Consider the following 53,364-nt stretch of genomic DNA (forward strand, 5'->3'; position numbering starts at 1 on the left):
CAGGGCGCGCAACCAGTCCGCGCCGCCGCCCGGCAACCGCCAGACCGGCCCGCGCGAAATCAGGTCAACCTGCCCCAGCACCGGCAGGCGGCGCGCCTGCACCTGCCACACACCGCTCAGCTGCCCGTCGCAGGCCTGCTCATGGCGCTGCAAGGCCAGGCCAAGCGCCGCACAGGTGCGGGCAAATTCCGCAGATTGCGGCAGGGGCAGGGGCAGCGCGTCCATGCCGCCATTAACCCTATGACAAGTTTCTTCGCGGTTAATGCCGCCATGTCACACAGCACCCACAGAGGGCCGGTCGTGCCCCGGCCCCGCTACACCCTTGGCGCTGCACTTTTGCTGGCTCTGGTTCTGGCACTGCCGTTCGGGATTCTGGCGCTGGTGCAGCTGGTGGTCTGATCCCGACCGCCGTATGTTTGGTGGGGTCGGAATTTTGCGTATTTGAGAAAGAGAAGAAGCCGGGGGACCGCGCGGCCCCCCGGCCTGTATTTACACCGCGAGCTTGACCAGCGCGTGGCGTTTCTTGCCCGCGCTCAGCTTGACCGGCTGGCGCAGGGCGTCCGCATCCAGCATCAGCCCGGCATCGCTCAGCGCCTCGTCATTCATGCGCGCGCCGTTCTCGCCGATCAGGCGTTTGGCATCCTTGCCGGATTTGGCAAGGCCCGCGCGCACCAGCACCTGCACGATGGAAATGCCGTCCGACACCTCTTCGGCGCTCAGCTCCAGCGTCGGCAGATCGTCCCCCGTGCCGCCATGTTCGAACACCTCGCGCGCCGTCGCTTCGGCCGTGGCGGCCGCATCGGCGCCGTGACACAGGGTCGTGACTGCATTGGCAAGGATGATCTTGGCCTCGTTGATCTCGGCCCCCTCCAGCGCGCCCAGACGGGTGCATTCGTCCACCGGCATTTCGGTATAGAGCTTCAGGAACCGGCCCACATCCGCATCGGTGCTGTTGCGCCAGAACTGCCAGAACTCATAAGGGCTTAGCATATCGGCATTCAGCCACATGGCGCCGCCCGCGCTCTTGCCCATCTTGCGCCCGTCGCTGGTGGTCAGCAGTGGCGAGGTCAGCCCGTAGATTTCATGGTCCAGCACCCGGCGGGTCAGGTCGATGCCGTTGATGATGTTGCCCCACTGGTCCGATCCACCCATCTGCAGCGTGCAGCCATAGCGGCGGTTCAGCTCAAGGAAATCATAGGCCTGAAGGATCATGTAGTTGAATTCAAGAAAGGACAGCGACTGTTCGCGGTCCAGCCGGGATTTCACCGATTCAAAGGCCAGCATGCGGTTCACGCTGAAATGCCGCCCGATGTCGCGCAGGAAATCAAGGTAGTTGAGCTGGTCCAGCCATTCGGCATTGTTCAGCATCTTGGCATCGGTCGGCCCGTCGCCGTAGGTCAGGTATTTCGCAAAAACCTGCTGCATGCCTTCGATGTTGTCGTTGATCTGGTCGGGCGTCAGCAGCGGGCGTTCATCGGCGCGAAAGCTCGGATCGCCCACCTTGGTGGTGCCGCCGCCCATCAGGGTGATCGGCTGATGCCCGGTTTTCTGCAACCAGCGCAGCATCATAATGTTGAGCAGATGGCCCACATGCAGCGACTTGGCCGTCGCATCATAGCCGATATAGGTTGTGACCACCCCGGTGCTCAGTGCGTCATCAAGGCCCTGATAATCGGTGCAGTCGGCCAGAAAGCCGCGTTCCATCATGACACGCATGAAGTCCGATTTGGGATGGTAGGTCATGGTTTTTCCCCTTTAAGAATGGGGCATCTATAAAGCGCGTTCCGAAGAGTGGGAACCGGTTTTCGGGACAAAACGCGCGATAAGACAGGCAAGCGCGTTGCGAAAAGGAAGACGTGGTTTTTGCGACAAAAAGCGCGACAAGAAACGTATAAGCTATGAGGCTGAGGAGACGAGCATGTTGAACACGGATGCGATCTGGGCGCTTGGCGCCATGTCGGGCACCTCTCTGGACGGGGTGGATGCGGCGCTGCTGCAGACCGATGGCGAGAGGATCCTGGCCTTTGGTGCCTCTGGCTACCGCGCCTATAGCGAGGGCGAGCGCGAGGTGTTGCGTGCCGCCCTCGGCCGCTGGCCCGGCGCGGGACTGGAAGAGGCGCTTGCCGTGGTACAGGGCGCCCATGCTGATGCCTTGGGTCAGTTTCCCGGCGCGGGGATTGTCGGCTTCCACGGTCAGACGCTGGCCCATGATCCGGGCGGGTGCGGCACCCATCAGCTGGGCGATGGTGCGGCGCTGGCGACCGCGCTTGGCCTGCCGGTGGTCTGGGATTTCCGCAGCGACGATGTGGTGGCGGGCGGGCAGGGCGCGCCATTGGCGCCGTTCTATCACTTTGCCTGTGCCAAATGGATCGGGGCGACGGCGCCCGTGGCCTTTCTAAATCTGGGCGGTGTCGGCAATATCACCTGGGTTGATCCCGGCAAGGATGGCCCAGAGGCGGACGGCGCCCTGCTGGCCTTTGACACCGGCCCCGCCAATGCGCCGATCAATGATCTGATGGACCGCCGACGCGGGCAGGACTGTGATCAGGACGGCGCGCTGGCGGCCAGCGGCACGGTGGATCAGGGCGCCGTGGCGCAGTTCCTAGAAGGGGAGTACTTCGCCCGGATGCCGCCCAAATCCCTCGACCGTGACGATTTTCCGGGGATGGCCGATCTGGTGCGCGACCTGTCGGATGCCGATGCTGCCGCGACCCTGACGGCGATGGCGGCGGCTGCGGTGATCCGGGGCATGGCCCATTGCCCGACCCCACCCGCGCAGCTGCTGGTCACCGGCGGCGGGCGGCACAACCCGGTGCTGATGGCGCTGCTGGCCGAGGGGCTGGACTGCGACGTCGCCCCGGTCGAATCCGTGGGGCTGGATGGCGACATGCTTGAGGCGCAGGCCTTTGCCTATCTCGCCGTGCGGGTGGCGCGGGGGCTCGTGACCTCTTGCGCCAGCACGACGGGGGTGGCGGCACCTGTGTGCGGCGGGCAGATCAGCCAGCCGTGAGGCGCATCATTCGCGTAGCATTGTCAGCTCAACGGTGCAGTACGCGGTGTCAGGTAAAAGATCTGACCGCAAAGGGGGGATCAGCTGAGACTAAGGCTGAAGTTGCATCGTCTTAGCCCAGAAGCCGGCCCACCGTGGGCAGCAGTTCGTCGAAATGGCCGATCAGCGCGTCGGGGTCCAGCGCCTGCATCTCTGCCGCGCCTGCCGGGCCAAAGGTGACCAGCACGCAGGGCACACCGGCAGCGATGGCAGTCTTGCGGTCGGTGACGGTATCGCCGATCAGACAGCTTTGCGCCACGCTGCCGCCCGCGCGGGTGACGGCGGCGTGATAGGGTGCGGGGTCAGGTTTGCGCACCGCCAGCGTATCCGCGCCGATCATCGAGCCAAAGAGATGCCGCACGCCCAGCTTTTGCAACAGGGTTTCGGCGAGACCTTCGGGTTTGTTGGTGCAGATGCCGGTGCGGTAGCCGCCATTCAGCAGCGCCTCGACCGCCGCGACGGCACCGGGATAAAGCACGGTGTGCACGTCAATCGCCGCGCCATATGCCCGCAAGAGTTCCGGGTACCAGCGGTCGACCACCGCATCGTCCATCTGCCCCAGCCGCGTCAGCCCCAGCGTCAGCATGGCGCGCCCACCGCGCACGGCCGTTGCGGCATCCTCGACCGGATCCAGCAGCGCCCCGGCCCCCATGGCCGAAAAACAATGGTTGGCGGCGGCGATCAGATCGCCGCTTGTGTCGGCCAGGGTGCCGTCGAGGTCAAAGATCACTGTGCGCATGAATGCTCCTGTCTGCGTGTCGCCCTGTCATAACCCGCAATCCAACGTGAAGGACACCCACCTTGCCCTGAGCCACAGGACCGATAAAACGGGGGCGCATCAATAATAAAGAGAATTGGCATGAGCATTGCACTGATCATCCTTGCCGCAGGCAAAGGCACACGGATGGAATCGGACCTGCCCAAGGTCCTGCACAAGATCGCAGGCGCGCCCATGCTGGTGCACGCCATGCAGTCGGGCATCGCCCTGACACCGGAGCGAATCATCGTCGTGGCGGGACACGGGGCCGATCAGGTCCGCGCCGCCGCCGAGGAATACGACGCCGAGGCCGAAATCGTGATCCAATCCGAACAGCTGGGCACCGCCCATGCGGTGGCGCAGGCCAAGGACGCGCTGGCGGATTTCAACGGCGACGCGCTGGTGCTGTACGGCGACACGCCGTTCATCAGCCATGAAACGCTGGAATCCATGGCGGTGGCCCGCGCCCATCACGACGTCGTTGTTCTGGGGTTCGAGGCGGTGGATCCTGCACGTTATGGCCGTCTGGTCATGCAGGGCGAATCGCTTGAGCGGATTGTCGAGTTCAAGGATGCCTCGGACGAAGAGCGCATGATCACCTTGTGCAATTCCGGGGTGATTTCCGCTGATGCCAAGGTGCTGTTCAATCTGATCGAGGCCGTGGGCAATGACAATGCGGGCGAGGAATATTACCTTACCGACATCATCGGCATTGCCCGCAAACGCGGCTTGTCCGCCACGGCTGTCACCTGCCCCGAGGCTGAGACGCTGGGCATCGATTCGCGTGCCAGCCTGGCGCGGGCCGAAGGCGTGTTCCAGACCCGTGCCCGCGCCGCGCTGATGGAGGATGGCGTGACGATGCAGGCGCCGGACACCGTGTTCCTGTCTTATGACACGGTGATCGGGCGCGACGCAGAGATCGAGCCCAACGTGGTGTTTGGCCCCGGTGTGACAATCGAATCCGGCGCGCGCATCCGCGCCTTTTCGCATCTTGAGGGCTGCCATGTGTCGCGTGGCTCTGTCGTCGGGCCATTCGCGCGGCTGCGCCCTGGTGCGGAGCTGGCCGAGAATGTGCATGTGGGCAACTTTGTCGAGGTGAAGAACGCGCAGCTGGGCGAAGGGGTCAAGGCGAACCACCTGACCTATATCGGCGATGCGGACATTGGCGAGCGCACCAATATCGGCGCGGGCACCATCACCTGCAATTATGACGGCGTGTTCAAGCATCGCACCACCATCGGCGCGGATGCCTTTATCGGGTCCAACACCATGCTGGTGGCCCCGGTGACCGTGGGTGATGGCGCGCTGACCGGCAGCGGATCGGTGATCACCAAGGACGTGCCGGGTGGCGCGCTGGCGTTGGGACGCGCTGTTCAGGTCACGAAAGAGGGACAGGCACGTCGGCTGTTCGACATGCTTAAGGCCCGCAAGGCCAATCTGAAGGGAGCCAGCTGATGTGCGGTATCGTCGGCATTCTGGGAACCCATGAGGTTGCCCCCATTCTGGTCGAAGCGCTGCGGCGGCTGGAATATCGCGGCTATGACAGTGCCGGGATCGCCACCGTCAACGACGGTGTGCTGGACCGGCGCCGCGCCGTGGGCAAGCTGGTGAACCTGTCCGATCTGCTGGTACACGAGCCGCTGGCGGGCAAGTCCGGCATCGGGCACACCCGCTGGGCCACCCATGGCGCGCCCAGCACGGTCAACGCCCATCCGCATCAGTCCGGCCCCGTCGCCGTGGTGCACAATGGCATCATCGAAAATTTCCGCGAACTGCGCGCCGAACTGGCGGGATACGGCCTGACGCCGAGCAGCGAGACCGATACCGAGACCGTCGCCATGCTGGCGCAGCATTACCTGTCTGAAGGCTGCAGCCCCATCGAGGCCGCAAACCGCACGCTAGACCGGCTGCACGGTGCCTTTGCGCTGGTGTTCCTGTTTCAGGGTGAGGGCGATCTGATGGTCGCGGCGCGCAAGGGATCGCCGCTGGCGATAGGGCATGGCGACGGAGAGATGTATGTGGGATCGGATGCCATCGCGCTGGCGCCGCTGACCGACCGGATCACCTATCTGGACGAAGGCGACCGCGCCGTGATCACCCGCAGTTCGGTCGAGATTCGCGATGCAGAGGGTCGTCTGGCCAACCGCGCGATGAAGCAGATCCACATGGATGCCGCCCGCATCGACAAGGCCGGTTACAAGCATTTCATGGCCAAGGAGATCGCCGAACAGCCTACGGTACTGGCCGATGCGCTGCGCGGCTATCTGGAGGATGACAGGATCAGCCTGCCCGGCGAAGAGCTGGATTTCACCAAGGTCGAGCGGCTGACGCTGGTTGCCTGTGGCACGGCGTTCTACGCCTGCCTGACGGCGAAATACTGGTTCGAACAGCTGGCCCGGATGCCGGTCGAAGTCGATGTCGCGTCTGAATTCCGCTACCGTGAGCCGCCGATCACCCCGGGCACCGTGGCGCTGTTTGTCAGCCAGTCGGGCGAAACCGCCGACACGCTGGCCGCCCTGCGCTATTGCCGCGACAAGGCGGACAAGATCGTGTCGGTGGTCAATGTCGCCGAATCCTCGATCGCGCGGGAAAGCGATCTGGCGCTGCCGATTCATGCCGGGGTAGAGGTTGGGGTCGCTTCAACCAAAGCCTTCACCTGTCAGCTCAACGTATTGCTTTTGCTGGCTCTCAAGGCGGCGGTCGACCGGGGTCACATGACGCAGGAGGCGCTGTCGGAGACGCTGTCCGCGCTGCGCGCCCTGCCGGGCATCCTGAATGCCGCCATGGCGCGCAGCGATGACATCGAGCGCGTCGCCCGCCAGATCGCCGAGGCGCGCGATGTGCTGTTTCTGGGGCGCGGGCTGATGTATCCGCTGGCGCTGGAGGGCGCGCTGAAGCTGAAGGAAATCAGCTATATCCATGCCGAAGCTTATGCATCGGGCGAATTGAAGCACGGCCCAATCGCGCTGATCGACAAGACGGTGCCGGTGGTGGTCCTCGCGCCGCGCGACGCGCTGTTCGACAAGAGCGTGTCCAACATGCAGGAGGTCATGGCGCGCGGCGGCAAGGTGCTGCTGATCACCGATGCGGCAGGCGCGGCCGAGGCCGGGCAGGACGTCTGGCAGACCATCGTGCTCCCGGCGGTGCCCTCGGTTCTCAGCCCGCTGCTTTATGCCATCCCAGCGCAATTGCTGGCCTATCATACCGCCATTGCCAAGGGCACGGATGTGGATCAGCCGCGCAATCTGGCCAAATCCGTCACGGTCGAGTAGACCGCTGCAAAAGGACCCCGCCCCATGGCCAAGCAGTTTGACAGTATCGCCCCCGAGCATCGCGCCTTTATCGAGGCGCAGCACATCTATTTCACCGGCACTGCCGGTCCCGCAGGCCGTGTGAACGTGTCGCCCAAGGGGATGGAATCGCTGCGCGTCGCGGGGGAAAACCGCATTCTGTGGCTGAACTTTACCGGGTCGGGCAATGAGACGGCAGGGCATCTGGCGCAGGATCCGCGCATGACGCTGATGTGGTGTTCCTTCACCACCCGCCCGATGATCCTGCGCTGCTACGGCACGGCGCAGACGCTGCACCGCGATCACCCCGACTGGGACAACACCGTCGCGCTGTTCGGCAATCCCCCCGGCGCGCGTCAGATCTATGATCTGAGCGTCGATCTGGTGCAGACCTCCTGCGGCTATTCCATCCCGTTCTTCGAGCACGCAGGCGAGCGTGAGACGCTGAAGACATGGGCCGAAGACAAGGGTCCCGACGGGATCGAAACCTACTGGTCCGAGCGCAACCGCACAACCATCGACGGCGCGCCCACCGGCATAGAAGCGAACCTGAACGCATGACCCTGAACGAGGCGCTTGACGCCCTGAACGCCGCCGCGGACCCCGCGCGCGCCGCCGAAATGGCCGCCCATCACAAGATGGACCGTCCTTATCTTGGCGTGACCAACCCCGAGATCAACACCCTGACCACCGCCTGGCGGCAGGCGCTCGATATCGACGCCCGGGTCGCGCTGGCCGATGCCCTCTGGCAGACCAACATCTTTGAGGCGCGGCTTGCCGCCGCCAAGCTGCTGACACAGGCGCGCATGCGCCCGGACGAGGCTGCGTGGGAGCTGATCCAGAGCTGGGTGCCGGAATTCGACAGCTGGGCGATCGCCGATCACGCCTGCATGGCGGGGCAGCGGCGTCTGCTGGCGGACCCCGCGCGGCTGGATCAGGTGGAGCTCTGGACGCAGAGCGACAACATCTGGACACGCCGCGCCGCGCTGGTGATCACTTTGCCCTGGACCAAGCAGAACTTTCCGAGTGAGGCGGAAATTGCCGCGCGCGAACGGATTCTGGGCTGGGCGGCGGAGTATGTCGAGCGCAAGAACGGCATCATCCAGAAGGCCGTTGCATGGTGGCTGCGGGACCTGTCGAAACACGCCCCCGAGCGCACGCGCGCCTTCCTCGCCGAACATGGCGCGCAGATGAAGCCCTATGCGGTGACAGAGGCGCAGCGCAACCTGCCCCCGGTCGAAGAAGCTCCGCAAGAGTAACAACAAAGCTGAGCGCCCCCGGTCGCGGAGAAAGGGCCGGCCCCGAAACGGTCCAGCCCTTCTTCTCTTCAAAAATACGCAAAAACCGGCGCCGCAACCGGTGCGGCGTCAGCGGTTCTTATCCCCCGACGAACACCTTGACCGTCGGCAGGCCGGTCAGCGGCGCCTCGATGAGGCGCATGGCGGACAGCGACAGCCGGCTGCCTGCGGTGGACGGCCCGTCAATCGGGATCAGATCGACATTGGCCGTTTTGCCCGATCCGGCAAAGGTTACCCGCCCCTTGGATGGCGTGCTGACCAGCGGTGTTTCAAGCCAGAATCCCACACGTGACGGATCACCCAGCGAGGCCACGGTGCTGCCCAGTGACCTCTCTCCGCCCGGAGCCCTGGTCGCAGCGGCGCTGCGTTCCGCGGCACTGGTCACGTCGAATTGTGCAGCGGTGCGCGCGCCTGCCGGAGCGGTGCGGGTCACCGGGCGTGTCTGATCCGTGGCGGCGGCCGCCTCTGACGCAGGCGACACCGTGTTGTTTGCATTGGTAAAACCCTCGGCACAGGCGGCCAGAAGCGGCGTCAGTGCCATCAGGAGGATCCATTTCATTTTCATCGTCCACGACCTTTGTCTCTGCATTCATGTTCTGCGCGATACTTGCCCAATGCGGCAGGGACCACTAGGTTCCCCGTCATGACAGTTCCCCTGATAGACCCGTTCCAACGCCCCATCAGCTATCTGCGCGTGTCGGTCACCGACCGCTGCGATTTTCGCTGTGTCTACTGCATGTCCGAAAACATGACCTTTCTGCCCAAGAAAGAGCTTCTGACGCTCGAAGAGCTGGATCGCATGTGTTCGACCTTTGTGCGACTGGGGGTCGAGAAATTGCGCATCACCGGCGGTGAACCGCTGGTGCGCCGCGAGATCATGACCTTTTTCCGGTCCATGACCCGGCATCTTGAGTCGGGCGCGCTGAAAGAGCTGACGCTGACCACCAACGGCTCGCAGCTCGAACGCTTTGCCGATGATCTTTATGCGGCCGGGGTGCGGCGGGTGAACATCTCGCTCGATACGTTGGACGAGGAGAAATTTGCGGATATCACCCGCTGGGGCCGGTTGCCGCAGGTACTGCGCGGCATTGATGCGGCGCAAAAGGCGGGGCTGCGGGTCAAGATCAACACCGTGGCGCTGAAGGGGTTCAACGAGGATGAGCTGGTCACGCTGACCGAATGGTGTGCCTCGCGTGACATGGATCTGACCTGGATCGAGGTCATGCCGATGGGAGATATCGGCAACGAGGATCGTCTGGGCCAGTACTGGAAGCTGGACGATCTGCGCCAGAGCTATGCGCAGCAATATACCCTGAGCGATCTGCCGGAAAACACCGGTGGACCGGCGCGGTATGTGCGACTGGAAGAGACCGGCCAGAAGATCGGGTTCATCACGCCGCTCACCCATAATTTCTGTGAAAGCTGCAACCGGGTGCGTCTGACCTGCACCGGAGAGCTGTTCATGTGCCTCGGCCAAGAGGACAATGCCGATCTGCGCGGTGCACTGCGCAACCATCCCGGCAATGATGCCCCCTTGGAAGAGGCGATTCGCGGTGCGATCCGGCTGAAGCCGAAGGGCCATGACTTCGACTATTCCCGCCAGTCGGTGGATGGCCGCGTGTCCCGCCACATGAGCCACACCGGCGGCTGATTAACCTTCATTAAGGCTGCGTGCGCGCAACGGATCGGGCTTTTGGCCTTTCCGCTGGGTTTTGCGTGGGGTCAACTCATTGAGAATGTGCTGAAATACGGCATTTCGGGCGCTATGGACTGCGTCTGGAACCGGTATGGAAAGCGTATGGCTGGTGATCTGGATTTGATACGGTTCCAGCTGCTCGTCCAGTGTGAGCTGTGCAAGGTTGAGAAATCACCACCCCACCGAACGGCGGGCGCCTCAAATCGAGACGCCTTTGCGCGTCAGCCCCGCGTGTCAGGCAAAGAAATATTGGCCACCTGTTCGGCAATCGGATCGGTGGACAGCGGGTGTGTGTCCGCCTCGTATTCCTCGGGCGCGCGCATCGCCTGCCAGCGGCCGTGGCGGTAGACTTCAAGCCCGGAAAATCCGGCCTTGTAGCCCATCTTGGGCGATCCGGGCACCCAGTAGCCCAGATAGACATAAGGCAGACCAGCCTCGCGCGCGATCTCCACATGATCCAGAATCATCCAAGACCCAAGGCTTTGCTTGGGCAGGTCCGGTTCGTAAAACGAATAAACCATCGACAATCCGTCATCCAGCACATCGGTCAGGCAGACCGCCGTCAGCTCGCCCTTGGGGTCGGCATATTCCACGACGCGGCTGCGGATCGGCGTTTCCTCGATCATCGCGGCGAATTCGAACACATCCATATCCGCCATCCCGCCATCCGCATGGCGGCGGTCCAGATAGCGGCGGAACAGGCTGTACTGATCCTCGGTCGCCCAGGGGCTGGTCGCGGTGCGCGCCAGATGGGCATTTCGGTTGATCGTGCGGCGCTGGCTCTTGCTGGGCTGGAACAGTGACACGTCGATCCGCGCCGACAGGCAGGCGGCACAATCCGAACAGGACGGACGATAGAGCACGTTCTGTGACCGCCGGAATCCCTGCTTGGACAGGCTGTCGTTCAGTTTGACCGCCTGGTCGCCCTGCAGCGAGGTGAACAGCTTTCGCTCCATCCGACCCTCCAGATAAGGGCAGGACTGCGGAGCGGTCACATAGAACTGTGGCGCAAGAGGCAGCGAATGGCGCATGAATGTGGTATCCTGACGACGACTTTGTGAAAACTTAGCAACAGTTCCACGCCGCGCCAAGCCCCGCTGGAGTCTATGGTGTGCACCGTTCTAAAATCTGCCCCGGGCGACACCACGGCACCCGCATCCCCGGCCTGTTGCCGCCCTCAGCCGCGCCGGTTGATCATCACCGTTCCCAGCGCCATGTCGGTGATGCCCTGACCACGTTCTGTGGTGCACATGAAGACCACCGAAATCAACTGCACCAGCGCAAAGGTCAGCGACAGGCTATAGCCCAGAGTGTGCAAAAACGCCTGCGCCAGGGTCAGCCGCTGGCCATAGGAATCGCGCAGCTCGATCGCCATCAGGCGCATGCCCCAGGTGGCCGATCCGTTGGCGATGGTGATGGTGCGGTAGACAAAGCTTAGCACAAGATACAGCGGCACCAGAAAGAACAGGCCGATGAAGGCGGTGAACACCACCACCGGCACCAGCAGGGCTGCGACGATGATCACGTCAATAACCCAGGCCAGCGCCCGTTTTACCGGGACGTCGGCATAGAATTCGCGGTTCAGCACCGGATCAGGCAGGTAGGTGTCTTGATTGAACATGATGTCCCCTCGTGGATGTGGCACGGCCCCCTTGGGGGCCATGCGGTCGGGTGGTCTGGCTCAGGCCTCGACGGATGTGCCGGTGGCGCGGCCCTTTGTGGCGCGGTCGTCCATGAACTGGTCGAACTCGGCCTTGTCCTTGGCGTCACGCAGACGTTTGAGGAAGTCTTCAAAGTTATCCTGCTCTTCTTGCAGGCGACGCAGGGTGTCCGCCTTGTAGGCATCAAAGGCAGAGTTGCCCGACGATTTCATATGGCTGAACCCGGTGGCATTATAGGCTTTGCGGCAGGAGGATTTGAACATTTTCTTGCTCCAGATCATGTAAAAGAGAAGGGCGAGCCCGACGGGCCAGAGGAGGATGAAGCCAAGGATCATAGCGGCGATCCAGGCGAACTTGCCCTTTTGGTCAAGCCAGGCTTCGGCGCGTGCGAACCAACCGGCGTTGGCGGGAAGCGAGGCGGTGTAGGCGGCAGATGTCATGTTGGTCTCTCCGTTGTCTGCGTTGCGATGTGAATGTCTTTCACATTGAATAGATCGGAGTACCGGAGCGGTTCTTCAAGGGTACATGTGAATGTTTTTTACATTTACTTTTTTCAGGACAAAATCTCAGGGACTTGCGTGAAATCTGCCCGCTGTTTCAGTCGGTGAAATCCGCCGGTACAGCCCCCGTCAGCGTGATCAGCGTCTGTGGATCCAGCGCAAAGACATGCCTTGGCGTCCCCGCAGCGGCCCAGATCACTTCGAATTCGCCCAAGCGCGGGTCCAGCCAGGCGCGGATCGGGTTCAGATGCCCGACAGGGGCCACACCGCCGATGGCAAACCCGGTCTGGGCGCGAATCAACGCGGCATCCGCCTTTCCCAAGGCTTCGCCTGCGATGCCTGACGCCTTGGCCGCCGCCACCCGATTGCCGCCCGCTGTCAGGAACAGCAACGCCTCCCCCGAGGACTCGCCGCGAAAGATGATCGACTTTGCGATCTGATCCAGATGGCAGCCCACCGAATCCGCCGCTTCCTGTGCCGTGCGCGCTTGTCCGACCTCGCGGATATCCGGCGCGATCCCGGCGGCGATCAGGGTGTTGCGCACGCGGGTCAGGCTCTTGCTCATGGTGCGGTTCTTTCTTCATCTGACGCAATTGGCGGAAGGCTATGCGCGCCACGCAGGGCGTGCAAGGCAGCAGGCCATTGCGCTTGGGCCTGCGTCATGTCCAATTGTGCACATGACCTTTGCCAGCCGCATCACCCGCATGCCCCGCCCCTTTGCCGCCGAACCGGCTGATGACGCACGTGCCGCATTGCCCTGGGCCGATGGTCCGGTGGCGGAGCTGCTGGCAGGCACCGCTGGCTGCAGCCCCTATTTGCGGGGTCTGATGGGGCATGAGGGCGACTGGCTGCAGGGCGCGCTTGACGATCCCGAAGCCGCGATCGCGACGCTGTTCGCGGATCTGCGCGCCGCGCCGCTGGATCATGTGGCGCTGGACCTGCGGCAGGCCAAACGCCGCGTTGCGCTGCTGACCGCGCTGGCCGATCTGGGCGGCGTCTGGCCGCTTGAAACCGTGACCGGCACCCTCAGCGACTTTGCCGATCTGGCCTGCACCCGCGCCCTGCGCGCCGCCCTGATGGCAGAGGTCAAGCGTGGCAAGTTGCCGGGCCTGACAGAGGATCACCTTGACACGGCAGGCGGTATGGTCGTGCTCGCCATGGGCAAGATGGGGGCAGGGGAGCTGAACTATTCCTCGGACATCGACCTGATCTGCCTGTTCGACGAATCCCGCTTTGACCGCGATGATTTTCACGAGGCCCGCGCCGGGTTCATCCGTGCCACCCGCCGCATGGCCGCGACGCTGGGCGATCAGACGGGGGAAGGTTATGTCTTTCGCACCGATCTGCGCCTGCGCCCCGATCCTGCGGTCACCCCGGTCTGCATGGGGATGGAGGCGGCGGAGCGGTATTACGAAAGCCTCGGGCGTACATGGGAACGCGCCGCCTATATCAAGGCGCGCCCCTGTGCCGGCGATCTGGACGCGGGCCAGCGGTTTCTCAGCGATCTGCGCCCCTTTGTCTGGCGCCGTCACCTTGATTTCGCCGCCATTCAGGACGCCCACGACATGCGTCTGCGCATCCGCGCCCACAAGGGGCTGGGGGGGGCGATCAGCCTGGCGGGGCACAACATGAAACTGGGGCGCGGCGGTATCCGCGAGATCGAGTTTTTCACCCAGACCCGCCAGATCATCGCCGGCGGGCGCGACCCCGATCTGCGCGTGCGCGGCACGGTGCCGGGATTGACGGTTCTGGCGGAAAAAGGCTGGCTGCCCGACGCCGTGGCGCAGGAGCTGTCGCAACACTACCGCAGCCACCGAGAGGTGGAACACCGCCTGCAGATGATCCACGACCAGCAGACCCACGACCTGCCCGACAAGCCTGAGGATTTCGCCCGACTTGCCTGCCTGATGGATGTGGACGAGGCGAAGTGGCGTCATGATCTGATCGAGCGGCTGAACGCGGTGCACGAACTGACCGAAGGTTTTTTTGCCAGCGATTCCAGCCCCGCCCCCGAACCGACCCCGCTGGAAAACAGCGAGGTTATCGCCCGCTGGCCCCGCTATCCCGCCCTGCGCTCTGACCGCGCGGTCGAGATATTCAAACGCCTGCGCCCCGAAATCCTCTGCCGTCTGGAACGTGCTGCCAAACCCGAAGAGGCGCTGCTGGCCTTTGACGGCTTCCTTGCCGGTCTGCCCGCCGGCGTGCAGCTGTTTTCCCTGTTCGAGGCCAATCACCAGCTGATCGATCTGCTCGTGGACATCACCAGCGTCTCGCCCGATCTCGCACGGCATTTGTCGCAGAATTCGCGCGTGTTCGACGCAGTGATCGGCGGCGGTTTCTTCGCCGACTGGCCGGGGGCTGATGCCCTGAGCGAAGAGTTGAACGCCGTCCTGGCGCGGGAGCCGGATTACGAACGCAAGCTCGACACCGCCCGGCGCTGGAAGAACGAATGGCATTTCCGCGTTGGTGTGCATCTGCTGCGGGGCCTGATCGACGCGGCAGAGGCCAGCACGCAATATGCCGACCTCGCCGGGGTCACCCTTGGCGTACTCTGGCCGGTGGTGCAGGCGGACTTCGCTCTGAAACACGGGCAGGCCCCCGGGCGCGGGGCGATCGTGCTTGGCATGGGATCGCTTGGCGCGGGACGGCTGCACGCGCGATCCGATCTCGATGTGATCGTGATCTATGACCCCGACGGGGTTGAAACCTCTGATGGGGCAAGACCGTTGCAGGTGCGCGTCTATTACGCCCGCCTCACGCAGGCGCTGATCACCGCGCTGACCGCGCCCATGCCGCAGGGCAAGCTTTACGAGGTTGACATGCGCCTGCGTCCCTCGGGCAATCAGGGGCCTGTGGCGACCAGCCTTGCCGCCTTTCGCGCCTATCAGTCCGGCGATGCCTGGACCTGGGAACACCTTGCCCTGACCCGTGCCCGCGTGATGGCGGGGCCGGACGATCTGGCCGGGGATGTCCGCGCCTACCGCGCCGAACTTCTGGCTGCACCGCGCGATCAGGACAGCGTTCTGCGCGAGGTTGCCACCATGCGGGCGCGGATTGCCGGGGCCAAGGGGCCGGGCGCCTTCTGGGATCCCAAGCTGGGGCGCGGGCGCATGCAGGAAATCGAACTGGCCGCACAGGCCAGTGCCCTGCTGTCGCGCGCGGGGTCGATGGACCTTGCCGCTGGCCTTGCCGCAGCCGTGGCGCAGGGCTGGCTGGACGCAGAGTCGGCGGATCACCTCGCCCAGACCCATGCATTCTGCTGGAGCCTTCAGGTCGGTGCCCGCCTGATCAGCGACTCCCAGCTGGACCCGGACAAGCTCGGGGCGGGTGGTTGTGCCTTTCTGCAGCGGGTCACCGGGCAGACCGGCATGAAAGCGCTTGCTGACACACTGAACTCCCACACCGGGCGCGCGGCGGATATACTGGACAGCGCATTGCCCCCCAGAGGAGAGCCGGAATGATCAAGGGTGACACAACAGATCCAAAGGGTCTGATCAACGACGCCTATCAGATCGACGGCATCACCTATGAGGAATGCCGATCAGTCTTTCTGGACTGGGCGCTGGCCGTGCCGGTGAATGCCGATACGATGGCCCTGATCCACCTTCTGCTCGCGCGGCACGGGCAACAGGGGCATCCGATGACGCAGGTCCTGACCGAGGGGTTGACCGGCATGTCCGCCCCCCGTCGCAGGGGCATTTGGCGCAGCCGCGCGCGCTAGGGCGCGCACCCAGCCTTTCCCGATCTTACCCAGATCTTAACCAAACGGTTCTAAATGTGGTCTGCGATCCCCGCAGGACATCCATGGGAGTATCGGCATCTTTGCCTTGATCGGATGTTCTGCAGATCTGTCCCTGCCGTGAAATTGCCATTGACTACTATTTGGAACGTTCCTATTGTAATCAGGAACGTTCCAAGTGAATGGATGTCGAGGGAGTAGCGACATGATCTTCCGCAGATCGACCGGACCCGGCAGCATCGCGGCCAGTCGTATGGCCGCGGTCCCGCGTGCCTGTGGTATGGCCGCGGTCCCGCGTGCCTGTGGTATGGCCGCGGTCCAGCGCGCCTGTGCAGATCCGTATGACACCCCCTTGACCCAAGTGCCGGAGTATCAGAGATGACCGCGCGCCGCCCCACCATCCTCGACGTGGCCAAGGCCGCGGGTGTATCAAAATCCACCGTGTCGCTGGTGGTGCGCGGCAGCCCGACGGTCAAGGCGGAGACGGCCAAACAGGTGCGGGACGCGATGGCCAGCACCGGCTATGTCTACAACCGCGCCGCCGCCAACCTGCGCAAATCCTCTGTCGGGCTGATCGGGCTGGTGATCAATGACCTGCGCACGCCCTTCATCACCGAATTTGCGACCTCCGTGCAGATGACCCTGTCGGCGCAGGGCTATGCCACGGTGATCGCAAATTCGGATGAGGATGGTGCTTTGCAGGCCCAACGGGTCAGCGCCATGATCGAACATGGCGTGTCCGCACTCCTCATCACGCCCAGCTATGGACAAGAGGCGGACAGCTTTGATCAGATCGCCCGCGCCGGCATTCCCTGCCTGCAGGCCCTGCGTCAGGGGGATCCGCGTTGTGATCTGTTTCCCTTCGCCAGCTTCGACTATGCTCAGGGCGGGGTGCTGGCGACGCAGCATCTGATCGCGCAGGGCGCCCGCACCATCGCCTTTGTCGGCGGTCTTTCCCACCGCGCCGTCACCGCCGAACGGATGTCGGGATACCTTGCAACCCTCAGCGAAGCCCGACGAACCCCGGTGTCCTTCGTCGGCGGCGTCACCCGTGGTTTTGGCGCAGAGATCGCCGCGACGATCTGCGCGGACCATCCCGAAATCGACGCCGTGCTTTGTTTTAATGATCAGGTGGCGCAGGGCATGCTGAGCGGTTTCATGCGCCTCGGGCGCGCCGTGGGAACCGATGTCCGCATCGTGGGTTTTGACGGCATGGAAGACCGCGATCAGACTGTTCCAGGCCTCAGCGCCGCGTTTTGCGATGTTGCAAGGTTCGGTCGCGATTGTGCCGCCATCCTGCTCGACTGGCTCGAAACCGGCGAACATCCCTCACCCCTGCGCCGCGCGCCGGTTTCACTGCTTGCGCGTGGTTCCAGCCTCGGCCCCATCCCTGAAGAGACGTCAAAATGATCCGCCATGTTGTCCTGCTGAACCTGCCGCCCGAACATGACAAGGCCATCCTGCTGGAGGCTTTGGGCCGTTTGCACGGGCTGCAGGACAAGGTGGCGGGGCTCGTGTCCTTTGATCATGGCCCGAACGCTGATTACGAAGGCAAGACGCCAGATTTTGCCTATGGCTTTGTCGTCACCTTCACTGATCGCGCGGCGCATCAGGCTTATGAAGCCCACCCGGATCATGTGCACGCCGGCGGCTTGCTGGTGTCGATCTGCGCCGGGGGATACGACGGGATCCTCGTCGCCGATCTGGTTGTGCAAGACAGCTAAGCTGGGCCTTGGCAAGGCAAGGCAAGGCAAGGACCTTCACCTCTCGCCACCATTTATGCGCCACCGCTCAGTGCAGACTTTCCAGACTGTCTGCATGGCGGTTCAGCGTGTCCTTCAACCGGGACAGGCTGTCGAGCTCGCGCGCGGCCAGCATGGGCATCATGCGCTGCATCACTTCGGCGGCCAGCTTGGCCTGCGCCAGACCGCCCCGCGCCAGCCCCTGGGACGTGCCGACACCGGTGCGCGCGGCCATCCCCCGCAGGCTGTGGTCCGCACGATCCCCGAACAGCAGCGCCGAGAGCAGCACCAGATCAATCTGCGGGTTTTCCCATGACACGTTCGCCTGATGGCGCAGAAAGGCCATGCGCAGCGGGGCATTATGCGCGACGATGACCGCACCACTGGCAAAGTCATGCAACTGCGCACAGGCATCGCGGGGGCCCATCTGCCCGTCCTCGGGCCGCTCTGTATCGTCGCCCGATGCCGGGGCAATGCGCAGATCCAGCGTCTCGCGGCGCAGAATATTCGCGCCAACCATGCGCACGGCGCCGATTTGCAAAAGGTCGTCGCGATGCGGCAGCAGCCCGGTGGTTTCGGTCGACAGGATCACATAAGTCAGCGCACTCAGGGGTGTTTCCTCGACCAGGTGACCATTCTGCGACGACAACAGGGCAAAATCATAGACCAGCGGGCCGGGATGTTCCGGGGGCGTGCGGCCTTCGGTCTTGTCCAGAATGACCAGCGCGTTGCCATCCTCCAGGGGGCGCATCCGCGCGTTGAGCGGATCACCCTCACCACCGGCCTCGGTGGTGAACTGCACCTCCAGCCCGGTGCGCTGCATCTTGGCGCGTGCGCCCGCAAGGGTCCTGGCATTGAAATAGTCGCTCAGCTTGGCGCCAAGACGGGGCGCGCCGGACTTGGCCAGAAGATCCGCCGCGAGATTGTCGTAAAGCACGATCTGATCGCCCGCATTGACCACGAGCTTGGCCGATGGCATCTCGGCGATCAGCCGCGCCAGCTGCGATTTGTCAGAGTCAAGCAGGGCCATGGCGCGCGCCATCCGGCGCGTGTCCTGCTGCGCCATCTCTTCGGGGCCAAAGACCGGGGCAGGGTCGTGCGGACCCGCGGTGTCTGACTGCCGCTCAAGCGGTTTGGCGATGCGTTCGTCAAAATACAGCCAGACCGCGAAACACAGCAAGAGGATCGTTGCGGTCCCGAGCTGCGCCGCCAGGGTAAAACCGGCCTCGACGCCCTGATCGGCGATACGTGTGCCCACCATCCAGAGCACGCCCCGCAACGCCGCCACAAGCGCCAAGGCGAGCACGGCAAAGCCCTGAAACACCCGAACCCGCAGAGTGCTGCGCCGGGTCATCGCGCAATACCCGTCAGGCACGGTCGCGCAAGGGGGATCACGGCAGCGCCGTCATAACCCTCGCCTGTCCAGGCCAGCCGGTTCGGAAACATCTGGAACTCTCTTTCATTGCGTCGGCCACTCAGGAACCCGCGTGGCGTGCGTCGCGCTATTTTGGGCAAGTTACGTCGCCGCGTCCATGCCTGATGCGCAAACCGGGTTCAATCTCTGATGGTAATTCTTCCAGTGCGCACAAAGCGCTACACCCTCGCCTGCGCGGGGTGACGATCTTTAGATCAGAGGAAACCAGCGCCCCCAAGGGAGGTTGCGCAAACGCGCCCCCATGGGGGCGCGTTCATCTGGGTCAGGCGCTGGTCTTCGCCACAACAGCGTCAAGCCGGGCCGCAACATCCTGTATCGCGTCCATCGCGGGCACGCGATGCAGCGCACCACGGGCCTCGTAATAGGCGATCAGCGGCGCGGTCTGGGCATGATAGGCCTGCAGTCGGCTGCCGACCGTTTCCGCCGTGTCATCGGCGCGCCGTGTCATCTCGGTCCCGCTACAGGCGTCGCAAACGCCAATCTTCTGCGGGATCTTGAAGTGGTCGTGATACCCTTCGCCACAGCCCGCACAGGCGTAGCGGCCAGAGATGCGGTTGACCATCTCATTGTCATCCACATCCAGGCTGATCGCAGCGTCGATCTTCTGGTCGCGTTCGGCCAGCAGCTGATCCAGCGCTTCGGCCTGCGGCGTGGTGCGCGGAAAACCATCCAGGATCACGCCATGCACGATGTCGGGCGCGCCCAGACGTTCGCGCAGGATGGCGATGACGATGTCATCACTGACCAGCCCGCCCGCATCCATCACCGCCTTGGCCTGCTTGCCGGCATCCGTACCCTTCTTGACAGCCGCACGCAGCAGATCACCGGTCGACAGCTGAACCATGCCGAACTTTTCTTCCAGCATCCGCGCCTGTGTGCCCTTGCCGGCCCCGGGGGGGCCAAGCAGGATCAGGACAGGGGCGGCTACGGGTTTTGTCGTTCCATCCATCGGCATCACCTCCGGTTCATTCGGTTTTCGATGAGGTCATCCACCACATCAGGATCAGCAAGGGTCGAAGTGTCGCCAAGCGCACCAAAGTCGTTTTCGGCGATCTTGCGCAGGATGCGGCGCATGATCTTGCCAGACCGGGTCTTGGGCAGGCCCGGTGCCCATTGGATCAGATCGGGCGAGGCGATGGGGCCGATTTCCTCGCGCACCCAGCCGCGCAATTCCTTGCGCAGATCCTCTGTGGCCTCGACCCCGTTCATCAGCGTCACATAGCAATAGATGCCCTGACCCTTGATCTCGTGCGGGTAACCCACAACCGCCGCCTCTGCGACGGATTCATGGGCCACCAGCGCGGATTCCACCTCGGCGGTGCCCATGCGGTGGCCAGAGACGTTGATCACGTCATCGACGCGCCCGGTGATCCAGTAATCGCCATCTTCGTCCCGGCGGCACCCATCGCCGGTAAAGTAGTAGCCTTTGTAATCCGAAAAATAGGTTTTTTCGAAGCGGTCATGATCTTCCCAGACCGTGCGCATCTGTCCCGGCCAGCTGTCCTTGATGGCCAGCACGCCTTCGGTGGGCGATTCGTGGATTTCGGCGCCGGTTGTCGGCTCCAGCACAACGGGCTGCACGCCAAAGAACGGCTTCATCGCCGCCCCCGGTTTCGTCGCATGGGCGCCGGGCAGGGGCGTCATCAGATGGCCGCCGGTTTCGGTCTGCCACCAGGTGTCGACGATCGGGCAGCGCCCGCCGCCGACCACGTCATTGTACCAGTTCCAGGCCTCGGGGTTGATCGGCTCTCCCACGGTGCCCAGCAGGCGCAGGGACGACAGATCACATTTGGTGACGAATTCCTTGCCCTGACCCATCAGCGCGCGGATGGCGGTGGGGGCAGTGTAGAACTGGTTCACCTTGTGCTTTTCGCAGACCTGCCAGAACCGGCTGGCGTCGGGCCAGGTCGGCACCCCTTCGAACATCAGGGTTGTCGCGCCGTTGGCCAGCGGGCCGTAGATGATATAGCTGTGCCCGGTGACCCAGCCCACATCGGCGGAACACCAGAACACGTCACCTTCGTGATAATCAAAGGTGATCTCATGTGTCATCGCGGCGTAAACCAGATATCCGCCGCTTGAGTGGACAACCCCCTTGGGCTGTCCGGTCGAACCAGAGGTGTACAGGATGAACAGCGGATCTTCGGCATTCACCTCGACAGGGTCGAATGTGGTTGCAGCCTCTTTCGCCAGCGCGGTGTAGTCATAATCATGCTCTGCGGTCCAGGTGGTCTGCCCCCCGGTGCGCTTGACCACAAGGCATTTCACCTTGTCGCTTGTGTGCAGCAGCGCCTTGTCGGCATTGGTTTTCAGCGCGGTCTTGCGGCCACCCCGCGGCGCCTCGTCCGCGGTGATCAGAACCTTTGCGCCGCTGCCGTTGATGCGCGAGGCCAGCGCGTCGGGCGAAAATCCGGCAAAGACGATGGAATGGATCGCGCCGATGCGCGCGCAGGCCAGCATGGCATAAGCCGCCTCGGGGATCATCGGCATATACAGCACGACGCGGTCGCCCTTTTTCACCCCCATATCGCTCAGCACATTGGCCATGCGGCAGGTGTTGTCGTGCAACTCCTGATAGGTGATGTGCTGTGCGGCCTCTTTGGGATCATCGGGTTCCCAGATGATCGCGGTCTGATCGGCGCGGCTGGCAAGGTGACGATCGATGCAGTTGGCCGACACGTTCAGCGTGCCATCGGCAAACCAGTTGATCTTGACCTGACCCAGCGTGAAATCCGTGTCCTTCACCTGAGTGTAGGGCTTGATCCAGTCGATCCGCTTGCCGTGCTCGCCCCAGAACTTGACGGGATCTGCGACACTGGCCGCGTACATCTCGTCATATTTCGCCGCGTCAATATGGGCGGCTCTGACCAGCTCTTCAGCGGGGGGATAGGTTTTGTCTAACATGGTATGCTCCTCCAATTAGGGGGCAGGGAAAACCGACCGGCCCCCGAATGCAAGACGCCTTTGGTCCTAGGGGGCCGGAATTTGGCTTCAGATGGCAAGATATTCGGCGCGAAGCTGTTCGTTTTCAAGAACTTCGGCGGCGGTGCCGTCAAAGACAATAGAGCCGGTGTCCAGGATCACCGCACGGTCGGCCAGTTGCAGCGCCCGCACGGCGTTCTGCTCGACAATGATCGTGGTCATGCCCTGCTCTTTGACAATGCGCAGGGTCTTTTCGATCTCGTCCACGATGACCGGGGCAAGACCTTCGTAGGGTTCGTCCAGCAGCAGCACCTTGATATCGCGTGCCAAAGCCCTGGCAATGGCAAGCATCTGCTGCTCGCCGCCCGACAGGGTCACGCCCTCCTGCTTGCGCCGCTCACCCAGACGCGGGAACAGCTCGTACAACCGCTCCAGCGACCAGCCGATGGGCGGGGCAATCTGAGCCAGCTGCAGATTTTCCTCGACCGTGAGGCCGGCAATGATGCGCCGGTCTTCGGGGACCAGACCAAGACCCGCCATCGACGCCTGATAGGAACTCATCAGGTGCAGCGGCTGGTGATCCAGCCAGATTTCGCCCTTGTTCACCTGTGGATTGGCCAGCCGCGCGATGGACCGCAGGGTGGTGGTTTTCCCCGCTCCGTTGCGCCCCAGCAGGGCAAGGATTTCGCCCTCGTGGACGTTAAAGCTCACGCCCTGAACGATGTAGCTTTCGCCGTAATAGGCGTGAATGTCCCAGACCGACAGAAAGGCCGGAGCGGTTTCCGCCTTGTTGCCGTGCTTGGAAAAGTCGGGTTTGACGTTCATTTTGTGTCCTCCCTTCAGGCCGACTCGCCCAGATACGCTTCGCGTACCTTGGGGTGGCCCTTGATTTTATCCGGCGTGTCCTCGACCAGCGGCGTGCCCTGGGCCAGAACGGTGATCCGGTCGGCCAGCGAAAACACCACATGCATGTCATGTTCGATGATGCACATGGTGATGTTGCCGCGCGCCTTGATATCCTTCAGCAGGTCGATGGTGTTGTTGGTATCGGCGCGCGCCATGCCGGCGGTCGGCTCGTCCAGCAGCAAAAGGCGTGGCTCCTGCACCAGACACATGGCCATTTCCAGCCGCCGCTTGTCCCCGCGCGACATCGATGCTGCGTGCATGTTGCGCTTGTCCAGCATCTTGACCTCGCTCAGCATCTCCTCGGCCCGGGCGCGCAGCTTCTTCTCGCCCAGCACGGACGCAAAGGCGTGCATCCGGAACGATCCGTCCCGCTTGGCCAGACACGGGATCATCATGTTTTCCATCACCGTCAGATCGCCAAAGATTTCGGGTGTCTGGAAAACGCGGGAAATGCCCATCTGGTTGATCTCGTAAGGCTTGCGCCCCAGAACCGACTGACCGGCGAACATCACCGACCCGGTGTCGGGGATAAGCTTGCCCACCAGACAGTTGAGCAGGGTGGATTTGCCTGCACCGTTCGGGCCGATGATCGCATGCACGGTGTTGTCCGCGACCGAGAGGTTGACGTTGCCCAGGGCCTGGAGGCCGCCGAAGCGCTTGTTGACGTCTTTGACTTCAAGAATGCCCATTGACGTGCCTCCTTATTCTGCGGGTTTCGTTGCGGTGGACGAACGGTGGCCAGCGGCTTTCTTGCGGCGGAACAGTTTGCCGATCTTCTGGCCGCCCTGAACAAGACCACCGGGCAGAAAGATCACCACAGCCATGAACATCAGGCCCAGCGTCAGCGACCAGCCCTTGCCCACAAAGGGATGGACGAGTGTGACCATCAGATCCTCAAGCCCGTCGGGCAGGAACGAGAACCAGCTGTGCAGCACGTTGTCGTTGATCTTGGAGAAGATGTTTTCGAAATACTTGATGAATCCCGCGCCCAGAACGGGGCCGATCAGTGTGCCCGCACCGCCAAGGATGGTCATCAGAACCACCTCACCCGACGCCGTCCACTGCATCCGCTCGGCACCGGCCAGCGGGTCCATCGCGGCCAGCAGCCCACCGGCCAGACCGGCATACATGCCCGAGATCACAAAGGCCGCCAGAGTGTAGGGCCGCGCGTTCAGGCCGGTATAGCTCATCCGCTGCTGGTTGGATTTCACCGCCCGCAGCATCAGACCAAAGGGAGAGCGGAAGATGCGGATCGAGATGTAAAAGGCCAGCAGCATCAGCAGGGCGCAAAGGTAGTAACCCGCGTTGAACTGAAACAGCCAGGGCCCGACATGCATTTCATAGGTGGACCGCATTTCAAGCCCGAACAGCGAGGTGACCGGGATGCCGCCATCTGCGGAGACCGAGGTGCCAAGGATGCGCGGATCGTTCAGCGACAGCTGCAGGCCGGTTTCGCCGTTGGTGATCGGCGTCAGCACCGAATAGGCCAGCGCGAATGACATCTGCGCAAAGGCCAGGGTGAGGATCGAAAAGTAGATGCCCGATCGGCGCAGGCTGACAAAGCCGATGATCAGCGCGAACACACCGGCGACAATGACCGACAGTATGATGGCCGGGATGACGTTCATGCTGAGCAGCTTGAACATCCACACGGCCGAGTAGGAGCCGACCCCCAGAAAGGCCGCGTGGCCAAAGCTGAGATACCCGGTCAGGCCGAACAGGATGTTGAACCCGATGGCAAAGATGCCGAAGATCACGAACCGCTGCATGAGGTCCGGATAACCCGCGTTGAACTGCGCCATGGCGGAGTCGGTGGGAAACGGGTTGAGGATGAAGGGTGCGCACATCGTCAGAACGGCGACGATCAGCAGCAGGGTGGTGTCTTTTTTCTCGATTGCGAACATGGTCTTACTCCTCCATCACGCCTTTGCGGCCCATCAGGCCACGGGGGCGGGTCAGCAATACGATGATCGCGACGACATAGATGATGATCTGGTTGATACCGGGGATCAGGTCGATGATCTGGGTCATGGACGCAAAGGATTCGAGGATCCCCAGCAGAAAGCCCGCCAACACCGCGCCGGGCAGCGACCCCATGCCACCGACCACGACCACCACGAAGGACAGCACAAGGAAATCCATCCCCATGTGATAGTTGGGCGCGTTGATCGGCGCATACATCACCCCCGCCAGCCCCGCGACAGCTGCGGCAAGGCCGAACATGATGGTAAAGCGTTTGTCGATGTTGATGCCCAGCAGGCCCACCGTCTCACGGTCAGCCATGCCCGCACGGACGACCATGCCAAAGGTGGTGAACTGCAGAAAGGCAAAGACCGCGCTGATGATGACGGCAGCAAAGCCGAAATACACAAGGCGCCAGTAGGGATAGATGATCACGTTGGGATCAAAGCCCAGCAGGGTGCCAAAGTCGAACGATCCACGGAACATTTCGGGCGCACCGGTCTGGATCGGGTTGGCACCGTAGTAATATTTGATGACCTCCTGCAGCACGATGGCGAGGCCAAAGGTCACCAGAATCTGGTCCGCATGGGGGCGCTTGTAGAAATGCTTGATCAGGCCCCGCTCCATGATGAACCCGATGGCGATCATGATGGGAATGGCAAAGAAAATGGCCAGCGGCACCGACCAGTCGATGATGCCGTTGCCAACCTCGGCTCCGAACCAGTGCACCACATAGGGCGTGTCAAAGGTCGACGGATTGCCGAGGAAGTCAGTCTTGCTCGGATCGACCGTCTGAAAGCTGATCGACAGGATCCGTTGCAAGGTGACGGCGCAGAACGATCCGATCATAAAGAGCGCGCCGTGGGCAAAGTTCACCACGCCCAGCGTGCCAAAGATCAGTGTCAGACCCAGCGCGATCAGCGCATAGGCCGAGCCTTTGTCGAGGCCGTTCAGGATTTGCAGAATAATGGCGTCCATGGTCCCACCCTTTGACGTTGTGTGATGTGGGGAAACACCCCGCCCCAATGGGGCAGGGTGCAGGAAAGCCGGTCGTGCGAGTGCTGCACGACCGATAGGTGGCGTAGGGTTACGCGCCCGGGTTGCAGGCGCCCAGAGCACCACCAGCGAACATGGGGTGGTCGGGGGCGTACGTGACCTGTTCGGTCGGGGTCACTTCGACGATTTCCACCAGGTGGAATTCATCCTCGGGGTTCTCTGCGCCTTTCACGACCAGCACATCCTTGAAGCACTGGTGATCGTCGGCACGGTAGAGGGTCGGACCGTTGCCCAGCCCGTCGAATTCGAAACCGGCAAGGGCTTCGCCGATGGCGCAAGGGTTGAACGTACCGGCCCGGGCCGCAGCATCCGCATAAAGCAGCGTCTGCGCATAGCAGGTCTGAGCGGCCTGTGACGGCGGGAAGCCATACTTGTTGCCAAAGGACTGCACAAAGGCATTGGTGCCTGTGTAGCGCGCGCCCATCTGACTTTCGACTTTCCAGTCCCAATTCTGCGACCCGACGATGCCCTTGATGTTGGCACCGGCACCCTTGGCCATCAGCTCGGAATAGAGCGGCACGATGATTTCGAAGTTCTTGCCGTTCACCTGCTTGTCACGCAGACCGAACTGAACCGCGTTGGTCAGCGAGTTGACCATGTTTCCGCCGTAGTGGTTCAGGACCAGAACATCTGCGCCGGAATTCAGAACGGGCGTGATATAGGCCGAAAAATCCGTCGCGGCGAGCGGGGTGAGCACGTTGTTCACTGTGGTCCAGCCCAAAGCTTCGGTCGCGGCCTGGATCGATTCCTGCTGCGTCCAGCCCCAGGTGTAGTCAGCGGTCAGGTGATAGGCTGCCCGATCCGAACCATAGAGCTGCTTGAGCACAGGCGCGAGAGCGGCCGCAGACATATAGGCGTTGAAGAAGTGACGAAAACCGTTCGCCTTCTTGTCCTTGCCAGTGGTGTCGTTGGAATGGGTCAGACCCGCCATGAACACGACGCCAGCTTCCTGACACAGACCCTGCACGGCAACCGCCACGCCTGAGGAGGAGCCGCCGGAAATCATGATGGCGCCGTCTTTTTCGATCATCGACTTGGCCGATGCGCGGGCTGCGTCCGATTTGGTCTGTGTGTCGCCGCTCACATAAGCGACCTTCTTGCCGAGGATACCGGTGCCGTCGAGCACTTTTGACGAAAAGGTCGATAGCATCCCGCCGTCGCCTTCACCATTCAGGTGTTCAACCGCGAGTTCGAAGGCGCGCAGCTCGTCCGCACCTTCGTCGGCATAGGGGCCAGACTGCGGAACGTTGAAACCCAAAGTGACGGTGTCACCGTTCGGCGCGTTGGTGTAACCAGATTGTGTTTGCGCCGACAGATACGTCGGCATCGCAAGACCTGCGCCGGCGATTGCGCCGGTCTTGATCACGCCACGGCGTGTCAGGTTCATTTTGGACATTAGCATCCTCCCATGTGGTGAATTGCGAAAGCGGGCTCCTCTTCCCTCAGTCGCGTGCACCGTTCCGTGCAAATTCACTATGCGGTGAAGACCGAAAATTTCGCAACAACTGCTTTGAATACATGGAAAATTTTGTAAAGTAATGAACAGCATTACGTTATGTTCTGTAAATAACGTTATATTGCGGTGCAGAAAGACATTGAAAGCGAAGGAAATTCCCAATGGCGCGTGACACACTGACCGGCAGCCGGATCCGCGACAGGCGCACGATCGCGGGGATGAAGCAGGCAGATCTGGCGCGCAAGGCGGGCATCTCTGCGTCCTATCTCAATCTTATCGAACACAACCGGCGCAGAATCGGCGGAAAGTTGCTGCTGGACATTGCGGGTCTTCTGGATGTGGAGCCGTCTCTGCTGACCGAAGGGGCCGAGGCAACGCTGATCGCGGCCCTGCGCGAGGCAGCCTTGGATCCGCGCGGCGGGGCGGCTGAATTGGACCGGGCCGAAGAGTTCGCCGGGCGTTTTCCGGGCTGGTCGGGCCTTTTGGCTGACAATCGCCGACGCATCGCGACGCTGGAGCGTACGGTAGAGACGCTCACGGATCGCATGACCCACGATCCGCATCTTGCCGCGTCCTTGCACGAAATGCTGTCGACCGTGACGGCGATCCGATCCGCAGCGTCGATCCTGGCCGAACCGGGTGAGATCGAGCCGGAGTGGCAGCAGCGTTTTCACCGCAATATCTACGAGGATTCCGCAAGGCTTGCGGACACAAGCCGTGCCTTGGTCAGCTATCTTGAGGCGGCGGATGATGCCTCGTCCGAGTCGAGCGTACCGCAGGAAGAGGTGGATGCAATCCTTGAGGCTGCAGGTCATCATATTGCGGTGCTGGAAAACGGAGAGGCAAGGCCGCAGGAGGTGGCGATTCAATTGGCCGCCGAAGCGTCTGAACCGGCACGCGAGCTGTTGCTGCGCAGTCTTGTGCGTTATGCCGACGATGCTGCGCGTCTGCCGCTGGCTTCGCTTACGCAGGTGGTGGCACAGACCGGGGCCGATCCCATGGCGCTGGCGCAGAGCTGCGGTGTGGATGTCGGCCTTGCCATGCGTCGGCTGGCCAGCCTGCCGGGGGATGTGCTGCCCGAACCGGTCGGCCTTGCGATCTGCGATGCCTCCGGCACGCTGACCTATCGCAAACCATTGCCGGAATTTGCCATGCCGCGTTTCGGCGCGGGCTGTCCGCTTTGGCCGCTCTATCAGGCGCTGAGCCGCCCGATGATGTTGCTGGGGCAGACGGTCGAACAACCGGGGCCACCGGCGCGCCTGTTCCGCGCCTTTGCGGTGGCGTTGCCCGCAGGTCCGGTGCAGATCAACAGGGAACCACTGTTTCAGTCGCATATGCTGATTGTGCCGCTGTCTGGCGGAGCGGTCACGGGGGCGCTGCCGCTGGGCACCACCTGCCGGATCTGTCCGCGCACGGGTTGCGACGCGCGTCGCGAGCCGTCGATTCTGAGTGGGCGCGGGCAGATCGGCTTTTGACAGCTGGCTGTGCAAAGGCGATAAGGATGTATGGGAGCCACATAAGGGACAAAAGTCGCAGGGTGCCCATAAGGGGGAGGAACGGGAATGCCCAAGCAGGTCCTGGTGATCGAGGACGAGCCCAATATAATAGAAGCCATCAGCTTTATCCTGTCGCGCGACGGATGGACGGTAAAGACTCATTCCAACGGCTTGACTGCGGTTGAGACGGTGCTGATGCGTAAACCCGATGTGGTGATCCTGGATGTGATGCTGCCAGGGAAGAGCGGCTACGACATCCTGCGAGAGCTGCGTGATCTGCCGCAGACCGCAACGCTGCCCATCCTGATGCTGACCGCGCGGGGCCAGACCAAGGACCGGGAGCTGGCCGAGCGGGCCGGTGTCAGCCATTTCATGACCAAGCCATTCAGCAATGCCGAAGTGCTGGCCGCAGTGCAGGCTTTGGTCGCGCCGGTGGGCGATGCCAAATGACTGAAACCGGCCCCGAGATTTCGCCGGAACGGCCAAGATCGCCGCTGTTCCTGCAACGGCAGTCCTACAGGCGCAGGAGGCTGATAGATGCGGCGCGGTTCTTGCCGGTTCTTGGCCTGCTGTTGTGGGCTGTGCCGCTGCTGTGGCCCACGGGCGAACAGGAGCCTGTCCACAGCTCTGGCGCGCTGATCTATATCTTCGGAATCTGGGCTTTGCTGGTGCTGGCCGCCTTCGTGCTGTCGCTGCGTCTGAAAGTCGGGGGGACCGAACCCGGGGGCGGGGGATGATCACGCTTAACGGGCTGGTGGCGGTTTGCCTGACCTATGTGGTCTTTCTGTTCGTCATCGCCTTTTTTGCGGAACGCTCTGCCTTGCGGGGGCAGGTCCGTTGGCTAAAGGCGCCGCTGGTCTATACGCTGTCCCTGTCAATTTATTGCACAGCCTGGACATTCTACGGCGCGGTCGGATCGGCGGCGCGATCTGGGTTTGAATATCTGACCATCTACCTTGGACCCAGTCTGGTCATGGTCGGCTGGTGGTGGATATTGCGCAAGCTGGTGCGCATCGGGCGCAGCCAGCGCATCACCTCTGTCGCTGACCTTGTGTCGTCGCGCTATGGCAAATCGAACCTGCTGGCGATCTGTGTGACCATCCTCGCCGTGATCGGGACCACGCCTTATATCGCGCTGCAACTGCAGTCGGTCACGCTGAGCTTTGAGGTGTTTGCCCAGCCAGGTGTGCCCTCGCCCGAGGAAGGGCTGCGCAGCTATACTGCGTTGTGGGTCGCCTTTGGCCTTGCCCTATTCACCGTGATCTTTGGCACCCGGAACCTTGATGCAAATGAGCGCCACCACGGCGTCGTCATGGCGATCGCGGTCGAGGCGGTGGTGAAGCTGGCAGCGCTGCTGGCCGTCGGCATCTTTGTGGTCTGGGGGCTGTCGGGCGGTGTGGCGCAGACTCTGGCGCGGATTGATGCGTCAGAACTGGGCAGCTGGCAGATGGATGGCGGGCGCTGGGCGGGGCTGACGCTGCTGTCTGCTGCAGCGTTTCTGTGTCTGCCGCGCATGTTTCAGGTGCTGGTTGTCGAAAGCGATGACGAGGGCCATCTGCGCACCGCAAGCTGGGCCTTTCCGCTCTACCTTTTGCTGATGAGCCTGTTTGTCGTGCCGATTGCGGTGGTCGGGCTGGATCTGCTGCCCGCCGGGTCCAATCCAGACCTTTTTGTTCTGACTGTGCCGCTGGCCACGGGGCAGGAAGGGCTGGCTGTATTGTCCTTTCTCGGCGGGTTCAGTTCTGCGACATCAATGGTGATCGTTGCGGCGATTGCGCTGTCAACCATGGTGTCGAACCACATCGTCATGCCGATCTTCCTGCGTCTGACCGGCAACGGGGCCAGTGTGTCGGGCGATGTGCGCCATGCGGTGCTGTTGTCGCGGCGGCTGTCTATCACGGGGGTCGTGGGGCTTGGCTATCTCTATTATTCGCTTTCGGGCGGCGGCACGGCGCTTGCGACCATCGGCCTTGTGTCCTTTGCGGGTGTGGCGCAGGTGCTGCCTGCGATGCTGGGCGGTATCTTCTGGCGCGGTGCGACGCGGATGGGGGCGCTGGCCGGGCTGACCTCTGGCTTTGCCATCTGGCTCTATACGCTGTTCCTGCCCAGCATTGGCAGCGGCGCCCTGTCCGATGCCATCATGGCGCAGGGGCTGTTCGGCCTGAGCTGGCTGCGTCCGCAGGCCCTGTTCGGCATCAGTGGGCTGGACCCGTTGCTGCATGCCTTTCTGTGGAGCATGACGTTCAATGTCACCGCCTTTTTCAGCTTTTCTCTGGCCAGTTTTCCGTCCCCTCTAGAGCGGTTGCAGGGCGCGCAGTTCGTCAATGTCTTTGACCATTCCGGCGGGCCGCGCAGCTGGGCGGGGGGTGTGGCCCAGACCGAAGATCTGATGATCATGGCGCAGCGCATCCTGGGCGCCCCCGAGGCGCAGGCGCTGTTTGAACGTGAGGCGCATCGGCAGGGGGGACGGGGCCTGCTGCCTGATCCAACCCCGGATTTTCTGGAGACGCTGGAAAAGGAGCTGTCCGGATCGGTCGGCGCCGCCACGGCCCATGCGATGGTCGGACAGATCGTTGGCGGCATGTCGGTTTCGGTTGAGGATCTGATGGCAGTTGCGGATGAAACCGCGCAGATGATGGAATATTCCGCCCGGCTTGAGACCCAGTCGAACGAACTGAGCCGCACCGCGCGCCAGCTGCGCGAGGCGAATCAAAAGCTGACCCGGCTGTCGGTGCAAAAGGATGCCTTTCTGACCCAGATCAGCCATGAGTTGCGCACGCCGATGACCTCTATTCGCGCATTTTCCGAGATTCTGCGCGACAGCCGGGGGCTGACTGCGGCCGAGCACATCAAATATGCCTCGATCATTCAGGATGAGGCGATCCGCCTGACCCGGTTGCTGGATGATCTGCTTGATTTGAGCGTGCTGGAAAATGGGCAGGTGAACCTGAACCTGCGTCAGGGGCTGCTGTGCGACCTGCTGGACCGGGCAGCGGCGGCGGCCAATGACGGGGGGCATGCGGTGCGCATCCGCCGCAACGGTCCCAACGAACAGCTGATGCTGAACACCGATCTGGATCGCCTGAGCCAGGTTTTTATCAATCTGATCGCCAATGCGCGCAAATATTGCGATGCAGACGCCCCCGAGTTGGAAATCCGTGTGAGTGAGAAGACCGGCCTGCTGGTGATCGATTTCATCGACAACGGTTCGGGAATCAGTGTCGAAGCCCAGGACCTGATTTTTGAAAAATTCGCCCGCGTCAGCGACAGACAGGCAGGTGGGGCAGGGCTCGGGCTGGCCATCAGCCGGCAGATCATGACGCGTCTGGGGGGCGAAATCTCCTATCTTCCGGGGTATGGCGGCGCCGCCTTCCGTGTCGCCCTGCCGAGGAATTTTGCCTTGGCAGCACAATAAGATCTCGCGGCTAAAGCCGTTGGTAACCAAATCTGCCCATAACCCTTTTCACAGTCAGCCGAGAAATGGGCAAAGCGAAACATGGGCGAACCGGCAAGACAGGATGTTCTCGGCCAGAAGGCCAGCGCGTCGCGCAGGGCATTTGAGGCACGCGCGATGTCGCCTGCCAAGGCCTTGCGCCTTGCCTTGTCGCGCACAGCGGATGTGCTTTGGGAAATGGCGCTGGTCACACAGGGTGTGCAGCAAGAGGTGTTGGATCAGGAAGAGTGTCTTGAGTTGCTCTCGCCCGGCCTGCTGCTGGTCCTGATGGAGGGGCCGCAAGAGGCGCGGGGACTTGTTTCTGTCGACCGGGAGGTCATGACGGGCATGATCGAGATGCAGACCATCTCGAAAGTGACCAGAATGCCGATCGAGGACCGCCCGCTGACACCCACAGATGCCGCCATGATGGCGCCGTTGATCGAAGGGGCGCTGGAACGGTTCGAAGGCAACCTTGAGGGACACCCCGATCTTGCGCTTCTGAGCGGGTTTCGCTTTGGCGCGATGGTGGAGGATGCCCGGACGGCCGGCCTGCTGCTGGAGGCGGCGTCTTTCCGGGCTTTTCGCGCCTCTCTGGACATGGACTCGGGCACACGGCGGGGGGATATCCAGATTTTTCTGCCTGTGCGGGAAGTTTCCGTTGCACCAAACCCCGAGGCAGAAGCGAAACCCGGCCCCCACGAGCCGCGCATGATGCTGGTCCCCGCGCAAATCGAGGCGGTTCTTGCGCGCATCCGCATGCCCCTGAGCAAGGCCTATGGCTTGCGCAGGGGGGACCTCGTGGAATTGCCGAGGCTGGCGCTGGACAAGGCGGAACTGATCGCGGGCAAGGGCCATCGTCTGGCGGTCGGGCGTCTGGGGCAAATGAATGGTTTCCGGGCGATCCGCCTGAACCTGCCTGCGGGGGCCAGCCCGACTAAAGCCCTTGGCGCCGCCGCTTTGACAGATGAGGCCGAGACGGATTTCGCTGGTGGAGCGGGCTTTGCTGCAGGGGCGGAGTTCGGCATGTCCGCAATGGGAATGTCAGACGCCGCAAATGCACTGCAAGAGGAAGAAGACCTGCCTGATCTGCCAGCGCTTGATTTCGACACGGAATTTGGGGGCGGCGGGGATTTCGACTTTGATCCCGGCGGCAGTGACGAAGACGGAGGCGATTTCCCCATGGCCGCCATGGGCGGGGATTGGGAAGATAAATGACCGGCCCTCTGCGCTGGTGCAGATCCGAGACAAACGGATCATTTTCAGGCTGTGTCGTGAGACTTAAATCGTCCCGCCTTAAACTTTCATCGCTTGTTCGCTGCCTTTCGTCTGCGCCGCCAAAGCGAAAAGCGATGAGTGTGTTTCAGCTTAAAGGCGGGACGCTCTGGAAACGCGCAGAACATCTGAGCGCATTGTTTCCCCAAACGTCCTCCTGCGCCTGAGTGAGCTGACGCCTTTGGACGCGAGCCGGGTGTGATACCCGCCAGAGCGGGCATCATTGGCGCGTCATCACGCGGCAAGAGGTCGTTGGATGGTCGCTATCAGCGCATCCGAGCCTGTTGGTCAGCGCTTGGACAGATTTTCCAGAGTGGGGCGCAACCCTTCCAGATCGTAGCCTGCGGCGGATACGGCGTGCAGGATCGTATCGGCATCCTGCTTGTCGGCCTGACCCAACGCCCAGACGACCGAGCTGCGGGTTCCGGAAGCACAATAGGCCAGAACCAGACCTTCGGCGCCGTCGACGAAGCCTGCGTGACGGGCGATGTTTTCTGGCGTCATGGTCTGGTGTGTCAAGGGCAGCGCCTTGAACTGCAGCCCTGCTGCGGTCACGGCAGCTTCGATCGCGGCGGCCTGATGGCTGGGCCCAACTTCGCCATCCGGGCGGTTGCAGATCACCGTGGTGATCCCCGCCTCTTTCAGGGCCGGAACATCCTCGGCGCTGATCTGCGGCGAGACGTGGTATTTCGGTGTGATCTGACGTATTTCCATCGCGTTTAACTACTCCGCTGCAATTGCTCTGTCCAGATAGGACCGTGTGCGTGGGGCCAGTGCCATCCCGGCCAGCATCGCCAGCATAAAGACAACAACACCGGGCCCGCCATAGCTGATCGACGCAACAGCAGGGCCGGGGCAGAGACCGGCAAGCCCCCAGCCGGCGCCGAAGAGCACGGAGCCGATGACCAGATTGCGCCCGAGGCGCGGATCGGGTCGGGGGGGGAAGGATCCGCCGACCAGCGGTGTCCGGCGCAGGCGGGTCAGCTGCCAGGCCAGGGCCATGGGCAGGATCGCGCCGCCCATGACAAAGGCCAGTGTGGGGTCCCAGTCCCCGAACACATCCAGCCAGCCCTGAACCTTGGCCGTGTCGGTCATGCCGGAAATATGCAGGCCCGCGCCGAACAGGCTGCCCGCAAGCAGGGCAAAAAGGGTGCGCATGTCAGATGATTCCCAGCAGATGGCGGAACAGCGCCACGGTGATGCCACCCGCGCCGATGTAGAAACAGGTGGCGACGATGCCCCGCAGGCTGAGCCGCGAAATGCCACAGACCCCGTGACCCGAGGTACAGCCGTTGGCCAGACGCGTGCCGACACCGACCAGCATCCCGGCCACGACCAGCACCGCCAGATTGCCGGTGACATGGGTCGCAACCCCACCAAAGGCCAGGGTCAGCAGCAGGGGCAGGGCGATCACGCCCGCCAGAAAGCTGAGCCGCTCTGCCGCGGTGTCACGGCCCGATCCGTCGATCAGCCCGCCGATGATGCCGCTGGCGCCCATGATCCGCCCGTTGGCCAGCAGATAGACCGCCCCGCCGGCGCCGATCATCAGCCCGCCCAGCAGGCCGTGGATCCAATCCGTCTCCATTCTTGCTCCTCGCAAAACCCGCAGGTTTACAGTCTGTTGATCGGTACCTTGAGAAAGACATTGCCCTGCTCATCGGCGGGCGGCATGTGGCCGGCGCGCATGTTCACCTGCAGCGAGGGAATGATCAGCTTGGGCATACCGAGCTGCGCGTCGCGGGCATCGCGCATGGCGACAAAGTCATCCTTGCTGCGCCCTGCACCTATATGCACGTTCTGCGCCTTTTCAGCCGCGACCGTGGTTTCCCAGGCATAGTCATCACGCCCGGGGGCCTTGTAGTCATGGCAGACAAAGATCCGGGTGTCTTGCGGCAGTGACAGGATCTTTTGCACCGAATTATAGAGCATTTCCGAGGACCCGCCGGGGAAGTCACAGCGCGCCGTGCCGAAATCCGGCATGAACAGCGTATCGCCCACAAAGGCTGCATCACCGATGACATAGGTCAGACAGGCCGGGGTGTGGCCCGGAGTGTGCAGGGTATCGCCGCGCAGCTGACCGATATCAAAGATGTCGCCATCCTTGAACAGGGCATCGAATTGCGAGCCGTCGCGCTGGAATTCCGTACCTTCGTTGAAGACCTTGCCAAAGGTGTCCTGCACCACGGTGATGCGTTCGCCGATGCCGATCTTGCCGCCAACCTTTTGCTGAATGTAGGGCGCGGCGGACAGATGGTCGGCATGGACATGGGTTTCCAGCAGCCAGTGCACGTCAAGGTTGTGTTCGCGGACATGGGCGATGATGTCGTCGGCGGATCGTGTGTCTGTGCGTCCCGAGGCATGATCAAAGTCCAGAACAGAGTCGATGATCGCGCAGGCGCTGCCCTTTGGGTCTTTGACGACATAGGATACCGTGTTTGTCGCTTCGTCGAAAAAGCTTGTGACATCTGGTTTCATGGAGGTTCCTCTGAGATCTTGTTAACACATACAGCAATTTGAATATGTTTCAAGTGGATTCCGCACCGCGTGTGATGCCTAGTTGGGCAACTTGCGCGGGGCCGCACTTTCTGGGCGCCAACAGCGACGAAAGTCTTGATCGACTCGCCACGCTGGCGCAAACTCGAACACACGCTATGCGCGCGTCGCCTGAGGAGGAGGGGCCGCTGGACGGACTGCCGAACGGCTTTGGGACTGCGCGCGATCCGCAGTTTTCGTGGCCCTTCGGATGCCCTGACATGGGACATGGAACTGCGGGTTCCATCGCTGCATGACTGCCAAGCCAGAGGGAGGAGACCTCATGACCAGACAGACCCTGAAGCGCCGGATTGATGCGCTTGAAAGCGATATTTCCGAAGTTGACGCAGACATGCGACAGGAGATGGTGACCCGGTTGCGCCAGCTTGTGCTGACGCTGGATCTGGGGACGTCCCTGCCGCGCGGCCGGTCCGTGCGTGGGACAGAGCTGCGCGAAGATGAGGACGCCGAAGACGCGTTTGACAATATGCCGATCTGATCTGGTACTGGCCCAACCGACGCAGCTCCCGAACATTGCAACCGGTCCCTGACCGGTGCATGGGGTGTGTCGGTCAGGGTCTTACCCGAGGAAGATCCCGGTGATGACCATCATCAGCCCGATGACCGACAGGCCAAGCGCGCCAAAATTGTAAGGCAGCACACGTTGCACGGCGGCACGCAGTGCATCATCGGACAATCCGGCCCGGCGCGCGCGGGCCACTTTGAATATGCACCAGACAAGACCAGCAAGACCAACCACCGAAAGCGCGGTTCCTGCCCAGATCAGACTATCCATGAGGCGGCCTTTCATCCCGTTACGTCTGCGCGCGGTAATTCATTGCCGAGCCTGCCGCAACCCCTTGATGGGGCGGGTGGTGCGGGTTATCGAGTGCAAAACCCGCCAGGAGTGAGCAGATGAGTGACGAGCAGGCAGACGCGACCTATCGCATAACCGCAGACGAATTGCGCCAGTTTATCGAGCGTATTGAACGGCTTGATCAGGAAAAGAAAGACATCGCCGACCAGCAGAAAGAGGTCATGGCCGAAGCAAAGGGTCGGGGTTACGACACCAAGGTCATTCGCAAGGTCATCGCCCTGCGCAAGCGCGAACCCGACGATATCGCCGAAGAAGAAGCGGTAATGGAGATGTACAAGCAAGCGCTTGGCATGGTCTGAGGCCTGAAAAGCGCCTGAATCTCTGGTATGGAAGGCGTATGGAAACCGTATGGTTTTGGTATGGCTCCCATCGGGATAGTCCGGATCTGCGCGGGGGGACTGAGGTCAGCCGCCGAACCGCCGCCGCTCGTCTTCCAGCGCGCGGGGCGGCTGGCGGGCGGCGCGCAGGCAGCTGGCCAGATCTTCGCCCCGGCTCGCCCCTGCGGTGATGCGCGCAAGGCTGTAACTCGCCACCTGGCTGACCCCGTCCAGCGCCGCGCGGCTCAGCGACACTGCGGCCAGCATCAGCCCCTGTGCGCCCACCACACCGGCCCCGGCGGCGGGGATGCCTTCGGCAATCTTTGCGCAGGCCGCCACGTCGGTCGAGATATAGGTCCGGCAGATCAGTGGGCGCGCGTCATAGGCGCGGCAGGTCCGTGTGAGCGGGTCAAGTGCGGCGCAGGCGCGTGGATGCCAGTCGCGCCCGTCAGGTTTGCCCGCCAGTGGCGCCAATGCGCCGTGCATCTGGCGCGCCTCTGCCTCTGAAACCGTGCCGCCATCCTGTCCCGACAGGATGCAGCAAAAGGCACAGCCCGCCGCACAGGCGGCTGAGGCAAGCGGCCCGTCGGGCCTGTCTGCAATCTGCTGCAACGCCATCCCGGCAATGCGAACCGCCGGCAAGCCGCTGCGCATCTCGCGCACCAGATCCTGAAACGGCATGCCATGCCCCTCTGCCGCCTCAAGATAGACAAGCAGCAGCTTGCGGGCCCGCGCGGTCACAGAGGTTTCTGCCCCCTTGAGCCTGACCGACGCCAGACGGGATTTCAGAGAGGCAATATCGCGGGGTTTTGAGAGGCCAGGTTTCATGACCCGGAACTATGGCCGCCTCAGATCCATTGGCAAGGCCCACCGACGCGAACCCGCCTGCCAAGGGCACGCTCCGCCGCAAAACTGCCCCGTTTTCACCTGTCTGTAAATATCCCGGGGGAGTCGTCGACAGACGACGGGGGCAGCGCCCCCTGCAGGGCAGCGTGCAAGACGCCCGGGTGTGCGGGATGCGCCGGGTCGCAGGGGGGTTTTGGTTGCCGGACCACTGGCCTATAAGCCTGCCACGCCTGTGACTTTGCTTTTCCATCGGAGCCCGTTCGCCCATGTCCGTGACCGATACCCCGGCCAGCCGCCCATCAGGCTCCCGGCCAACCCCTCCGGCAAGGCCCTTGGCCACAGCCCGCCGCCTGTCGCGGTTCTGGCCCAGCCCCTGGTCGCTGGGCGCGGTGCTGATCGCGGCGATTGTCGTGGGGCCGATTCTGGCGGTGGTCTGGATCGCCCTGTTTCCCTCCGACAACATCTGGCCGCATCTGATTTCGACCACGCTGCCGCGCTACATGAAAAACACTGGCATCCTCATGTCTTTGACCGGGACATTGGCCGCGGTGGTCGGCACAGGGACGGCCTGGATGGTCTGCCGCTACGACTTTGTGGGGCGGCGCTGGCTGGAATGGCTGCTGCTGCTGCCGCTGGCGATTCCCGCTTATATGGGCGCGTATGCCTTGGTCGATTTCCTCGAATATGCCGGGCCGGTGCAGACCGCCCTGCGCGAGCTGTTCGGCTGGAGCTCTGCGCGCGATTACTGGTTTCCGCAGATCCGCTCCATGGGGGCGGCGGTGCTGGTGCTGGGGGCCGCACTTTACCCCTATGTCTATCTGCTGGCCCGGGCCGCATTTCGCGAACAGTCCGGCAGCGCCGAGGAAGTGGCGCAGTCGCTGGGGGCAGGGGCGCTGGGGCGGTTCTTTCGCGTCGGTCTGCCCTTGGCGCGCCCGGCGATTGCGGCGGGTGTGGCCATCGTGATGATGGAGACGGTGAATGATTTCGGCGCGGTGGATTATTTCGCGGTGCAGACCCTGACCACCGGCATTTTCAGCGTCTGGCTGCAAAGCGGCAATGCCGGGGGGGCGGCACAGATCGCCTGTGTGGTGCTGGTCTTGGTGATCCTGCTGGTGAGCCTTGAAAAATCGAGCCGCCGTCGGATGCAGTTCTTTAACCTGTCGTCCCGTCACCGCCCCGTGCCGCGCCGGCGCCTGCGTGGTCTGGCCGGTCTTGTGGCGATGCTGCTTTGTGCGCTGCCGTTTCTGTTCGGCTTTGTGCTGCCCTCCGGGGTTCTGCTGAGCCATGCGCTGGATTCCGCGGCGCGCTGGAACGATCCGGCGCTGATTGCCGCCATGGGCAACACGCTGATGGTGGGCGGCATCGCGGCGGTGGTCACGGTGGCGGGCGGGATCTTCCTCGTCTACGGCGTGCGCCTGTCGGGGCGCCGGATTCCGCGCCTGCTGCTGCCGGTCACGACCATCGGCTATGCGGCACCGGGGGCGGTGCTGGGCATCGGCATCCTTATCCCGCTTGCGGGGCTGGACCACGTGCTGGCGGATTTTGTCGAGGGCGTCACCGGCTGGGACATCGGTCTGCTGCTGACCGGGTCGGCCTTTGCGCTGGTGCTGGCCTATTGTGTGCGCTTTTTTGCCATTGCGCAGGGCGCGGCAGATGCGGCGATGGGGCGGGTTTCCCCCAACCTCGCCCTAGCTGCGCGCTCGCTTGGGCGCACGCAGGGTCAGGTGCTGGGCGCGGTCTATTACCCGCTGATCCGCGCGTCGATCGCCTCGGCGCTGCTGCTGGTCTTTGTGGACTGCGTCAAGGAGCTGCCCGCGACGCTGTTGCTGCGGCCCTTCAACTTTGACACGCTGGCGACGCGGGTGCATGAACAGGCGAGCCTGGAAAACATCGCAGGCGCGGCACCGCCCGCACTTCTGGTGATCCTGGTGGGGCTCTGCGCGGTTGGATTGCTGGCGCGTGCAAACCGGTAAAAAATCCTCTTGCACGCCGTGGCCTGTCTGAGTATTGCTGCGCCGCAAGTGCCCCTATAGCTCAGCTGGTAGAGCAACTGATTTGTAATCAGTAGGTCCGCGGTTCGAGTCCGTGTGGGGGCACCACTAAACCACTGAAAATAAAAGATTTTCCAAATATCGCCCCGCTGTCCGTCCGAGCGTCCGAATGCGTCCGAGTCGGACGGCCTCGGACGGAGCGTAAATTTATGACCAAACCGGAGCATTATGAACGGTTTTCTCAGTTGTTTTCTGCACTGCTGAAAAGCGGTCCGTGATCCTCATCCCGAAAGTTCGCGAGGTCATATGCAGTCCCGGCCAAGCGCTCCATCAGCATGTTAATCTGCGCTGCCTTAGCTTCGGAATAAGGGATCACCCGTGTCTTGATTTGCCGCCAGGCGTCAGGCCCAACATGGCATGGCGTCCATCGTACCAGTAGAGCGCCCGCTTCACCGACTTCAGGATCTTTGATTGCCTGGCGCCGGTAGATCTGATTGGTCGAATAGGCTTCTGTGCCGCTTTTGGTGATAGTACGCGTCACTCGAACAAGAGCGATTTCAGGACGCGCCTCGATCTGTTCATGACTGCTTGAAAATTGGCCACCGCTCAACATCACACGGTTTGTCGTGTCTTCCCAATCATGGGGCGACAACTCGCTATTGGCACTACGGGTCAAGGTTCCTCGTAAGCGAGGGTCGAACAATATCAAAAGTCGCGTCTCCTTTTTGCCCTCCAACATCTCTTCACCAAAGGCCGAAAGAGCTTCCTGAAGAACCTTCAAATTGTTTGCAGCAATGCGCCAGCGTTTCTGTCGGTCTTGATCACACTCGATATCTTTCCGAGTTTTTACAAAGGCGCGTAGTTCTGCATCATATCCTTCTGTCAGGACAGTAAAGATGCCATCAGAGCCAACATAGCATGGAAATTTATGAATGAATTCCGCGCCACCGCGTTGGTGGTGGATTGTAATATCTGCTAATTTTGCCATCTGTCTGGCTCCTTTACTGCATTTTCTGAAGGGTAGGTTTGCGGGGGCATTCTGAACCATTCGGGCAAACGCCGTGGTGCTCTTCGCTGGAAAACCACAAGCCGTACATGATTTCCCAGCATGTGCGGCAGTACGCAGAAAAGGGTTGGTCAGGCAGACCAGGTGCGCGCTCATCTTTTTTGTTGGAACTGTCCATCGCCCGGCACCTATCCTATGTGATCTGCGCCAAGGCGCGGGCCATGATGCCCTCTGCGTCGTATTTTTTCGACAGATCTGCAGGCGTCATGCCCGCTAGCCAGTCGGTAAAGTAGGCTACACATTCGAGGGCGTCGGCATCGCTAGCAGCTTCCGGAACGCCGGGCACGATCAGCGCGTCGCTGTCCTTTGCATGACGTGCCCGGATGTCCACAAGGTTACGGAAGGCTGCGCCGCCAGATCCGATGCAAATCAAGCCAGGGTGGTTTTGGCGGGCTGAAAAGCTGATCAGTCCGTCTCGGCTGCAGTGGGCATATGTTGTCTGGGTCATCGGGTCAGTCCTTTATGTCTTTGGCTTAGCGCTGTCGAAAAAGCGGTGCGCGTTTTCGTTCAGAATGTCGGCGACGGTCTGCGCAAAACCTTCTGGATCTGTGATGCCATCCACGACCAGCAAGCCCGGCCAGATCATCGAATAGGACGTGAGCCCGGTCTCAGGGTTGCGCTTTGGGGCTTCGGCAAAATGAACCGCGATTTTGCCGCCTTCTTTGTGCGGCCGAGCATTGGTCCGTGACGTAGTGAAATACTTGTGTGGGGTTTCATCCAGCATCGCTGTCCCCTTTTGAGATCTCGGGCTCCACTTGGTCCAGCTCGGGAACTTTGATGCCCGAAAGCATGTGGCTGGCCGTGTCGTCATAGAGGCGCTGCAGTCTGTTCAGCTTTGCACGCAAGGATGCGATCTTTGCCTGGTCGCGGTCATAGATCTCTTTGGCCTGTGCGCCATTCACATAAATCTCGCCAGCCAAGCGCCCGGGGTGGTACACTCTCGCTTCCCCCCGAAATTCGCGGTCAAGAGGGGATCGGCCTGTCTTTGCCATGCGCCCGACGACATCGATCTTGTCGGGGTATTTCATTTGATCGGTCACTGACCCATCCTTTCCATATCTTCCCAGCTTTCAAACATCGGCGGCATGCTGCAAACGTCCTGCCGCTGGGTATAATGCGAAGTAGGCATGATCATTAGGGCCAGCAAGGCCCCGATGAGCGCAGACACAAAGCACTTCATCGGTTGGCCCTTTGTGACTTTTTGTTGCATTTGCTGTCTCCGTCGACTTTACCTCGGGTTTTGGCTTTGCTACCTTTGGTTGTGTTTTTGCTAATTTTGGTTGTGGTTTTGATGCTTTTGGTTGTGCAGACAATCGCAGGAGGCAAGGCTTTGACGATCAAATGGCATAAGGTGGCGTTGTTCTCCGCGGTGACGGCCGTCCCCGGTACTACGTTGATTTTTACAGACCGCACGCTGCAGCGCTGGGATGTATGGCTGGTCGTTACCCTATGGACAGCTGTTTTTTCCTGTGCCGCGCTGATGGTGCAGCTTCCCGAAAAGACCAGGGCGCGGAAGCTGTCAGAATGGATCACCGTGGGCCTTACGCTGGTCGCGATAGCCCTGCCCATCCTGTTTGCGGCACCGTAGCGCATCAGCCCTCACTCCTGTGGATGTTGCACAGGCGATGACCCGGCCCAGTGCTGAGGAAGCTTTTGCCGCAAGCCATGCAGTTGCGGGGCTTGGTGCGTTCTGCCAATGCCAGCCGTTCCGCCACCACCATCGCCTGATCATAGCTGCAGCGCGGGGTGTCGACCGGCTTGCCATTGATCATCGGTTGCCAGCTGCTGCCGGATCCGCGCGCATCGACCCGGATCAATGGATCTGCTCCGCCCGTGCCGATTGGCCGGGACGGGTAAGGTCAGAAGAGATTTCTGCAAAAGTGAAAAGCAGCTGATCCACGCATTTCGGGCAATTACATCCGATTGTTTTCACACGGATTGGCCCCTCATTGCTCAGCTCGATGACCAACAAGGTTGTCACGTCACCTTTTCCGACCCGCATGTTGTCCTGAGTGCGCGAAACCAAATCCTTGATCAGCGCCGTGCATTTTTCGTCTCTCATGCCTGTTTGCCTTTCTTCGCGACCGGCCGCTGGATAGAGCCCACCGCACGTGCGGCCGTGTGGAACGAGGGGGGCATGTAAGTTTCGCCGAGCTGAGGATTGATCGCGGCCGAGTTGCCCAGGACGTCACCCACGTCGGCACGGTCAGCACCGCCGGCACGGGACATCACACCGAACGTGCGGCGCAGATCGCGAAATTGCAGGGTCCTGAGTTTGGGCATGCGGCTGGCGGCCGTCGCGCGGATCGTGGCCCAGCGTTTGCGGAACAGATCGCCGGAATAGGGCAGGCCGGTCGCGTCGTCATGCAACAGATAGATCTGACCCTCGAAAGCGCGGTCCTGCACGGCCCGCACACGCGGCAGCACCTCATCATGCAGTGGCATCACGCCGTAATTCTTTTTCTTCGACCGGATCATTTCCCAGATCCAAACGTCACGCGCCGCATCCTCACCCGGCAGGGCCATGGTGACGGGCCGGAAGGCATCGAGGCGGGCATGGATGATATCATTCTGGCGGGGCGCCTGCAGCACGGCCAACACGATGGCGCAGGCCATGGCGGGCATGCCCAGATCGTCGGCTGTGCGCACCAGCAGATCGAATTCATCCCAGCTGGCAGAGCGGTGGCGCGGTTCCGTCGGCGTCATGCCCAGGCGAAAGCAGGGGTTGGAGTTTTCAGACCGCCAGCCCAGCAGTTCGGCGTAGGTGAACAGCACGGAAAACGCGCGGATGATGTTGACGGCGTAGGTCTGCCCGCGCGAGGCGGCAAGCGTTTCGTACCAGGTGTAGATCACGGGGCGGGTGAATTCGCCGATCGCGCGGCTGCCCCACTTTTCGGCAATCAGCTTCATGTCGGCGCTGTAGCCCTTGCGGGTCGCGGCCGACTTTTTCGTGAAGCGGCTCGATGCCTGATATTGCGCGATCAGTGCGTCGACCGTGCGCCCACCAGAGACCTGGCGCGCCCCCTTTGATCCGACGCTGTCCACATCGCCGTTCAGGCGGGTGGCTTCGCGCACCGACCAGGTCAGACGCTTTGGGTCAAGTTCGACAGGGGTAAAGCCGCCCTGGCGCGCCTTGGCATTGGGTTCCCACCAGATCCGCCAGCTGCCATCGGTGCGCTGGCGCTGACGCAGCCAGCGCGGTGGATTTGGGATGGGCTGGCGGGGTGTCATTTCAGCGAACCGAAAACGAAGCCGAGTGAAAACAGAGTGAGCAACACCGCAACCGTACTGGACCAGTCAGTGCCGCGTGTCATGACGCCAAATCCCAATCCCAGAAGGAAGATGGCAGCGATCAGAATATAGCCCAAGCCAGCGCCGGGTCCCATATTGTCGGATTTATCGTTCATGCGCGGCGCGCCTCTTCGATGAGGTAAACGTTGTGGGGCAGGATGCTGGGCAGGCCAGAGGGGGCCACGCCCTGTTCCAAAACCCATGCCGTGATGGCATCGGCGCGCCATTTCAGCGGGCGCAGGCAGGTGGGCATCGGCGGGGGAAAGCGTTTGCTGTCCTCCAGCCGCGTGCGCGCCGCCAGAAAGGCGGTGCCACTGTCAAAGCCGGTCAGTTCAGCCACCTGTTCAGCGGTGATGAAGGTCATTTTCCCATCCTTTCCATGCGGTAACGGGCCGCGATTGCAGCGGTGGTGAAATCATCCTGTGTTTCAGGGTGTGGCTTGAGGCGCGGTTCTTTGAACATTGGCCAGCCGTTGCGTGTTCCAAATCGCTCAACGAGATAGACGGCGCGCAAGAAAACCACGCCCAAGGCCAGACACAGGAGGGTCATCGCTGAAAGCCATAGCGCGCCTGGATGGCCGAAAAACCAATTCAAAAGCTCCATGTTGGTGATCCTGTTATCAGCCCCGTCATGCGCCTGCGGACGGGGCTGTGGGTTATGGGCCGGTGCCGTGAGGAAGGCAGCACCGCGGGCGACCCCGGGGGAAATCAGCGGAGAAAGCCGAGCTGCATGGCCTCGGCGAGACAGCCCGCAAAATGCGCGCGGTCATGGGCAATGGCTTGTGGGCTGAGATGTTCGCCGTCAGCCGGATTTGCGCTGAGCCTGACAGCACCTGCATCGATTTGGGCGGCCCAGGTGCGCATGCAGTCGAGCGCGTAGATAAAGCCCAGCAGTTCATCCGGGGTGAGCTTGCGCGTCATCAGCGCACGCGTGTCCGGCAGGCAGGGCCTGCGGTCTGCCTGGACGAATTGCGCCATGACGCGCTGAAAGTCGTCCAGTGCCGTGTCGTGCAGGATCTGCTGGGCCATTGGATCAGCCCGCAGGCAGGAACACGACGTTGTCGAGATCGACCACGTCAGAGATCAGCGCCATGGCACGGCGGCGCTGCAGCAGTTCCTGCGCGATCGGCGCGGCAAGGCAGATGATCAGCGCCGCCTCGGCGTCATCGAGGTGTTCGGCTGTCTGCGCCTTGGTAGCGGCGGTGATAAAGCTGTCAAGAATTTGGTCTGTGATCGGACCGCCATGGGCAAAGGGGATGGTTTTGGGATTTTGGCGTGCGAGGGACACGGTGAAAGCTCCTGTGTGTGAAATCTACACAGAAGTTAGGGGTGCCTACCGCAAACTGTCAATACCCAATTAGTGAAATACACTAACTTAGTGATTCCAAGGCCGCGTGAATTTGTGCTCACGCGCCTCTTTAACGATACGATCTGCCACCACTTCGGGGCTGCATTCCAGCAGATCCTGCGCCGGTTGGTAGCCAAATTTTGCCAGAGCGAACACATGCCCAGCACGTTCAACGGCGGCGGCACGATGCTGATCCGTTTCGTATTCGTAACCGACCAGAACAGTAATCCGGATCTTGCCGAGGTGGCGAGCTTCGCTGTGATCCAGCGATATGAGCCCCGGCGGGTCGAAACGGCACACCGTAGTTTTCCCGGTAAGGCCGGATTTGCGGATCTCGAAATTGCATCCTGCTGTCCAGACCTTGTCCTCTGGCGGCGGAGACGCCGGAACCTCCGCCTCTTCAAAAAGCGTTGGTGTATCCCTCATCAATCGCTGCATTTCCTTGCGGCTGGCCATTTCGGCAAGTGGATACGGCAGAAAAAAAAGCGCTGAAAATTGTGCCGCCATGCCAATGATCATGGCGCCTTCTTGCCCTATGGTCGACGTTAGCGGCCCCCAGATTGGATAGAGTGGAATGGCGGGAGAGATGAGCGCAAAGATAAACCCGCGCTGGTGCCACTTGTCAAAAGACTGCTTTTGCAAGAGGCGATAAACCCTTGTCTCTTCTGGCTTTTTAAGAACGCCAGCTTGCAACAACTTTGCCCCTTATGACCACGTTACTGCCGTCAACAATGACGACGCGCTGCATGTCAGGATCTGTTGTTGCAGAGACGAGCACAGGAGGTTCCAGTCGCCGCAGCAATGTTGTCGCGCCTCCTGAGCGGTTGTTGTACTGCTGGGCGATGACAATGTCACCTGCGCTCGTGCGCTCTGACTGGTGCGTATCGACCAGGATAAAATCACCGAGCTTGTATCCATCGAGGATCAGCGCCGAGGATGTCACTTTCCAGACGTCGACACCGGGGCGACCGCCGCCAAACGCGACAGCACAGCGCAAGGTGCTGGACAGGTCCCCCGGCCTTCCCGGTTTCTCAAGAAACGGGGAGGCATCGCCATCGGAAAAGCCGGGAACGAGCTGATGGGTTTCCCTGCTTTCCAGAATACCCGCCTTTTCAAGTACCTGATCAAGCGGAGCCTGCAATACTTCTGCAAATACTTTGGCCTGGTCCAGTGACATACGCTGTCGGCCAACGTAGATGCGGGACACAACTGACCTGTCGCGGCCAAGCTTTGCCGCGATCTGATCGGCGGTCACATCCACCTTTTTTTGTTGTTGTTTGAACCACTTGTCATCCATGGGTGCAAGGTGGGCACTGTGAACTACTAAATACAGAGTGAAAAACACTAAATAAGTATTGCGCTAAGAGGGAACTTGGTTCTAGATCTGGCGTTATGAGTAGGCACCTAACACCAGTTCAAGTATGTGAGCGGCTTATCGGGCCGGTTGAAACACTTGGCCCCATTGCCGGGCTGCAGGCGAAAGCAGCATATGGCTGGCGGCGGGAGTCGCAGTATCGCGATGCCGGGGATCTGACCCCGCGAGCAAACCGCGCACTTCTCGCCCATGCAGCTGCCCATGACATCCCGCTGACCGCGGATCATCTGATCTGGGGCGCGCCCGAAGAAGAGATCGAGCAGCTGCTGGCAGCGATGCCGCAGAAGCCTGCTGATCGTGCGAGGTCTGGCAACATGCCGGTCGCCGCAGAATGAGTTTCCACGGATCCTTCCGACCGTGGAAATCCCCGCAGGCTGCCTCGGGTGTCTTGTCCACACCCTTGCCTGCGCACCTGGCCGGGCGTTTCTCCTCCTCCCGATCGTCCGGCCTTTCTTATTTTCATCCGGCTGTTGTGCGCTGGCTGCTGACCCAATGCCGGGTCCAGCGCCATGGCCGTGATCCGCGTGGGGTGGTGGCCGCCATGAACGCCACCCCATGCCTGGATCGATCTTTGCGCCGGAGCGGGGGCCATGTCGCGTGAGCAGACAGCGGTCAAATTCGCAGCCTTTGCTGTCGCCTGTTCGCTTAAAGGCGACCGGCTGGATCCCCGGGATCTGGCGCGGCTGGAAGCACAGGCCGCAGAGCAGCTGGAGGACACAGCACCGTTGCGCCGCGCCATCGAGGGCTGGGCACGCCAGATCCGCAATCACCCGGGTGACCGCCAGCGCCTGATCCGTCTGGCGGATCAGATGGGCGATTACATCCAGCTTTTGAACCAACCGGTGCCGCCAGATGCGGACAGAAAGGATATTTATGGCTGACTGCGATATTCCGATGACCCCGGCGGATCACAGCATGTTTTATGCGTTGATTGCCCTGACGAGCTGCCGCATCGCGGACCCTGATCGCGAAGAACTGATCCTGCACGCGCTGACCCGCGCCTGGGGGCAGAGCGAAAGCGCCAATCCGAATGTGGCCAAGCTGGCAGCGGTTGCGCGCCAGGTGGTGATCCTGATCAAGCCTGGCGTCTACAACCATCAGCGCGCCCGCGTGTTGCTGGAAGCCAGCGCCGCGGTGGAACGGTTCGCCGAATGGCGGCTGGGCCTGTCCATGGCGCATATGCAGCCCGAGGTGGCAGCATGACTGGCGCCCTGGACGATCTGCGCCAGACGCTGGCCGAGGACAGTCAGATCCTGAAGGCCAAGATGCACGCGCTGGATGTGCTGGCCTATTGCCTGCAGTCGCTGACCACGGCGGGGTTTTCGCCCGATCTGACGGACGAGGATGGCTTGCTGGTGCTGTCGGTGGATCCGGATGTGATCACGCTGCCCGGTCTGGTGCAGGTTTCGTGTGGTGTTGATTTCAGCGCCGAGGCTGGCGGTGGGTCGCAGCAGTTCACCGTCATTGTGCCCGAAGGTCTGTTCCCACCCAAGCCTATTGTCACGCCCAGTGCGCCTGATGGTATTTATCCGCCGCCGCCGCCGCCGGACGTCCCGACTGAAGATGATGTCGGGACGATCAAGGTTTCTGAGCCTGTTGCGCCGGAGGTCGAGACCGTTGCGCCGGAGCCTGCGCCTGTCGCGCCGAAGCCCGTGGCAGCCAAACCTGCCCCTGTCGCCCGAAAGCCAAAAGTCAAAACTGGTGAGTGGACGAAAGAGGAAGAGGCGTTTGCCCTGCGGCTGAGCTGGCGCGGCACACCCCCAGCAGAGATCGCAGAGCAGCTGAACAGAGATCGAAAATCCGTCGCGAACAAACTGTTCCGCCTGAAAAAATCCAATCCACAGCGCAGCAAAGCGGATCCCGATCGCGTCAGTGACAGCATCGCACAGGCGATCGCCACGCGCACGCCCCTCACTGTGCGATGGCCGGGCGATGCACCATCACCCACAACCACCAATCTGCCGATCGAGGATGATCTTAGCATCCAGATGGGTGCGACAGAACGTGCCGTGCGCCACCATCTGCGCGCGATCGGCAATGCAGCGCCCTGGACCAAATCCGCCGATCTGCAGCTGGTCGAAATGCTGCTGCGCGGTGACGGACTGGATGCAGCTGTCGCCGCCCTGAAGGTGACGCGTGAGGCTGGCAAGAACCGTTGGAACGACCTGTGCCCTGCCAAGACGATCAAGGCGCAAGAGGACCTCGTGATGGTCCTGCGCAAACGCTTTTCCGAACCTGACTGAAAAAGAAGGAAAGTCACATGAACGAAAAATCACATATCCAGTCGGATAATGAGCCGTATGGCTATATCGCAGGGCGCGCCAGATCAATTCTTGAACTGGTTGAGCGGTTGGATGAGATCAACGCCGATTTAGATACCAAGGCTGACCAGACCTTTGGTGCTGCACCATCGACGTTGGGTGCAGGTTCCTCTTGTTCTGACGCGCCAAATTCATCTCTCGATTATCTCGATAAAGCTCTGGAACGATTGAGAGCAGGGATTGAATATCTCGCCACCAATCGTGACAGGTTCATGGGCATCTGACCCATGACACCCCGCCAGACATACGGGGTCGAGCAGATCAAGGACATGCTGCTGGCGCGGCTGCATGACGTGGTTGCCCAGTATGCCCCACCGGCAGAGGGCAGCCACACCGATTTCGGCAAATATTTCACGTTGAACCCGGGCCGCGCGGATCGCCGTGTGGGCAGTTTCTGCATCACGATGAGCGGGCCTGAAGCCGGGCGCTGGGTCGATTTTGCGATGGGGCCCCGCGCGGGCAGCCGGGCGCAATGTGCCTGTGGCGATGTGCTGGACCTGATCGGTCTGAGCCTTGGCCTGTCGGATCCGCGCGACCAGCTGCGCGAGGCGCGCACGTTTCTGGGGCTTGAGACCGAAAGCCCGGATGTGCGCCGCCAGCGCGAACGTGCGGTGGCCGAAGCAAAGGCGCGGCGCGAGGCGCAGGCCAAAGTCGAGGACGAACGCAAGGCCAAGCGCGCGGGCATCGCCCAGCGGATCTGGCTGGAAGCCACACCGACGCTGCGGGGCACGCCGGTCGATCACTATCTGCGCGATGCGCGTGGCATCGATCTGGCGCGCCTTGGCCGTGCGCCGGGTGTGATCCGGTTTCACCCGGCCTGTTATTACAGCCATACCGACCAGGACACGGGCGAGGTGACAGAGGGCAAGTTTCCGGCGATGGTCGCGGCGATCAACCGCCGTCATGAGTTTGTCGCGGTGCACCGCACCTATCTGGCGACCGATGACCAGGGCCGCTGGCAAAAGGCGGATCTGCCCGTGTCCAAGAAGGTGCTGGGCGATTATGCCGGCGCATCAATCAACATCTGGCGCGGGCAGGGGCCGCGTGGTGGCAAGCCCGCCAGCCTGCCCAACTGCCCGCCTGACAGCCATGTGTTCATCACCGAGGGCATCGAGGACGCGCTGAGCGTGGTGACGCTGCACCCGCAGCTGCGCGTGCTGGCGGCCGTCAGCCTGTCCAACATCGGCTATGTGGATCTGCCCCCCAACGTCACGCGTGTGACGCTGGTTGCGGACCTCGATGATAACGACACCGCCCGCCACGCGCTGGACATGGCGATCGCACGGCACCGCAAGGCCGGACGTGCCGTGCATCTGTTCCAGAATGTCTGGGGTGGCAAGGACCTGAACGACGCGCTGCGCCTGGCGCAGCAGCACAGAAGCGAGGGGGCCGCATGATTTTTCGAGCTGAATATGACCAGGTGTTTCGATTGCATTTTCTGGCATTTGGCATCTCGGGCGAGATCCTGTTTGACCATCTAGGCACGGTGACCACATCGAGGGTGCCCGAGCAGGCGGACCGCCAGTTCCATGCCACGGCCCTGCGCCTGGCGCGCGACGCCGCATCCCGAACCCGTCTTGAAATGAACCGGCCCAGCTTTGGCCGGGGCAACAGTGAAACGCGCGGCCGCTTTATCAGACGGGTCGCCGAGCTGGCAAATGAGCAGGCCGCAAAAGAATGACAACACCTGAATACCCGACAAACGACGGCTGGCTGGAGAACCAGGGCCGCGCCAGTTACCGACCGCAGCTGGTCCCGACCGAGGACGATCTGCGCGATGCCCTGGAAAACGCGCCGCCCGCACCGGGTGGCCAAAGTGAAGGAAAGACAGATGAGCGGAATGATGGATCCGGAAATGGCGATGAGGGTCGAGGCGTTCAAAGCGGAGCTGGGGCTGAGCACGCGCCAAGCTATCAAGGAAATGGCGCGGGAGGCGGCCGTTCGCGAAAGCGCGGCGAGCTGTTTGACGACAGTCCGGTCACGCCTTTGGGGGTCCGTGGCAAATTCGCCTATTACCTCGATGCACTGGGGCAGCTGAGGGCGATCGACAACCACAACGCCCAGAACATCATGGGGCTGTTTGGCCATGCCATGCCCCGGCTGTGCTTCAACTTTCCCCAGTGGGAAAACACGGCGGAAAAGGGCGACCCGCCCATCATGCAGAAGAAAAAGAACCGGTTCGACCAGACCACCGCCGCCATGACCATGTGGGCGGCTGCCAGCGAATGCGGCGTGTTCAGTCCGGACAATGCCGTGCGCGGTGTCGGCGCCTGGCAGGACGAGGATGGTGGTCTGGTCTATCACATGGGCGATGCGGTGCTGCACAAGGGCGAGCAGCTGAAGCCCGGCCGCATCGGGCCGCATATCTACCCTGCGGCATCGCCCATCCCGCACCCCGACCTGGGCGCCTCTGAAAAAGATCCCGCGCCGGACATCCTTGACACCTTGCGGAGCTGGAACTGGGCGGTGCCGGATCTGCACCCGCAGATTGCCCTGGGCATGATCGCGGCACAGATGCTGTGCGGGGCGCTGGACTGGCGTCCGGTGTTCTGGCTGACCGCATCCGCATCCGCTGGCAAGTCCGAATTCCAGAAGCTGATTTCCATGCTGCATGGCGAAGGCGGGCTGGTGCAGTCGACCGATGTCACCAAGAGTGGCATTACCAGCCAGCTGGGCCAGTCATCGCTGCCAGTGGCGGTGGACGAGCTGGAGCCCGGCGACGAGCGGTCCAGCAAGGAACGCGACCTTATCACCCTGGCGCGTGTCGCAGCCTCTGGAGGGCAGTGGTTTCGCGGCAGCGCGGATCAGACCGGCGTTGGGGGCAAGGTCTATTCCGCCTTTCTGTTCTCCTCGATCCTGATACCCGGCATCATGAAGCCGCAGGATGTGCAGCGTCTGATCAAGCTGGATATGCAACCGCTCGACAGAGGTATCGCCAAGCTGAACCTGAAGCCGCGCACCTGGCGCGCCCGTGGCGTGCGCCTGAAGGCGCATCTGATCGCGCGCTGGGGCACGTGGGACGCTCGCCTGAGTGCCTGGCGTCATGCGCTGGAGCTGCAGGGCATCACCAACCGCGATGCGGACAACTGGGGCACCGTTCTGGCGATGGCTGACATGGCCTGCCAGGAGCGTATCGCCACCCCCGAAGAAATGGAGCCGCTGGCCCGCAAGGTGGCGTTTCAGGTCGCGTCAGAGAGCCCGGATACGGCCAACGATGCCGAGGCGATGCTGCTTTATCTGATGGGTCAGCAGTTCGATGTTTACCGGCGCGGCCAGCGCTTTACCGTGGCCCAGTGGGTCGCCGCAGGCGCGGCCTTACCCGGTGCTGATAAGGGCCTTGTTTCAGAGGCTTACGTGGACGCGGAAGACTATCGAAAGATGGTCAACAGGCACCTTGGGAATGCCGGAATGCGCGTCTATGTCGAGGGCAGCGAGCCGTCGCTTTTCATCGCCAACAAGCCCATTCAGGGGCTCCAGGATCTGTTCCATGGCAGCGACTGGGCCGGTGGTGTGTGGAAGCAATCCGCAGCCCGTGTGCCTGGTGCTGTCGCTGTCGATCAGCCCCGCACCCTGAACCGTATTCAGACCCGTGGTTACATCATTCCGCTGAAGGCGATCCCGGGAATGATGAGCTTTCCAAGTGAGCGCGTCGCACAACAGCCCGATGTGCGGCCGTCGGACGAGATCGAGGACTTCCGCTGATCATGAGACATCAAGGCACCCTTTTC

The 53,364-nt window shown here is 62.1% G+C and carries 63 protein-coding genes, 1 tRNA gene and 1 pseudogene; 29 read left to right on the forward strand and 36 right to left on the reverse strand.

Annotated elements, in window-relative coordinates:
* Positions 1–225: pseudogene (locus P775_RS07640) on the reverse strand (GNAT family N-acetyltransferase); the annotation flags it as partial.
* Between the two features lie 45 nt (positions 226–270).
* Here P775_RS07640 and P775_RS29390 point away from each other — a divergent pair.
* A complete protein-coding gene (locus tag P775_RS29390; RefSeq protein WP_281256065.1) occupies positions 271–399 on the forward strand; it encodes a hypothetical protein in 129 nt (42 codons plus the stop codon).
* A gap of 90 nt (positions 400–489) precedes the next feature.
* Here P775_RS29390 and tyrS read toward each other — a convergent pair whose 3' ends face one another.
* A complete protein-coding gene (gene tyrS / locus P775_RS07645; protein WP_099910421.1) occupies positions 490–1,743 on the reverse strand; it encodes a tyrosine--tRNA ligase in 1,254 nt (417 codons plus the stop codon).
* A gap of 175 nt (positions 1,744–1,918) precedes the next feature.
* Between tyrS and P775_RS07650 the strand changes: the two genes are divergently transcribed.
* Positions 1,919–3,010, forward strand: coding sequence for an anhydro-N-acetylmuramic acid kinase (locus P775_RS07650; RefSeq protein ID WP_099910422.1), 1,092 nt, complete (start codon positions 1,919–1,921; stop codon positions 3,008–3,010).
* Between the two features lie 112 nt (positions 3,011–3,122).
* Here the strand turns inward: P775_RS07650 and P775_RS07655 are convergent, their stop codons facing one another.
* Entirely contained in the window at positions 3,123–3,788 is a 666-nt protein-coding gene (locus tag P775_RS07655) for an HAD-IA family hydrolase (protein WP_099910423.1), read from the reverse strand.
* A gap of 120 nt (positions 3,789–3,908) precedes the next feature.
* On the opposite strand from P775_RS07655, the gene glmU reads away from it, so the two are divergent.
* From glmU to P775_RS07675, 4 genes are read left to right on the forward strand one after another with little or no spacing between them, the layout of a single operon-like run.
* Complete coding sequence (glmU, locus tag P775_RS07660) at positions 3,909–5,261, forward strand: bifunctional UDP-N-acetylglucosamine diphosphorylase/glucosamine-1-phosphate N-acetyltransferase GlmU (RefSeq protein WP_099910424.1); 1,353 nt, start codon at positions 3,909–3,911, stop codon at positions 5,259–5,261.
* Positions 5,261–7,078, forward strand: coding sequence for a glutamine--fructose-6-phosphate transaminase (isomerizing) (gene glmS, locus P775_RS07665; protein WP_099910425.1), 1,818 nt, complete (start codon positions 5,261–5,263; stop codon positions 7,076–7,078). Before glmU ends, glmS begins: the two co-directional genes overlap by 1 nt.
* A gap of 24 nt (positions 7,079–7,102) precedes the next feature.
* Complete coding sequence (locus tag P775_RS07670; protein WP_099910426.1) at positions 7,103–7,657, forward strand: pyridoxamine 5'-phosphate oxidase family protein; 555 nt, start codon at positions 7,103–7,105, stop codon at positions 7,655–7,657.
* Entirely contained in the window at positions 7,654–8,355 is a 702-nt protein-coding gene (locus P775_RS07675) for a DNA alkylation repair protein (protein WP_099910427.1), read from the forward strand. The genes P775_RS07670 and P775_RS07675 overlap by 4 nt, the downstream gene beginning before the upstream one ends.
* A gap of 118 nt (positions 8,356–8,473) precedes the next feature.
* Here P775_RS07675 and P775_RS07680 read toward each other — a convergent pair whose 3' ends face one another.
* Positions 8,474–8,953 carry a hypothetical protein gene (locus tag P775_RS07680; RefSeq protein ID WP_099910655.1) on the reverse strand — a complete coding sequence of 160 codons (480 nt, stop codon included), beginning with the start codon at positions 8,951–8,953 and terminating at the stop codon, positions 8,474–8,476.
* A gap of 84 nt (positions 8,954–9,037) precedes the next feature.
* Between P775_RS07680 and moaA the strand changes: the two genes are divergently transcribed.
* The gene (gene moaA / locus P775_RS07685) at positions 9,038–10,045 is read left to right on the forward strand and encodes a GTP 3',8-cyclase MoaA (RefSeq protein ID WP_099910428.1); all 1,008 of its coding nucleotides are present in this window, start codon (positions 9,038–9,040) and stop codon (positions 10,043–10,045) included.
* 266 nt (positions 10,046–10,311) lie between these two features.
* Here moaA and P775_RS07690 read toward each other — a convergent pair whose 3' ends face one another.
* The 4 genes from P775_RS07690 to P775_RS07705 all read right to left on the reverse strand — a co-directional run bounded on the left by P775_RS07690 (position 10,312) and on the right by P775_RS07705 (position 12,816).
* Positions 10,312–11,121, reverse strand: coding sequence for an arginyltransferase (locus P775_RS07690; RefSeq protein ID WP_099910429.1), 810 nt, complete (start codon positions 11,119–11,121; stop codon positions 10,312–10,314).
* Positions 11,122–11,267: 146 nt separating this feature from the next.
* Positions 11,268–11,711, reverse strand: a complete 444-nt coding sequence (locus P775_RS07695) for an RDD family protein (protein WP_099910430.1) — start codon at positions 11,709–11,711, stop codon at positions 11,268–11,270.
* Positions 11,712–11,771: 60 nt separating this feature from the next.
* Positions 11,772–12,191 (reverse strand): DUF2852 domain-containing protein, encoded by a 420-nt coding sequence (locus tag P775_RS07700; RefSeq protein ID WP_099910431.1) that lies wholly within the window; start codon positions 12,189–12,191, stop codon positions 11,772–11,774.
* Between the two features lie 157 nt (positions 12,192–12,348).
* Positions 12,349–12,816 (reverse strand): YbaK/EbsC family protein, encoded by a 468-nt coding sequence (locus tag P775_RS07705; RefSeq protein ID WP_099910432.1) that lies wholly within the window; start codon positions 12,814–12,816, stop codon positions 12,349–12,351.
* A 112-nt stretch (positions 12,817–12,928) separates the two neighbouring features.
* Between P775_RS07705 and P775_RS07710 the strand changes: the two genes are divergently transcribed.
* The 4 genes from P775_RS07710 (at position 12,929) to P775_RS07725 (ending at position 17,714) form a co-directional block, all read left to right on the forward strand.
* On the forward strand, positions 12,929–15,712 hold the full coding sequence (locus P775_RS07710; protein ID WP_099910656.1) for a bifunctional [glutamate--ammonia ligase]-adenylyl-L-tyrosine phosphorylase/[glutamate--ammonia-ligase] adenylyltransferase: 2,784 nt from the start codon (positions 12,929–12,931) through the stop codon (positions 15,710–15,712).
* Positions 15,709–15,972, forward strand: coding sequence for a hypothetical protein (locus P775_RS07715; protein WP_099910433.1), 264 nt, complete (start codon positions 15,709–15,711; stop codon positions 15,970–15,972). The genes P775_RS07710 and P775_RS07715 overlap by 4 nt, the downstream gene beginning before the upstream one ends.
* A 396-nt stretch (positions 15,973–16,368) precedes the next feature.
* Positions 16,369–17,400: a LacI family DNA-binding transcriptional regulator gene (locus P775_RS07720; protein WP_099910434.1), complete on the forward strand. Its 1,032-nt coding sequence runs from the start codon at positions 16,369–16,371 to the stop codon at positions 17,398–17,400.
* Positions 17,397–17,714 (forward strand): Dabb family protein, encoded by a 318-nt coding sequence (locus P775_RS07725; protein WP_099910435.1) that lies wholly within the window; start codon positions 17,397–17,399, stop codon positions 17,712–17,714. Before P775_RS07720 ends, P775_RS07725 begins: the two co-directional genes overlap by 4 nt.
* A 67-nt stretch (positions 17,715–17,781) precedes the next feature.
* Here the strand turns inward: P775_RS07725 and P775_RS07730 are convergent, their stop codons facing one another.
* The 8 genes from P775_RS07730 to P775_RS07765 all read right to left on the reverse strand — a co-directional run bounded on the left by P775_RS07730 (position 17,782) and on the right by P775_RS07765 (position 27,409).
* A complete protein-coding gene (locus P775_RS07730) occupies positions 17,782–19,086 on the reverse strand; it encodes a 3'-5' exonuclease (RefSeq protein WP_099910436.1) in 1,305 nt (434 codons plus the stop codon).
* Between the two features lie 343 nt (positions 19,087–19,429).
* A complete protein-coding gene (locus tag P775_RS07735; protein ID WP_099910657.1) occupies positions 19,430–20,116 on the reverse strand; it encodes an adenylate kinase in 687 nt (228 codons plus the stop codon).
* A gap of 5 nt (positions 20,117–20,121) precedes the next feature.
* Positions 20,122–22,071: an acetate--CoA ligase gene (gene acs / locus P775_RS07740; protein ID WP_099910437.1), complete on the reverse strand. Its 1,950-nt coding sequence runs from the start codon at positions 22,069–22,071 to the stop codon at positions 20,122–20,124.
* 87 nt (positions 22,072–22,158) lie between these two features.
* Positions 22,159–22,914, reverse strand: coding sequence for an ABC transporter ATP-binding protein (locus tag P775_RS07745; protein ID WP_099910438.1), 756 nt, complete (start codon positions 22,912–22,914; stop codon positions 22,159–22,161).
* 14 nt (positions 22,915–22,928) lie between these two features.
* On the reverse strand, positions 22,929–23,684 hold the full coding sequence (locus P775_RS07750) for an ABC transporter ATP-binding protein (RefSeq protein ID WP_099910439.1): 756 nt from the start codon (positions 23,682–23,684) through the stop codon (positions 22,929–22,931).
* A 12-nt stretch (positions 23,685–23,696) separates the two neighbouring features.
* Positions 23,697–24,899 (reverse strand): branched-chain amino acid ABC transporter permease, encoded by a 1,203-nt coding sequence (locus tag P775_RS07755; RefSeq protein WP_099910440.1) that lies wholly within the window; start codon positions 24,897–24,899, stop codon positions 23,697–23,699.
* Positions 24,900–24,903: 4 nt separating this feature from the next.
* Positions 24,904–25,935, reverse strand: a complete 1,032-nt coding sequence (locus P775_RS07760; protein WP_099910441.1) for a branched-chain amino acid ABC transporter permease — start codon at positions 25,933–25,935, stop codon at positions 24,904–24,906.
* Between the two features lie 109 nt (positions 25,936–26,044).
* Complete coding sequence (locus tag P775_RS07765) at positions 26,045–27,409, reverse strand: substrate-binding protein (protein WP_099910442.1); 1,365 nt, start codon at positions 27,407–27,409, stop codon at positions 26,045–26,047.
* A 221-nt stretch (positions 27,410–27,630) separates the two neighbouring features.
* On the opposite strand from P775_RS07765, the gene P775_RS07770 reads away from it, so the two are divergent.
* The 5 genes from P775_RS07770 (at position 27,631) to P775_RS07790 (ending at position 33,616) form a co-directional block, all read left to right on the forward strand.
* Positions 27,631–28,944, forward strand: a complete 1,314-nt coding sequence (locus tag P775_RS07770; RefSeq protein WP_099910443.1) for a helix-turn-helix domain-containing protein — start codon at positions 27,631–27,633, stop codon at positions 28,942–28,944.
* An 87-nt stretch (positions 28,945–29,031) separates the two neighbouring features.
* Complete coding sequence (locus tag P775_RS07775; protein ID WP_099910444.1) at positions 29,032–29,415, forward strand: response regulator transcription factor; 384 nt, start codon at positions 29,032–29,034, stop codon at positions 29,413–29,415.
* Positions 29,412–29,702: a hypothetical protein gene (locus tag P775_RS07780; protein ID WP_099910445.1), complete on the forward strand. Its 291-nt coding sequence runs from the start codon at positions 29,412–29,414 to the stop codon at positions 29,700–29,702. Before P775_RS07775 ends, P775_RS07780 begins: the two co-directional genes overlap by 4 nt.
* Positions 29,699–32,380, forward strand: a complete 2,682-nt coding sequence (locus P775_RS07785) for an ATP-binding protein (RefSeq protein ID WP_099910446.1) — start codon at positions 29,699–29,701, stop codon at positions 32,378–32,380. The genes P775_RS07780 and P775_RS07785 overlap by 4 nt, the downstream gene beginning before the upstream one ends.
* Positions 32,381–32,536: 156 nt before the next feature.
* Positions 32,537–33,616: a FliM/FliN family flagellar motor switch protein gene (locus P775_RS07790; protein ID WP_180287371.1), complete on the forward strand. Its 1,080-nt coding sequence runs from the start codon at positions 32,537–32,539 to the stop codon at positions 33,614–33,616.
* Positions 33,617–33,961: 345 nt separating this feature from the next.
* Here the strand turns inward: P775_RS07790 and P775_RS07795 are convergent, their stop codons facing one another.
* Genes P775_RS07795 through P775_RS07810 form a run of 4 tightly spaced genes read right to left on the reverse strand, consistent with a single transcriptional unit; the run spans position 33,962 to position 36,148 of the window.
* Positions 33,962–34,387: a protein tyrosine phosphatase family protein gene (locus tag P775_RS07795; RefSeq protein ID WP_099910448.1), complete on the reverse strand. Its 426-nt coding sequence runs from the start codon at positions 34,385–34,387 to the stop codon at positions 33,962–33,964.
* Between the two features lie 9 nt (positions 34,388–34,396).
* On the reverse strand, positions 34,397–34,831 hold the full coding sequence (locus tag P775_RS07800) for a DUF6691 family protein (RefSeq protein WP_099910449.1): 435 nt from the start codon (positions 34,829–34,831) through the stop codon (positions 34,397–34,399).
* Between the two features lies 1 nt (position 34,832).
* Positions 34,833–35,258, reverse strand: coding sequence for a YeeE/YedE family protein (locus P775_RS07805; RefSeq protein WP_099910450.1), 426 nt, complete (start codon positions 35,256–35,258; stop codon positions 34,833–34,835).
* A gap of 26 nt (positions 35,259–35,284) precedes the next feature.
* Positions 35,285–36,148: an MBL fold metallo-hydrolase gene (locus P775_RS07810; RefSeq protein WP_099910451.1), complete on the reverse strand. Its 864-nt coding sequence runs from the start codon at positions 36,146–36,148 to the stop codon at positions 35,285–35,287.
* Between the two features lie 340 nt (positions 36,149–36,488).
* Here P775_RS07810 and P775_RS07815 point away from each other — a divergent pair, with 340 nt between their 5' ends.
* Entirely contained in the window at positions 36,489–36,704 is a 216-nt protein-coding gene (locus P775_RS07815) for a hypothetical protein (protein ID WP_099910452.1), read from the forward strand.
* Positions 36,705–36,785: 81 nt separating this feature from the next.
* Here the strand turns inward: P775_RS07815 and P775_RS07820 are convergent, their stop codons facing one another.
* Positions 36,786–37,001: a hypothetical protein gene (locus tag P775_RS07820; protein ID WP_180287372.1), complete on the reverse strand. Its 216-nt coding sequence runs from the start codon at positions 36,999–37,001 to the stop codon at positions 36,786–36,788.
* 119 nt (positions 37,002–37,120) lie between these two features.
* Between P775_RS07820 and P775_RS07825 the strand changes: the two genes are divergently transcribed.
* Positions 37,121–37,381: a DUF2312 domain-containing protein gene (locus P775_RS07825; protein WP_099910454.1), complete on the forward strand. Its 261-nt coding sequence runs from the start codon at positions 37,121–37,123 to the stop codon at positions 37,379–37,381.
* A gap of 105 nt (positions 37,382–37,486) precedes the next feature.
* Here the strand turns inward: P775_RS07825 and P775_RS07830 are convergent, their stop codons facing one another.
* On the reverse strand, positions 37,487–38,227 hold the full coding sequence (locus P775_RS07830) for a YkgJ family cysteine cluster protein (RefSeq protein WP_099910455.1): 741 nt from the start codon (positions 38,225–38,227) through the stop codon (positions 37,487–37,489).
* A gap of 284 nt (positions 38,228–38,511) precedes the next feature.
* Here P775_RS07830 and P775_RS07835 point away from each other — a divergent pair, with 284 nt between their 5' ends.
* Positions 38,512–40,218 (forward strand): ABC transporter permease, encoded by a 1,707-nt coding sequence (locus P775_RS07835; protein ID WP_099910456.1) that lies wholly within the window; start codon positions 38,512–38,514, stop codon positions 40,216–40,218.
* A gap of 50 nt (positions 40,219–40,268) precedes the next feature.
* Positions 40,269–40,344, forward strand: a tRNA-Thr gene (locus tag P775_RS07840).
* A 133-nt stretch (positions 40,345–40,477) separates the two neighbouring features.
* Here P775_RS07840 and P775_RS07845 read toward each other — a convergent pair.
* From P775_RS07845 to P775_RS07860, 4 genes are all read right to left on the reverse strand, one after another.
* Positions 40,478–41,224, reverse strand: coding sequence for a hypothetical protein (locus tag P775_RS07845; RefSeq protein ID WP_099910457.1), 747 nt, complete (start codon positions 41,222–41,224; stop codon positions 40,478–40,480).
* Positions 41,225–41,435: 211 nt separating this feature from the next.
* Positions 41,436–41,750, reverse strand: coding sequence for a hypothetical protein (locus tag P775_RS07850; RefSeq protein ID WP_099910458.1), 315 nt, complete (start codon positions 41,748–41,750; stop codon positions 41,436–41,438).
* A 12-nt stretch (positions 41,751–41,762) separates the two neighbouring features.
* Positions 41,763–42,026, reverse strand: coding sequence for a hypothetical protein (locus tag P775_RS07855; protein ID WP_099910459.1), 264 nt, complete (start codon positions 42,024–42,026; stop codon positions 41,763–41,765).
* Positions 42,016–42,342: a hypothetical protein gene (locus P775_RS07860; RefSeq protein ID WP_099910460.1), complete on the reverse strand. Its 327-nt coding sequence runs from the start codon at positions 42,340–42,342 to the stop codon at positions 42,016–42,018. Before P775_RS07860 ends, P775_RS07855 begins: the two co-directional genes overlap by 11 nt.
* 143 nt (positions 42,343–42,485) lie before the next feature.
* Between P775_RS07860 and P775_RS27525 the strand changes: the two genes are divergently transcribed.
* Entirely contained in the window at positions 42,486–42,890 is a 405-nt protein-coding gene (locus tag P775_RS27525) for a hypothetical protein (protein WP_143520842.1), read from the forward strand.
* A 4-nt stretch (positions 42,891–42,894) separates the two neighbouring features.
* Here the strand turns inward: P775_RS27525 and P775_RS07870 are convergent, their stop codons facing one another.
* From P775_RS07870 to P775_RS07915, 10 genes are all read right to left on the reverse strand, one after another.
* Positions 42,895–43,119 carry a hypothetical protein gene (locus P775_RS07870; protein ID WP_099910462.1) on the reverse strand — a complete coding sequence of 75 codons (225 nt, stop codon included), beginning with the start codon at positions 43,117–43,119 and terminating at the stop codon, positions 42,895–42,897.
* Positions 43,116–43,364 carry a hypothetical protein gene (locus P775_RS07875; protein WP_099910463.1) on the reverse strand — a complete coding sequence of 83 codons (249 nt, stop codon included), beginning with the start codon at positions 43,362–43,364 and terminating at the stop codon, positions 43,116–43,118. Before P775_RS07875 ends, P775_RS07870 begins: the two co-directional genes overlap by 4 nt.
* Complete coding sequence (locus P775_RS07880) at positions 43,361–44,533, reverse strand: site-specific integrase (RefSeq protein WP_099910464.1); 1,173 nt, start codon at positions 44,531–44,533, stop codon at positions 43,361–43,363. Before P775_RS07880 ends, P775_RS07875 begins: the two co-directional genes overlap by 4 nt.
* Positions 44,530–44,709 carry a hypothetical protein gene (locus P775_RS07885; protein WP_099910465.1) on the reverse strand — a complete coding sequence of 60 codons (180 nt, stop codon included), beginning with the start codon at positions 44,707–44,709 and terminating at the stop codon, positions 44,530–44,532. Before P775_RS07885 ends, P775_RS07880 begins: the two co-directional genes overlap by 4 nt.
* Entirely contained in the window at positions 44,706–44,957 is a 252-nt protein-coding gene (locus tag P775_RS07890) for a helix-turn-helix transcriptional regulator (protein ID WP_099910466.1), read from the reverse strand. Before P775_RS07890 ends, P775_RS07885 begins: the two co-directional genes overlap by 4 nt.
* The gene (locus P775_RS07895; protein WP_099910467.1) at positions 44,954–45,196 is read right to left on the reverse strand and encodes a hypothetical protein; all 243 of its coding nucleotides are present in this window, start codon (positions 45,194–45,196) and stop codon (positions 44,954–44,956) included. The genes P775_RS07890 and P775_RS07895 overlap by 4 nt, the downstream gene beginning before the upstream one ends.
* A 104-nt stretch (positions 45,197–45,300) precedes the next feature.
* Complete coding sequence (locus tag P775_RS07900; protein WP_099910468.1) at positions 45,301–45,621, reverse strand: hypothetical protein; 321 nt, start codon at positions 45,619–45,621, stop codon at positions 45,301–45,303.
* A gap of 4 nt (positions 45,622–45,625) precedes the next feature.
* Positions 45,626–45,880, reverse strand: coding sequence for a hypothetical protein (locus P775_RS07905; protein ID WP_099910469.1), 255 nt, complete (start codon positions 45,878–45,880; stop codon positions 45,626–45,628).
* An 87-nt stretch (positions 45,881–45,967) separates the two neighbouring features.
* A complete protein-coding gene (locus P775_RS07910; RefSeq protein WP_143520843.1) occupies positions 45,968–46,636 on the reverse strand; it encodes a hypothetical protein in 669 nt (222 codons plus the stop codon).
* Entirely contained in the window at positions 46,614–47,237 is a 624-nt protein-coding gene (locus P775_RS07915) for a helix-turn-helix transcriptional regulator (protein ID WP_099910471.1), read from the reverse strand. Before P775_RS07915 ends, P775_RS07910 begins: the two co-directional genes overlap by 23 nt.
* A 95-nt stretch (positions 47,238–47,332) precedes the next feature.
* On the opposite strand from P775_RS07915, the gene P775_RS07920 reads away from it, so the two are divergent.
* The 8 genes from P775_RS07920 to P775_RS07955 all read left to right on the forward strand — a co-directional run bounded on the left by P775_RS07920 (position 47,333) and on the right by P775_RS07955 (position 53,338).
* Entirely contained in the window at positions 47,333–47,650 is a 318-nt protein-coding gene (locus P775_RS07920) for a hypothetical protein (RefSeq protein WP_099910472.1), read from the forward strand.
* A 255-nt stretch (positions 47,651–47,905) separates the two neighbouring features.
* Positions 47,906–48,196 carry a hypothetical protein gene (locus P775_RS07925; RefSeq protein WP_099910473.1) on the forward strand — a complete coding sequence of 97 codons (291 nt, stop codon included), beginning with the start codon at positions 47,906–47,908 and terminating at the stop codon, positions 48,194–48,196.
* A complete protein-coding gene (locus tag P775_RS07930) occupies positions 48,189–48,518 on the forward strand; it encodes a hypothetical protein (RefSeq protein WP_099910474.1) in 330 nt (109 codons plus the stop codon). The genes P775_RS07925 and P775_RS07930 overlap by 8 nt, the downstream gene beginning before the upstream one ends.
* A complete protein-coding gene (locus tag P775_RS07935; protein ID WP_099910475.1) occupies positions 48,515–49,558 on the forward strand; it encodes a hypothetical protein in 1,044 nt (347 codons plus the stop codon). Before P775_RS07930 ends, P775_RS07935 begins: the two co-directional genes overlap by 4 nt.
* Positions 49,559–49,575: 17 nt before the next feature.
* Positions 49,576–49,860, forward strand: a complete 285-nt coding sequence (locus tag P775_RS07940) for a hypothetical protein (RefSeq protein ID WP_099910476.1) — start codon at positions 49,576–49,578, stop codon at positions 49,858–49,860.
* Positions 49,861–49,863: 3 nt separating this feature from the next.
* Positions 49,864–51,033, forward strand: a complete 1,170-nt coding sequence (locus tag P775_RS07945) for a DUF7146 domain-containing protein (protein ID WP_099910477.1) — start codon at positions 49,864–49,866, stop codon at positions 51,031–51,033.
* Complete coding sequence (locus tag P775_RS07950; RefSeq protein ID WP_099910478.1) at positions 51,030–51,317, forward strand: hypothetical protein; 288 nt, start codon at positions 51,030–51,032, stop codon at positions 51,315–51,317. Before P775_RS07945 ends, P775_RS07950 begins: the two co-directional genes overlap by 4 nt.
* Positions 51,314–53,338, forward strand: a complete 2,025-nt coding sequence (locus P775_RS07955; protein ID WP_099910479.1) for a hypothetical protein — start codon at positions 51,314–51,316, stop codon at positions 53,336–53,338. Before P775_RS07950 ends, P775_RS07955 begins: the two co-directional genes overlap by 4 nt.
* Positions 53,339–53,364: the final 26 nt, after the last annotated feature.

The organism is Puniceibacterium antarcticum, assembly GCF_002760615.1.
Lineage (GTDB): Bacteria > Pseudomonadota > Alphaproteobacteria > Rhodobacterales > Rhodobacteraceae > Puniceibacterium > Puniceibacterium antarcticum.

What these genes read in the sequence shown, in the direction of transcription:
- P775_RS07895 (WP_099910467.1), bottom strand. Translation starts at nt 45,196, where the DNA reads ATGGAGCTTTTGAATTGGTTTTTCGGCCATCCAGGCGCGCTATGGCTT.
- glmU (WP_099910424.1), top strand. Translation starts at nt 3,909, where the DNA reads ATGAGCATTGCACTGATCATCCTTGCCGCAGGCAAAGGCACACGGATG.
- P775_RS07710 (WP_099910656.1), top strand. Translation starts at nt 12,929, where the DNA reads ATGACCTTTGCCAGCCGCATCACCCGCATGCCCCGCCCCTTTGCCGCC.
- P775_RS07825 (WP_099910454.1), top strand. Translation starts at nt 37,121, where the DNA reads ATGAGTGACGAGCAGGCAGACGCGACCTATCGCATAACCGCAGACGAA.
- P775_RS07835 (WP_099910456.1), top strand. Translation starts at nt 38,512, where the DNA reads ATGTCCGTGACCGATACCCCGGCCAGCCGCCCATCAGGCTCCCGGCCA.
- P775_RS07930 (WP_099910474.1), top strand. Translation starts at nt 48,189, where the DNA reads ATGGCTGACTGCGATATTCCGATGACCCCGGCGGATCACAGCATGTTT.
- P775_RS07680 (WP_099910655.1), bottom strand. Translation starts at nt 8,953, where the DNA reads ATGAAATGGATCCTCCTGATGGCACTGACGCCGCTTCTGGCCGCCTGT.
- P775_RS07705 (WP_099910432.1), bottom strand. Translation starts at nt 12,816, where the DNA reads ATGAGCAAGAGCCTGACCCGCGTGCGCAACACCCTGATCGCCGCCGGG.
- P775_RS07955 (WP_099910479.1), top strand. Translation starts at nt 51,314, where the DNA reads ATGACAACACCTGAATACCCGACAAACGACGGCTGGCTGGAGAACCAG.
- P775_RS07875 (WP_099910463.1), bottom strand. Translation starts at nt 43,364, where the DNA reads ATGAGAGACGAAAAATGCACGGCGCTGATCAAGGATTTGGTTTCGCGC.
- P775_RS07950 (WP_099910478.1), top strand. Translation starts at nt 51,030, where the DNA reads ATGATTTTTCGAGCTGAATATGACCAGGTGTTTCGATTGCATTTTCTG.
- P775_RS07765 (WP_099910442.1), bottom strand. Translation starts at nt 27,409, where the DNA reads ATGTCCAAAATGAACCTGACACGCCGTGGCGTGATCAAGACCGGCGCA.
- P775_RS29390 (WP_281256065.1), top strand. Translation starts at nt 271, where the DNA reads ATGTCACACAGCACCCACAGAGGGCCGGTCGTGCCCCGGCCCCGCTAC.
- glmS (WP_099910425.1), top strand. Translation starts at nt 5,261, where the DNA reads ATGTGCGGTATCGTCGGCATTCTGGGAACCCATGAGGTTGCCCCCATT.
- P775_RS07900 (WP_099910468.1), bottom strand. Translation starts at nt 45,621, where the DNA reads ATGGCCCAGCAGATCCTGCACGACACGGCACTGGACGACTTTCAGCGC.
- P775_RS07770 (WP_099910443.1), top strand. Translation starts at nt 27,631, where the DNA reads ATGGCGCGTGACACACTGACCGGCAGCCGGATCCGCGACAGGCGCACG.
- P775_RS07775 (WP_099910444.1), top strand. Translation starts at nt 29,032, where the DNA reads ATGCCCAAGCAGGTCCTGGTGATCGAGGACGAGCCCAATATAATAGAA.
- P775_RS07745 (WP_099910438.1), bottom strand. Translation starts at nt 22,914, where the DNA reads ATGAACGTCAAACCCGACTTTTCCAAGCACGGCAACAAGGCGGAAACC.
- P775_RS07785 (WP_099910446.1), top strand. Translation starts at nt 29,699, where the DNA reads ATGATCACGCTTAACGGGCTGGTGGCGGTTTGCCTGACCTATGTGGTC.
- P775_RS07750 (WP_099910439.1), bottom strand. Translation starts at nt 23,684, where the DNA reads ATGGGCATTCTTGAAGTCAAAGACGTCAACAAGCGCTTCGGCGGCCTC.
- P775_RS07695 (WP_099910430.1), bottom strand. Translation starts at nt 11,711, where the DNA reads ATGTTCAATCAAGACACCTACCTGCCTGATCCGGTGCTGAACCGCGAA.
- moaA (WP_099910428.1), top strand. Translation starts at nt 9,038, where the DNA reads ATGACAGTTCCCCTGATAGACCCGTTCCAACGCCCCATCAGCTATCTG.
- P775_RS07720 (WP_099910434.1), top strand. Translation starts at nt 16,369, where the DNA reads ATGACCGCGCGCCGCCCCACCATCCTCGACGTGGCCAAGGCCGCGGGT.
- acs (WP_099910437.1), bottom strand. Translation starts at nt 22,071, where the DNA reads ATGTTAGACAAAACCTATCCCCCCGCTGAAGAGCTGGTCAGAGCCGCC.
- P775_RS07700 (WP_099910431.1), bottom strand. Translation starts at nt 12,191, where the DNA reads ATGACATCTGCCGCCTACACCGCCTCGCTTCCCGCCAACGCCGGTTGG.
- P775_RS07850 (WP_099910458.1), bottom strand. Translation starts at nt 41,750, where the DNA reads ATGACCCAGACAACATATGCCCACTGCAGCCGAGACGGACTGATCAGC.
- P775_RS07725 (WP_099910435.1), top strand. Translation starts at nt 17,397, where the DNA reads ATGATCCGCCATGTTGTCCTGCTGAACCTGCCGCCCGAACATGACAAG.
- P775_RS07920 (WP_099910472.1), top strand. Translation starts at nt 47,333, where the DNA reads ATGAGTAGGCACCTAACACCAGTTCAAGTATGTGAGCGGCTTATCGGG.
- P775_RS07810 (WP_099910451.1), bottom strand. Translation starts at nt 36,148, where the DNA reads ATGAAACCAGATGTCACAAGCTTTTTCGACGAAGCGACAAACACGGTA.
- P775_RS07805 (WP_099910450.1), bottom strand. Translation starts at nt 35,258, where the DNA reads ATGGAGACGGATTGGATCCACGGCCTGCTGGGCGGGCTGATGATCGGC.
- P775_RS07815 (WP_099910452.1), top strand. Translation starts at nt 36,489, where the DNA reads ATGACCAGACAGACCCTGAAGCGCCGGATTGATGCGCTTGAAAGCGAT.
- P775_RS07715 (WP_099910433.1), top strand. Translation starts at nt 15,709, where the DNA reads ATGATCAAGGGTGACACAACAGATCCAAAGGGTCTGATCAACGACGCC.
- P775_RS07760 (WP_099910441.1), bottom strand. Translation starts at nt 25,935, where the DNA reads ATGGACGCCATTATTCTGCAAATCCTGAACGGCCTCGACAAAGGCTCG.
- P775_RS07915 (WP_099910471.1), bottom strand. Translation starts at nt 47,237, where the DNA reads ATGGATGACAAGTGGTTCAAACAACAACAAAAAAAGGTGGATGTGACC.
- P775_RS07820 (WP_180287372.1), bottom strand. Translation starts at nt 37,001, where the DNA reads ATGGATAGTCTGATCTGGGCAGGAACCGCGCTTTCGGTGGTTGGTCTT.
- P775_RS07755 (WP_099910440.1), bottom strand. Translation starts at nt 24,899, where the DNA reads ATGTTCGCAATCGAGAAAAAAGACACCACCCTGCTGCTGATCGTCGCC.
- P775_RS07670 (WP_099910426.1), top strand. Translation starts at nt 7,103, where the DNA reads ATGGCCAAGCAGTTTGACAGTATCGCCCCCGAGCATCGCGCCTTTATC.
- P775_RS07795 (WP_099910448.1), bottom strand. Translation starts at nt 34,387, where the DNA reads ATGGAAATACGTCAGATCACACCGAAATACCACGTCTCGCCGCAGATC.
- P775_RS07945 (WP_099910477.1), top strand. Translation starts at nt 49,864, where the DNA reads ATGACACCCCGCCAGACATACGGGGTCGAGCAGATCAAGGACATGCTG.
- P775_RS07675 (WP_099910427.1), top strand. Translation starts at nt 7,654, where the DNA reads ATGACCCTGAACGAGGCGCTTGACGCCCTGAACGCCGCCGCGGACCCC.
- P775_RS07735 (WP_099910657.1), bottom strand. Translation starts at nt 20,116, where the DNA reads ATGGATGGAACGACAAAACCCGTAGCCGCCCCTGTCCTGATCCTGCTT.
- P775_RS07690 (WP_099910429.1), bottom strand. Translation starts at nt 11,121, where the DNA reads ATGCGCCATTCGCTGCCTCTTGCGCCACAGTTCTATGTGACCGCTCCG.
- P775_RS07730 (WP_099910436.1), bottom strand. Translation starts at nt 19,086, where the DNA reads ATGACCCGGCGCAGCACTCTGCGGGTTCGGGTGTTTCAGGGCTTTGCC.
- P775_RS07940 (WP_099910476.1), top strand. Translation starts at nt 49,576, where the DNA reads ATGAACGAAAAATCACATATCCAGTCGGATAATGAGCCGTATGGCTAT.
- P775_RS07885 (WP_099910465.1), bottom strand. Translation starts at nt 44,709, where the DNA reads ATGAACGATAAATCCGACAATATGGGACCCGGCGCTGGCTTGGGCTAT.
- P775_RS07935 (WP_099910475.1), top strand. Translation starts at nt 48,515, where the DNA reads ATGACTGGCGCCCTGGACGATCTGCGCCAGACGCTGGCCGAGGACAGT.
- P775_RS07880 (WP_099910464.1), bottom strand. Translation starts at nt 44,533, where the DNA reads ATGACACCCCGCCAGCCCATCCCAAATCCACCGCGCTGGCTGCGTCAG.
- P775_RS07830 (WP_099910455.1), bottom strand. Translation starts at nt 38,227, where the DNA reads ATGAAACCTGGCCTCTCAAAACCCCGCGATATTGCCTCTCTGAAATCC.
- P775_RS07925 (WP_099910473.1), top strand. Translation starts at nt 47,906, where the DNA reads ATGTCGCGTGAGCAGACAGCGGTCAAATTCGCAGCCTTTGCTGTCGCC.
- P775_RS07800 (WP_099910449.1), bottom strand. Translation starts at nt 34,831, where the DNA reads ATGCGCACCCTTTTTGCCCTGCTTGCGGGCAGCCTGTTCGGCGCGGGC.
- P775_RS07655 (WP_099910423.1), bottom strand. Translation starts at nt 3,788, where the DNA reads ATGCGCACAGTGATCTTTGACCTCGACGGCACCCTGGCCGACACAAGC.
- P775_RS07790 (WP_180287371.1), top strand. Translation starts at nt 32,537, where the DNA reads ATGTCGCCTGCCAAGGCCTTGCGCCTTGCCTTGTCGCGCACAGCGGAT.
- P775_RS07845 (WP_099910457.1), bottom strand. Translation starts at nt 41,224, where the DNA reads ATGGCAAAATTAGCAGATATTACAATCCACCACCAACGCGGTGGCGCG.
- P775_RS07855 (WP_099910459.1), bottom strand. Translation starts at nt 42,026, where the DNA reads ATGCTGGATGAAACCCCACACAAGTATTTCACTACGTCACGGACCAAT.
- P775_RS07780 (WP_099910445.1), top strand. Translation starts at nt 29,412, where the DNA reads ATGACTGAAACCGGCCCCGAGATTTCGCCGGAACGGCCAAGATCGCCG.
- tyrS (WP_099910421.1), bottom strand. Translation starts at nt 1,743, where the DNA reads ATGACCTACCATCCCAAATCGGACTTCATGCGTGTCATGATGGAACGC.
- P775_RS07890 (WP_099910466.1), bottom strand. Translation starts at nt 44,957, where the DNA reads ATGACCTTCATCACCGCTGAACAGGTGGCTGAACTGACCGGCTTTGAC.
- P775_RS07650 (WP_099910422.1), top strand. Translation starts at nt 1,919, where the DNA reads ATGTTGAACACGGATGCGATCTGGGCGCTTGGCGCCATGTCGGGCACC.